Origin of the sequence: uncultured Kordia sp., assembly GCF_947496985.1 — a bacterium.
Lineage (GTDB): Bacteria > Bacteroidota > Bacteroidia > Flavobacteriales > Flavobacteriaceae > Kordia.
In genome coordinates, this window is sequence record NZ_CANMEZ010000007.1 from 115,343 (window position 1) to 173,013 (window position 57,671).

The 57,671-nt window shown below is 33.2% G+C and carries 52 protein-coding genes (2 of these 52 running past the window's edge); 28 read left to right on the forward strand and 24 right to left on the reverse strand.

Translation table 11 applies throughout. The annotated features are described in order from the left end of the window. The 4 genes from Q0828_RS17340 to Q0828_RS17355 all read left to right on the forward strand — a co-directional run. A protein-coding gene (locus tag Q0828_RS17340) for an SCO family protein (protein WP_298424003.1) crosses the window boundary here: on the forward strand, positions 1–79 show its end. The gene continues 590 nt to the left of window position 1, outside the view; the window shows 79 of its 669 coding nt (coding positions 591–669); its start codon lies off the left edge, out of view; it ends in the stop codon at positions 77–79. A gap of 77 nt (positions 80–156) precedes the next feature. Continuing rightward, positions 157–381 carry a FeoA family protein gene (locus Q0828_RS17345; RefSeq protein WP_298424006.1) on the forward strand — a complete coding sequence of 75 codons (225 nt, stop codon included), beginning with the start codon at positions 157–159 and terminating at the stop codon, positions 379–381. A 12-nt stretch (positions 382–393) separates the two neighbouring features. Beyond that, positions 394–2,550, forward strand: a complete 2,157-nt coding sequence (gene feoB / locus Q0828_RS17350) for a ferrous iron transport protein B (RefSeq protein WP_298424009.1) — start codon at positions 394–396, stop codon at positions 2,548–2,550. Between the two features lie 6 nt (positions 2,551–2,556). Then, the gene (locus Q0828_RS17355; RefSeq protein WP_298424012.1) at positions 2,557–2,676 is read left to right on the forward strand and encodes a FeoB-associated Cys-rich membrane protein; all 120 of its coding nucleotides are present in this window, start codon (positions 2,557–2,559) and stop codon (positions 2,674–2,676) included. Positions 2,677–2,694: 18 nt separating this feature from the next. On the opposite strand, the gene Q0828_RS17360 is transcribed toward Q0828_RS17355, so the two are convergent. From Q0828_RS17360 to Q0828_RS17400, 9 genes are all read right to left on the reverse strand, one after another. Next, positions 2,695–3,351: an outer membrane beta-barrel protein gene (locus Q0828_RS17360; RefSeq protein WP_298424015.1), complete on the reverse strand. Its 657-nt coding sequence runs from the start codon at positions 3,349–3,351 to the stop codon at positions 2,695–2,697. Positions 3,352–3,356: 5 nt separating this feature from the next. Beyond that, positions 3,357–4,010: an outer membrane beta-barrel protein gene (locus Q0828_RS17365; RefSeq protein ID WP_298424018.1), complete on the reverse strand. Its 654-nt coding sequence runs from the start codon at positions 4,008–4,010 to the stop codon at positions 3,357–3,359. A 704-nt stretch (positions 4,011–4,714) separates the two neighbouring features. Further along, positions 4,715–5,317: a cysteine peptidase family C39 domain-containing protein gene (locus Q0828_RS17370; RefSeq protein ID WP_298424021.1), complete on the reverse strand. Its 603-nt coding sequence runs from the start codon at positions 5,315–5,317 to the stop codon at positions 4,715–4,717. A gap of 6 nt (positions 5,318–5,323) precedes the next feature. After that, on the reverse strand, positions 5,324–6,715 hold the full coding sequence (locus Q0828_RS17375; RefSeq protein WP_298424024.1) for a metal ABC transporter permease: 1,392 nt from the start codon (positions 6,713–6,715) through the stop codon (positions 5,324–5,326). Further along, the gene (locus tag Q0828_RS17380) at positions 6,708–7,838 is read right to left on the reverse strand and encodes a metal ABC transporter permease (protein ID WP_298424349.1); all 1,131 of its coding nucleotides are present in this window, start codon (positions 7,836–7,838) and stop codon (positions 6,708–6,710) included. The genes Q0828_RS17375 and Q0828_RS17380 overlap by 8 nt, the downstream gene beginning before the upstream one ends. Then, positions 7,835–8,596, reverse strand: a complete 762-nt coding sequence (locus Q0828_RS17385; RefSeq protein WP_298424026.1) for a hypothetical protein — start codon at positions 8,594–8,596, stop codon at positions 7,835–7,837. The genes Q0828_RS17380 and Q0828_RS17385 overlap by 4 nt, the downstream gene beginning before the upstream one ends. Before the next feature lie 9 nt (positions 8,597–8,605). Continuing rightward, positions 8,606–9,343, reverse strand: a complete 738-nt coding sequence (locus tag Q0828_RS17390; RefSeq protein WP_298424029.1) for a metal ABC transporter ATP-binding protein — start codon at positions 9,341–9,343, stop codon at positions 8,606–8,608. Positions 9,344–9,414: 71 nt separating this feature from the next. Then, positions 9,415–10,329: a zinc ABC transporter substrate-binding protein gene (locus tag Q0828_RS17395; RefSeq protein WP_298424032.1), complete on the reverse strand. Its 915-nt coding sequence runs from the start codon at positions 10,327–10,329 to the stop codon at positions 9,415–9,417. A gap of 135 nt (positions 10,330–10,464) precedes the next feature. Then, complete coding sequence (locus tag Q0828_RS17400) at positions 10,465–11,115, reverse strand: metal-dependent transcriptional regulator (protein WP_298424354.1); 651 nt, start codon at positions 11,113–11,115, stop codon at positions 10,465–10,467. A gap of 108 nt (positions 11,116–11,223) precedes the next feature. On the opposite strand from Q0828_RS17400, the gene Q0828_RS17405 reads away from it, so the two are divergent. Then, a complete protein-coding gene (locus Q0828_RS17405) occupies positions 11,224–13,497 on the forward strand; it encodes a TonB-dependent receptor (RefSeq protein WP_298424036.1) in 2,274 nt (757 codons plus the stop codon). Between the two features lie 223 nt (positions 13,498–13,720). On the opposite strand, the gene Q0828_RS17410 is transcribed toward Q0828_RS17405, so the two are convergent. Then, entirely contained in the window at positions 13,721–14,695 is a 975-nt protein-coding gene (locus Q0828_RS17410) for a polyprenyl synthetase family protein (protein WP_298424039.1), read from the reverse strand. Between the two features lie 130 nt (positions 14,696–14,825). Between Q0828_RS17410 and Q0828_RS17415 the strand changes: the two genes are divergently transcribed. From Q0828_RS17415 to Q0828_RS17430, 4 genes are all read left to right on the forward strand, one after another. Then, positions 14,826–15,431 (forward strand): TetR/AcrR family transcriptional regulator, encoded by a 606-nt coding sequence (locus Q0828_RS17415; RefSeq protein WP_298424041.1) that lies wholly within the window; start codon positions 14,826–14,828, stop codon positions 15,429–15,431. A 4-nt stretch (positions 15,432–15,435) separates the two neighbouring features. After that, complete coding sequence (locus Q0828_RS17420; protein WP_298424046.1) at positions 15,436–16,863, forward strand: TolC family protein; 1,428 nt, start codon at positions 15,436–15,438, stop codon at positions 16,861–16,863. A 68-nt stretch (positions 16,864–16,931) separates the two neighbouring features. After that, positions 16,932–18,101: an efflux RND transporter periplasmic adaptor subunit gene (locus Q0828_RS17425; RefSeq protein ID WP_298424049.1), complete on the forward strand. Its 1,170-nt coding sequence runs from the start codon at positions 16,932–16,934 to the stop codon at positions 18,099–18,101. Positions 18,102–18,113: 12 nt separating this feature from the next. Further along, the gene (locus tag Q0828_RS17430) at positions 18,114–21,641 is read left to right on the forward strand and encodes an efflux RND transporter permease subunit (protein ID WP_298424051.1); all 3,528 of its coding nucleotides are present in this window, start codon (positions 18,114–18,116) and stop codon (positions 21,639–21,641) included. Positions 21,642–21,995: 354 nt separating this feature from the next. Here Q0828_RS17430 and Q0828_RS17435 read toward each other — a convergent pair whose 3' ends face one another. Continuing rightward, positions 21,996–22,352, reverse strand: a complete 357-nt coding sequence (locus Q0828_RS17435; protein WP_298424054.1) for a nicotinic acid mononucleotide adenyltransferase — start codon at positions 22,350–22,352, stop codon at positions 21,996–21,998. 273 nt (positions 22,353–22,625) lie between these two features. Here Q0828_RS17435 and Q0828_RS17440 point away from each other — a divergent pair, with 273 nt between their 5' ends. From Q0828_RS17440 to Q0828_RS17480, 9 genes are all read left to right on the forward strand, one after another. Beyond that, positions 22,626–23,303 carry a DUF6345 domain-containing protein gene (locus Q0828_RS17440; RefSeq protein WP_298424057.1) on the forward strand — a complete coding sequence of 226 codons (678 nt, stop codon included), beginning with the start codon at positions 22,626–22,628 and terminating at the stop codon, positions 23,301–23,303. A gap of 28 nt (positions 23,304–23,331) precedes the next feature. Further along, the gene (locus Q0828_RS17445) at positions 23,332–24,231 is read left to right on the forward strand and encodes a hypothetical protein (protein ID WP_298424060.1); all 900 of its coding nucleotides are present in this window, start codon (positions 23,332–23,334) and stop codon (positions 24,229–24,231) included. Between the two features lie 270 nt (positions 24,232–24,501). Continuing rightward, entirely contained in the window at positions 24,502–26,256 is a 1,755-nt protein-coding gene (aspS, locus tag Q0828_RS17450; protein WP_298424063.1) for an aspartate--tRNA ligase, read from the forward strand. Positions 26,257–26,439: 183 nt separating this feature from the next. Next, positions 26,440–26,985 carry a hypothetical protein gene (locus Q0828_RS17455; RefSeq protein WP_298424066.1) on the forward strand — a complete coding sequence of 182 codons (546 nt, stop codon included), beginning with the start codon at positions 26,440–26,442 and terminating at the stop codon, positions 26,983–26,985. After that, a complete protein-coding gene (locus Q0828_RS17460; protein WP_298424069.1) occupies positions 26,957–27,898 on the forward strand; it encodes a hypothetical protein in 942 nt (313 codons plus the stop codon). Before Q0828_RS17455 ends, Q0828_RS17460 begins: the two co-directional genes overlap by 29 nt. Before the next feature lie 34 nt (positions 27,899–27,932). Next, complete coding sequence (locus Q0828_RS17465) at positions 27,933–29,711, forward strand: chloride channel protein (protein WP_298424071.1); 1,779 nt, start codon at positions 27,933–27,935, stop codon at positions 29,709–29,711. A gap of 16 nt (positions 29,712–29,727) precedes the next feature. Then, positions 29,728–30,252 (forward strand): hypothetical protein, encoded by a 525-nt coding sequence (locus tag Q0828_RS17470; RefSeq protein WP_298424074.1) that lies wholly within the window; start codon positions 29,728–29,730, stop codon positions 30,250–30,252. A gap of 25 nt (positions 30,253–30,277) precedes the next feature. After that, a complete protein-coding gene (locus Q0828_RS17475) occupies positions 30,278–30,517 on the forward strand; it encodes a hypothetical protein (protein ID WP_298424077.1) in 240 nt (79 codons plus the stop codon). Positions 30,518–30,598: 81 nt separating this feature from the next. Continuing rightward, on the forward strand, positions 30,599–30,793 hold the full coding sequence (locus tag Q0828_RS17480) for a cold-shock protein (RefSeq protein WP_298424079.1): 195 nt from the start codon (positions 30,599–30,601) through the stop codon (positions 30,791–30,793). A 54-nt stretch (positions 30,794–30,847) separates the two neighbouring features. On the opposite strand, the gene Q0828_RS17485 is transcribed toward Q0828_RS17480, so the two are convergent. Next, positions 30,848–31,306 (reverse strand): nucleoside deaminase, encoded by a 459-nt coding sequence (locus Q0828_RS17485; protein WP_298424081.1) that lies wholly within the window; start codon positions 31,304–31,306, stop codon positions 30,848–30,850. Positions 31,307–31,388: 82 nt separating this feature from the next. Here Q0828_RS17485 and Q0828_RS17490 point away from each other — a divergent pair, with 82 nt between their 5' ends. Continuing rightward, entirely contained in the window at positions 31,389–33,155 is a 1,767-nt protein-coding gene (locus Q0828_RS17490) for a 1-deoxy-D-xylulose-5-phosphate synthase (protein WP_298424084.1), read from the forward strand. Between the two features lie 373 nt (positions 33,156–33,528). Here Q0828_RS17490 and Q0828_RS17495 read toward each other — a convergent pair whose 3' ends face one another. From Q0828_RS17495 to Q0828_RS17505, 3 genes are read right to left on the reverse strand one after another with little or no spacing between them, the layout of a single operon-like run. Beyond that, on the reverse strand, positions 33,529–36,345 hold the full coding sequence (locus Q0828_RS17495) for a T9SS type A sorting domain-containing protein (protein WP_298424087.1): 2,817 nt from the start codon (positions 36,343–36,345) through the stop codon (positions 33,529–33,531). A 60-nt stretch (positions 36,346–36,405) separates the two neighbouring features. Next, on the reverse strand, positions 36,406–39,306 hold the full coding sequence (locus Q0828_RS17500; protein WP_298424091.1) for a M4 family metallopeptidase: 2,901 nt from the start codon (positions 39,304–39,306) through the stop codon (positions 36,406–36,408). A 37-nt stretch (positions 39,307–39,343) separates the two neighbouring features. Then, positions 39,344–40,687, reverse strand: a complete 1,344-nt coding sequence (locus tag Q0828_RS17505; protein ID WP_298424094.1) for a deoxyguanosinetriphosphate triphosphohydrolase — start codon at positions 40,685–40,687, stop codon at positions 39,344–39,346. 249 nt (positions 40,688–40,936) lie between these two features. On the opposite strand from Q0828_RS17505, the gene Q0828_RS17510 reads away from it, so the two are divergent. Both Q0828_RS17510 and Q0828_RS17515 read left to right on the forward strand, forming a co-directional pair. Continuing rightward, positions 40,937–43,417, forward strand: coding sequence for an inorganic phosphate transporter (locus Q0828_RS17510; RefSeq protein ID WP_298424097.1), 2,481 nt, complete (start codon positions 40,937–40,939; stop codon positions 43,415–43,417). A gap of 110 nt (positions 43,418–43,527) precedes the next feature. After that, the gene (locus Q0828_RS17515; protein ID WP_298424100.1) at positions 43,528–44,232 is read left to right on the forward strand and encodes a DUF6503 family protein; all 705 of its coding nucleotides are present in this window, start codon (positions 43,528–43,530) and stop codon (positions 44,230–44,232) included. 277 nt (positions 44,233–44,509) lie between these two features. On the opposite strand, the gene Q0828_RS17520 is transcribed toward Q0828_RS17515, so the two are convergent. The 4 genes from Q0828_RS17520 to Q0828_RS17535 form a co-directional block, all read right to left on the reverse strand. Then, on the reverse strand, positions 44,510–46,936 hold the full coding sequence (locus tag Q0828_RS17520; protein WP_298424103.1) for a ribonucleoside-diphosphate reductase subunit alpha: 2,427 nt from the start codon (positions 46,934–46,936) through the stop codon (positions 44,510–44,512). Between the two features lie 153 nt (positions 46,937–47,089). Beyond that, complete coding sequence (locus Q0828_RS17525; protein ID WP_298424106.1) at positions 47,090–48,070, reverse strand: ribonucleotide-diphosphate reductase subunit beta; 981 nt, start codon at positions 48,068–48,070, stop codon at positions 47,090–47,092. Positions 48,071–48,342: 272 nt separating this feature from the next. Next, positions 48,343–48,912, reverse strand: a complete 570-nt coding sequence (locus tag Q0828_RS17530) for a DUF3109 family protein (protein WP_298424109.1) — start codon at positions 48,910–48,912, stop codon at positions 48,343–48,345. A 188-nt stretch (positions 48,913–49,100) separates the two neighbouring features. Next, positions 49,101–49,322 carry a hypothetical protein gene (locus tag Q0828_RS17535; protein WP_298424113.1) on the reverse strand — a complete coding sequence of 74 codons (222 nt, stop codon included), beginning with the start codon at positions 49,320–49,322 and terminating at the stop codon, positions 49,101–49,103. 471 nt (positions 49,323–49,793) lie between these two features. On the opposite strand from Q0828_RS17535, the gene Q0828_RS17540 reads away from it, so the two are divergent. The 3 genes from Q0828_RS17540 (at position 49,794) to Q0828_RS17550 (ending at position 51,256) form a co-directional block, all read left to right on the forward strand. Further along, entirely contained in the window at positions 49,794–50,375 is a 582-nt protein-coding gene (locus tag Q0828_RS17540) for a MarC family protein (protein WP_298424116.1), read from the forward strand. A gap of 75 nt (positions 50,376–50,450) precedes the next feature. Next, entirely contained in the window at positions 50,451–50,654 is a 204-nt protein-coding gene (locus Q0828_RS17545) for a hypothetical protein (protein WP_298424118.1), read from the forward strand. After that, on the forward strand, positions 50,654–51,256 hold the full coding sequence (locus tag Q0828_RS17550; protein ID WP_298424121.1) for an FAD-dependent oxidoreductase: 603 nt from the start codon (positions 50,654–50,656) through the stop codon (positions 51,254–51,256). The genes Q0828_RS17545 and Q0828_RS17550 overlap by 1 nt, the downstream gene beginning before the upstream one ends. 141 nt (positions 51,257–51,397) lie before the next feature. Here the strand turns inward: Q0828_RS17550 and Q0828_RS17555 are convergent, their stop codons facing one another. The 5 genes from Q0828_RS17555 to Q0828_RS17575 form a co-directional block, all read right to left on the reverse strand. Beyond that, a complete protein-coding gene (locus Q0828_RS17555) occupies positions 51,398–52,996 on the reverse strand; it encodes a S41 family peptidase (protein ID WP_298424125.1) in 1,599 nt (532 codons plus the stop codon). A 12-nt stretch (positions 52,997–53,008) separates the two neighbouring features. Then, positions 53,009–53,443: a dCMP deaminase family protein gene (locus Q0828_RS17560; RefSeq protein ID WP_298424128.1), complete on the reverse strand. Its 435-nt coding sequence runs from the start codon at positions 53,441–53,443 to the stop codon at positions 53,009–53,011. Between the two features lie 138 nt (positions 53,444–53,581). Further along, complete coding sequence (locus Q0828_RS17565; RefSeq protein WP_298424358.1) at positions 53,582–54,163, reverse strand: HupE/UreJ family protein; 582 nt, start codon at positions 54,161–54,163, stop codon at positions 53,582–53,584. 61 nt (positions 54,164–54,224) lie between these two features. Further along, positions 54,225–55,028 (reverse strand): TerB family tellurite resistance protein, encoded by an 804-nt coding sequence (locus Q0828_RS17570; RefSeq protein ID WP_298424131.1) that lies wholly within the window; start codon positions 55,026–55,028, stop codon positions 54,225–54,227. A 205-nt stretch (positions 55,029–55,233) separates the two neighbouring features. After that, positions 55,234–55,464 carry a hypothetical protein gene (locus tag Q0828_RS17575; protein WP_298424134.1) on the reverse strand — a complete coding sequence of 77 codons (231 nt, stop codon included), beginning with the start codon at positions 55,462–55,464 and terminating at the stop codon, positions 55,234–55,236. Between the two features lie 131 nt (positions 55,465–55,595). Here Q0828_RS17575 and Q0828_RS17580 point away from each other — a divergent pair, with 131 nt between their 5' ends. The 4 genes from Q0828_RS17580 to Q0828_RS17595 form a co-directional block, all read left to right on the forward strand. Continuing rightward, on the forward strand, positions 55,596–55,934 hold the full coding sequence (locus tag Q0828_RS17580) for a hypothetical protein (RefSeq protein WP_298424137.1): 339 nt from the start codon (positions 55,596–55,598) through the stop codon (positions 55,932–55,934). A 142-nt stretch (positions 55,935–56,076) separates the two neighbouring features. Further along, positions 56,077–56,487 (forward strand): BrxA/BrxB family bacilliredoxin, encoded by a 411-nt coding sequence (locus Q0828_RS17585; protein ID WP_298424140.1) that lies wholly within the window; start codon positions 56,077–56,079, stop codon positions 56,485–56,487. Positions 56,488–56,610: 123 nt separating this feature from the next. Continuing rightward, positions 56,611–57,318: a lysophospholipid acyltransferase family protein gene (locus tag Q0828_RS17590; protein WP_298424142.1), complete on the forward strand. Its 708-nt coding sequence runs from the start codon at positions 56,611–56,613 to the stop codon at positions 57,316–57,318. Between the two features lie 3 nt (positions 57,319–57,321). Next, positions 57,322–57,671 carry the 5' portion of an HD domain-containing protein gene (locus Q0828_RS17595; protein WP_298424145.1) on the forward strand. The gene runs 304 nt beyond the window's last position, so the window shows 350 of its 654 coding nt (coding positions 1–350); it begins with the start codon at positions 57,322–57,324; its stop codon lies beyond the right edge, outside the window.

A 57,671-nucleotide genomic window follows, 5' to 3' on the forward strand; every position in this document is an offset into this window, starting at 1 on the left:
TTTTTATGATGGAACTAAGGATGAAGACATCAAAAAGCTTCTGGAAGATATTAAAATCTTAAAAAAGTCTTATAAATAGACGTTTTTACACACGGAAGTTTTCTAACTTAACTTTTTAACTTATTTTTGCTTCTTTAAAATTAATCTAAATAAAGAATGCACACCATTGCAGATTTAAAGAAAGGAGAAAAAGCAGTAATTCTTGATTTCTCTGTTGATACAATTCCTCTAAAACTCATAGAAATGGGTTGCCTTCCTGGAAATGAAGTGAGTTTGGTACAAACCACACTTTTTAATGGTCCTTTATTTTTAACGATTAATGGAAGTAATATTGCGGTTAGAAAAGATACTGCCGAACAAATTCTAATAGAAAAAATATAATCCTATTCGCGAATGAGTGATTCAATGATACAAGTAGCATTAATAGGAAATCCAAATACAGGTAAAACATCATTATTCAACCATTTAACAGGATTGAATCAGAAAGTTGGAAATTATCCAGGTATTACTGTTGATAAGAAAACTGGAACATGTAAGCTTTCCAAAACGCAAAAAGCAACGATTTTAGATTTACCCGGAACGTATAGCTTGAATGCTTCTTCGGCAGATGAAAAAATTGCTATTGATGTTTTAAATAATCCTGATAACGAATATTATCCTGATGTTGCTGTTGTGGTCACTGATGTTGAACAACTAAAACGCAATCTACTAATATTCACACAAGTAAAAGACTTAGCAATTCCTACAATTTTGGTCATTAACATGGCTGATAGAATGAAAGCAAAAGGAATTACACTTGATATACCACAGTTAGAATCTGATTTAAACACGAAAATTGTAGTCATTAGTTCAAAACTACACACGGGAATTTCTGAGGTAAAAGAAGCTATTTTAGCGTACAAAAGTATTTCTAGTAATGCTTGTATTCCTGAGGAACGTTTCAAGCAAAATACAATCAAAAATCCTGAATTACTCACATCATTGTCAGCTGTTGAACTCAAAAAAACGCAGCATCATGAAACTGTAATTCGCTATCAATTCATTAATAATACATTAAAAAAATCGTACAAAATAGACAAAGAGAAAGCTTCGGATTTACAAACTAAGCTCGATCGTATTTTCACACATAAGATATTCGGATATGTCATTTTTGGATTGTTGTTATTGTTGATATTTCAAGTAATTTTTGAATGGAGTTCTGTTCCTATGGACTTTATTGATAGTACGTTTGGCTCGTTGGCCGAATGGACACAAAATACTTTACCAGAAGGAATGTTTACCAATTTATTAGCTGAAGGAATCATTGCAGGTTTGGGCGGAATTATTATATTTATTCCACAAATTGCTTTTCTATTTCTATTCATTTCCATTTTGGAAGAAAGTGGCTATATGAGTCGTGTTGTCTTTTTAATGGATAAAATTATGCGTCGTTTTGGTATGAGTGGAAAAAGTGTTGTTCCACTGATTTCTGGAGCAGCTTGTGCAATTCCTGCAATTATGGCAACAAGAAACATTGAAAGCTGGAAAGAACGATTAATCACTATTTTAGTTACACCATTTATTACCTGTTCTGCACGTTTGCCAGTATATGCTATTTTAATTGCGTTAGTGATTCCAAGTGAACGTGTTTTTTGGTTTTTTAATTGGCAAGGACTCACTTTGATGTTATTGTATGTTATAGGTTTTGCAATTGCATTACTTTCCGCATACATTTTACACAAAACGTTAAAAATTGAAAGCAAGTCATATTTTGTGGTTGAAATGCCAAAATATAAAGTTCCATTATTTAAAAATGTAGCATTAACTGTTTTAGAAAAGACAAAAACCTTTGTATTTGAAGCTGGAAAAATCATTTTAGCTATTTCTATTATTTTGTGGGTATTGGCTTCTGTTGGAGTAAATGATTCGTTTAAGAATGCAGATCAAATTATTGCAACTTCTGTTAAAGAAAATGGTTTCAATGAGATTCAAGAAATTTCACTACAAAATAAAATTACACGCTTTGAAGAACTTTTAAAAGAAGAGGCTAAAGAAGCGAATAAAACATTGACTGCACAGGATATTAATTCTGCCTTAGCTGAAGAAACAGCAGCGTTTAGACAAGCCGTAATTGATGATGAAGTAGCTGCTTTAAAACTTGAAAACTCTGCATTAGGAGTTATGGGAAAAGTCATTGAGCCAGCTATAAAACCTTTAGGATACGATTGGAAAATTGGAATTGCTTTGGTGAGTTCATTTGCAGCTCGTGAAGTGTTTATAGGTACCTTGGCAACAATTTATAGTGTAGGAAGTGAAGGTGATGACGAGGAAGGAAACACGATTAAAGCCAAAATGCAATCAGAAGTACATGCCGATTCTGGCAAAAAGGTATTTACCTTTGCATCAGGAATATCGTTATTATTGTTTTATGCTTTTGCAATGCAATGTATGAGTACATTAGCCATTGTAAAACGTGAAACAAATGGTTGGAAATGGCCAATGATTCAATTATTTGGTATGTCGGCTATCGCATATATTGCTGGTTTAATAGCGTATCAGTTTTTAAAGTAATAAATTATGATTCAAGAACTATTAGTAGGAATTACATTTTTGATTGCCGTAGGTTTTCTCATCAAGAAATTTTTCTGGAAAAAGAAAGCCGCAAAAGCCTGTGGAAAAGACGCTTGCGGCTGTTAACTATTTATTTTTTACTTTTTAAAAGTAATAACTCAATCCGAAAATTAAATCTTCAAAATTAAGTGACGCTCTAAATTCACTAATATCCGTAGTAGTATCATTTGTTGGATTGTATATTTCACTTGACGTATATCCGACTGCACCAATGTTGATTTCTAAACCTATGTTTTTACTAAACATGTATGTAAATCCTGGACGAATTCCAACAAACAAAGCTTTCGTTCTTATATTGTTTTCTCCATTCGTTTTTGCTTGTCTATGTGAATACAATACTTCTCCTTGACCAAATATAGCCAAACGCTTCCCTATGCCTTTGTAATAGCGTACATATGGAAATATATTAAATGTATTAATTTTCACTTCTTGATCATCATCAAACGTTAGCTTCACATCTCTATCACGATGTTCATATCCAACACCTAAACCAATAAAAAAATTATCACTTACTGCATAGGCATATGAAGCATTGATTCCGGCTACAAACACTTTTTCTTCTGTAACCGTAACGCTCATGTTATCGGTAGTACTACTATTGATAAAAAAGCTAGTATTTATAAGATTACTTCCTTTAGCAAATAAAAGTGTATTGTTACTTTCATCCTGATCAGAAGTATTGTCTTGTGCATGTGCGTATCCAATAATAAATAAGCACAAAAAAAGTACAATTTTTTTCATCTTTTTTAGAAGTAATAACTAAGTCCGAAAATTAAGTTTGCAGTATTGAATGATAAATTAAACGAATTATTATCACTTTCTATATTACTCTGCGTATTTTCGGTAGTCGCAGTTGTATATCCTAATGCACCAATAGTAGTTTCTAATGCTAAACATTTGCTTACCATAAACGTAAGTCCTGGCCTAACTCCAACAAAAAAGCTATTCGTATCATTTGTATCTTGTCCGTTAACTTTAGTTTTTGTTTTTGAATATTGCGCTTCTCCTTGTACAAAAAAGGCAAATCGCTTTCCTAATCCTTTGTAGTAACGTACGTATGGAAACACACGAAAGCTGTTATTGGTAAATTCTTGAGTTGGATCTCCTGTAACATCTACTTCACGTTTGTTATGTGTATATCCAATACCAAGTCCTAAGAATAAATCATCACTAATAGCATATCCATATGATGAATTAACACCAAAACCGAAACGTTTATCTTCTTGTGTTTGTGATGGCAAATCAGTTTCTACCTTCGTATTGTTAAAAAAGAGACCTCCATTTAACAAACTAGTTCCTTTTGCAAAGGTTAGTTTATCCGAACTTGAATCTTTGTCGATGTCTTGTGCATTCACAAACCCAATGACGAGCATGCATAAAATAATTGTAATTTTTTTCATAAAATAGTTTTTTTGTTAATTAGACATTTAAAGTATCAAAAAAATAGCACTTACGGTCTGCTTTTCTGTTTTTAATACTATTCTTTTTGGAAAGAAAAAGTAAAATCTTACAACAAATCTTAAATTGTAGTTATGACAATATTTGTAAAACTTCAATTCATTGTTCCTATCTTATTTATTGGAATCGGATATTATTTAGATTTAAAACAAAACCCTAATCAATTCAAGTAGGACATCAAAGGAAGTACATTGTATCTATTAGGAATTTTAATATTTGTAATACTCGAAAAAGTATTGTTTGATATTGGAATCATATATATAATATTACAAATTGCAATTTTGATTATGTTATCGTTTTGGATAAAATTCTCATTGCAGAAAGGAAAGTAAAAGGCGTAAAAAAAGAGAGTGTTAAGCCCCACTCTCTTTTTTTATGTCTGTTCATTAATATAACTACAAAAGCAAATCAATGAAGACTATTTTAAAATTACTCATTACTAAAGTAATTTGATTATCAATCATTTAGAATATATTTAGATTAACCAGCTATGTTCATCGACAAACGCACTATTTCTATAGATAAACGGTAAGGTGAAAAGTTCAAAAAATACGCTAAAACACTATAAAACAACAAACTAACATTTGTTAGCAATAACTTACAATTAGTGAGTTATTATACATATTATCCTCTAAATAAGAAGAAATCATCTTTCGTCAATTAAAGAATTAGACAACAAAATAGAATCTTGTTTTTTAGCTTTTACATCACTTTGCAAACGCGCTTTTATTTTGGTAGTCGCCTTATAAAATTTACCTGTAGCTTCAAACACTAATGCATATCCTTCCTCTACCATATTGGTAGAATCTTGGACAATCCAGTTGGGTAAAAATTCTTCTTTCGCATATGTTATTGCTCCTTTTGCAGGATCGGCAATCCAAATAGAGTCTCTATCCATTTTATACACCAATACAAAATGATTTCCATTCCAATGCAACATTGCTGGATATGGAACTTCGTTCAGTAAAGTTTCATAGTCAATTTTAATTGCTAGGTTTTTTAAACCAATTATATCTGCTGCACTTGCAATATCCCCCATAGAAGTTCCTTCCGCTCGTAAATTGGAAAGTTTGTTTAAGAGTTCAATATCATAATCAACGCCATAATAGCGACTCACCATTTGTAAACATGTTGGCCCGCACTCAACCTGGTCTTTTTGTAAAATAATTGGAAATGGTTTTTCCTGTTCATGCCCTAATTTACAAGAAACAATAAGTAAAAATAGCCAAAACAATCTTATAACTTTCATAGATTTCTATCCTCTAAATAAGAAGAAATCATCTTTCATTTCTTCTATTTCTGTATCTTTATTTGTAATGATATAATCAATGGCTTTTTCTGTAAATTCTTCTCCTTTTTTAGTAAGTGAGATTATATTGTCATCCACCGTAATCATATTATTTTTCAATGCCAATTCTACAATAGATTTTGAACGCAATTGTTGCCAGTTGATATGTTCGTTTAAGTGTTTTACATGACGCTCACTTTCCTCTGAATGATTTCGAATGTGTAATAAAAACACCAATAACATAATTTCAGTTTTCTGCTGTCTCACTTTATAATACCCATAAATTACACCTCTTTTGGGTAAAATGTATATTAAAATAGCTGCCATCACAAAACCAACTCCTATAATAGATACATAATCTAAAAAGACAAATTGCTCAAAAACCATTTTTATTTTTCCGCTTAGCGCGAATTCTGCAAAACCTGGTTCATTTAATAATAAAGCTTCATAGTATTGATTAAAGATTATACCAGCAACCGTTCCTAAACTTACTATAATTGACGTAATAATTGGTTCATATACTAACAAAAATAAGATTGCTAAAACCGTTGTCATTGATCCAGAAATAGAAGCGTCTAATAAATGTGCTAACCAATACCCTGAAATTGCCGAAAACACTCCAAAAAAGCAGGAAAGTATAAGCATTTTCTTTAAATCTTTTGTAAAAAGATATGCAGTTGCTGCAGGTGCAATCATCAATGCAACCACTAAAATTGGACCAACAGCATCAAACGCACCAACTATGGTAATTGACGAAACTGTCATGAGTCCGTAATGCATTATAACTGGCGAAAAACCTAATGCAGCCGCCAAACCAGCATCAAATGTACTTACTTTGAGCTCTTTGAAAAATGCAAATAATAGTATCAAAGTGATGATCAGAATAGATCCAATAACCCAAATGGCTTTTGGTCCCAAATTGATACACGAATCGGCAATACCTTCCGTACAATTGATCAATAACGGATCAAAAGGAGCTAAACTTAAGTCACCAACCATTACAGAATCGATATCCAAATGTACATCGTTAGCGTTTTTTGCTATTAAAATAACCCCAATACTAAACAATGCTGGAAATACAAGTCCGATGGCAGTGTCCTCTTTTACCAAGCCTGTTTTCTGAATAAACTCAACTAAAAAAACGGTGATAATTCCTGCCAAAGCAGCTAGCACAATAAGTAAAGGAGAAGATGTATCGCCTACAATGAAAAATCCTATTACAATCCCTAACAAGATAGAATGACTTATGGCATCACTGATTAATGACATTTTTCGCAATACTAAAAATGTCCCAGGAATGGCACAAGCAACTGCAACGAGCGCTACAATAATTTGTATGGTAATTTGTGCGCTATTCATATGTATCTTTTACTTGCTGATCGTATAAATTCTCGGCTTTTTTATATCCTTTTTGCGTCATAGACCATTGTTGTCCATTGATTTCAACATAATTCAAATCGACAAGTTCTTGCAGTGATCGTCTTGAAAATCCTTGAAAACCATTTAAGATTTTAATCGCATGCGGATGTGCTATATTTTCATGCGTTTTTGCAATTCCGTACATAAACGCTAATGTTTTTTGCATTTTGATATTATTTCTATTTTTCATGAAACGAATTTGCCTGAACAACAGACCTCGACTTGGAGAAAATATAAATGATATCAACACCAAACTTGCAGCTACTAAAACAATTACAGGACCTGTTGGCAAGTTACTTTGACTTGCACTGATTCCTGTTCCGACAACTCCTGAAAATGCACCAAAAATAGCCGCTAAAATCACCATGACTCCTAAACTATTTGTCCATTGCCGCGCAGCCGCAGCTGGCGCTAACAGCATTGCACTCATTAATACAACACCAACCGTTTGCAAACCTAACACAATGGTAATTACAATAAATGTTGTAATTAATATATCTATAAATCGCGTGTTGAAACCGAGTGTTTTGGTATAATCTGCATCAAAGAGTAAGATTTTGAATTCTTTCCAAAATACGAGTAGTATTATTAAACAAATTCCTGCTACAATTGCCATTAACCACACATCTTTTTCAAGTAATGTTGCAGCTTGTCCAAATAAATAAGTATCCAAACCTGCTTGATTGGCATTTGGTTGCTTTTGAATGAACGTTAATAACAACATTCCAAAACCAAAGAATAAAGAAAGCGTTAAACCTAGTGCTGTATCTGACTTTAGATGTGTTTTTTTCGTAATTCCACGAATCCAAAATGTTCCAATTAATCCACTTATCAAGGCGCCAATTAGTAAAATGTAAGTGTCTTTTGCACCCATTATTAAAAATGCAATTGCAATTCCGGGTAATGCGGCATGCGAAATGGCATCACCGAGTAGACTTTGCTTACGCAATACAGCAAAACTTCCCAACATTCCACAAATAGCTCCTAAAATTGCCGTTCCAAGTGTAATAGTTCGTAAAGTGTAATCTTCAAAAACAAGCGATATGTATTCTTGAATGTCTATGGTTTCTTGTCTTTAACTTGTTTCACAAATTTCTTCCCATCAAAGGTTAGAAGGACTTTTTTTCCTGTAGGCTTAAAAAAACCACTATCGTTATCCATTACAAATTCACCATGTGTAATAGTTCCTGTTTTTACATCAACCTGTAAGTCAAAATCATAACGTCTTGGTATTTTGAACACATAGATAGTTTCATTGTTTTCAAAAATGGTTTTTCGTACTAATTTTTCATTGATTAATTCAAAATAGGTTAAAATTTTATGATGATGACCACTTCCATACGTTCCATATCCTTCAAATAGGTATCCTTTTGCAAATGGATAAATTCCTAAAATTACCGCATCAGCAAACATATCATTTCCTTCTTCCTCTTCATCAATTGGTTCATCCTGAATTGAAACGACATGTATTTGATTATCTGATTCGAATTGAATTAAACTTTTTAATGCATGCCAGCTTCCTCCGGTAAGTGTATCCCAGCTAAAGGTTCGAATTTTTCTATCTTTTGAGGTTTTGATATTTATATATTTACGAAGTTCTGGAAATCTATACTCCCAACTTTCTTTATTTGAAAGTACTTTTCTTAAAGTTTTTTCAAACTGAATCGCTACAGTTGATCTATCTATATCTTCATCTTTGGAACGTAGTTTTGTCAATGCAGCCAGTACTTTTTCTTCTTCCGCTTTCATATTCGTTTGTGCAAACATTGAAAGTGTAGTGAAACTAACCAATAGTACTAAAAAGAATGTTTTTGTTTTCATAGGCTTTGCTTATTCTTGAACACTTACCTTGTAATTGATTCCGTAAGTCTTGGTTAAATTGTCGTCATTGAAAATATCTTTTACAGGACCTGTTGCAATTTTTTTTACATTTAAAAACGTTACCCAATCAAAATACTCAGGAACTGTTTGTAAATCGTGATGTACCACTACAACTGTTTTTCCTGCTTTACGCAATTCTTTTAAGATGTTGATGATTGCTTTTTCAGTAGTTGCATCCACACCTTGGAATGGTTCGTCCATAAAGTAGATTGAAGCATTTTGCACCAAGGCTCTTGCCAAAAAAATTCGCTGTTGTTGTCCACCAGAAAGCTGACTTATTTGACGATTTTTAAAAGGCAACATTCCTACTTTTTCCAAGGCTTCTAAAGCAGCTTTCTTTTCTTTTTGCCCAGGACGTTTAATCCAACCGAGACTTCCATATGTTCCCATGATTACGACATCTAAGGCTGTAGTTGGAAAATCCCAATCTACACTTCCTTTTTGTGGAACATATGCAACTAGTTGGCGTTGTTTTTCATAGGGTTTTCCAAAAATAGAAACCGTTCCAGCAATTGGTTTGATGATTCCCAAAATTGATTTTATCAAAGTAGATTTCCCCGCGCCATTTGGTCCAACAATACACATCAATACACTTTCAGGGATTGCCAAATCAATATCCCAAAGTACTGGTTTGTAGTTGTATGCAACCGTAAGATCATCAACCGTAATGGCGTATTTTGTTTTCATTTTAATGGGTTTTGATTGTTCGCTCTTAACTTTTAAAAAGCACTTCTCAATTTAAAATTCAGAATTCAGAATTATTTAAGCGCATTCACAATCGTTTGTACATTGTATTTGTACATTCCGATATACGTTCCTTCTACTGTGCCAGCATCACCAAGTGCATCAGAATACAAAGTTCCACCAATGGCAACTTCATGATCTTTTGATTTTACAGCAGCCTGCAACGCTTCAATGGTACGTTTTGGCACTGAACTTTCCACAAAAATGGCTTTGACATTTTTCTCAATGATAAAGTTTGCTAGTTTTTGCACGTCTTTTACACCTGCTTCTGTAGCTGTTGAAAGTCCCTGTAAACCAACCACTTCAAAGTTATGCAATTTTCCAAAATAGTTAAATGCATCGTGCGCAGTAACCAAAATTCGTTTTTCTACAGGCAATGTTGCAATGGTCTCATTTATTTCTTTTGCTAAAACGGTTAGTTTTTCGATGTATGTTTGCCCATTTTTCTCAAAACTCTCTGCATTTTTCGGATCTAATTTTTTAAGCTCATCTACAACAAATTGCGTTGCTTGTTTCCAATAGTCAATATGAAACCAAATATGTGGATCATAGTTGGAAGCAAAATATTCGGAACCTATTAAACCACTTTTATCAACAGCATCTGAAACCGCAATGGTTTTCTTTTGTTGCTTTCGCAATTTTTCAAAAACATCTTCCAACTTTCCTTCTAAATGCAATCCGCTATAAATGATTACATCTGCATTGAAAAATTTACTCACCACGCTTTCACTTGCTTTGTATAAATGTGGATCAACGCCACTTCCCATTAATCCTTGTACCTCCACTTTGTCGCCACCAATATTTTTTACCATATCCGTAATCATGGTCGTTGTGGTTACAATTTGAAACTTTCCGTCTTGCTTTTTGACTTCAGTTTTACAACTGATAATCGTGAGCATGATAACAAATATGTATGTGTATCTTTTCATTATGTTTTGTTCTGCTTAGTTTTAAAGCACTTCTTAATATAAAATTTAAAAAAATTTCACTCGAAGTGACATTGAACTGTTTTTGAGATTATTTCCAATTTAATAGTCAAAAAATCTATAATCTAAGTATCTGATTTATTTTTTGATACAAATATTATTCGCAATTTGCTGAGAAATCATGAATTCCTCTTTTTTGATTCGAATCTTCATAGAGTTATCAAATGGCTCTTTGTCGATCACTTTTATTTTTTTACCCAACGCAATTCCTTGTTTGTCTAAATACTTTAAAAATGAAGAAGAAGAATCTTTTACACCTACAATGATTCCTTTTTCATTTTTGTCTAAGGTTACTAACAACACATCTGCATTATCTGAAACATTTCCGTCCTTATCAGGAATTGGGTCTCCATGTGGATCACGTTTTGGGAACCCTAAAAATTCATCTAATTGATCGATGAGTTTTTCAGATTTAATATGTTCTAATTGTTCCGCAACATCATGTACTTCATCCCAAGTAAAGTTTAACTTTTCTACCAAAAACACTTCCCAAAGTCTATGTTTTCTGATAATATTAGTTGCAATCAACTTTCCCTCTGCTGTTAATTCAGAACCTTTGTAACGTTTATAGTTTACCAATCCTTTTTCAGATAGTTTTTTAATCATATCTGTTACAGAAGAAGCTTTGGTGTTCATCTTTTCTGCAATGGCATTGGTACTAATGCCACCTTCACAGGTATCACTAATATGATAAATAGCTTTTAAGTAGTTTTCTTCCGAAAGTGTCATCATAATCATGTAATTAACACTACAAATATACAATTTTTACTCATATGCTTTCTCTTTTTTTAGACAAGACTAAAAATTAAACCTATATTTGCAAAAAAAATATTTGCAATGAACTTAAAAGTTTGTTTAGTATTCATCTTAATTTATTCTATTGCTTTTTCTCAAACTACTGAATTAAAAGGAACTGTATCGCACAAAAATGACCCTGAAGGTTTTGTGAATGTATACATTAAGAACGGAAATCAAGGAACCGTTACGAATGATAAAGGAACATATTCTCTCAAAATAGCGCAAGGAAATCATATTTTAGTTGTACAAGCACTCGGTTTTAAAACTATTGAGAAAGCGATTACTGTTGGAAATTCTACTTTAGTATTGAACTTTGACTTACAAGAAGATTTACTAGGATTAGATCAAGTAGTTGTTTCTGCTACTAAAACTGAACTTAACAGACGTGAAGCACCTGTTTTAGTTACAGTTACCAATTCAGAATCCTTAAAAAACGTACAAGCAGCCACACTATTTGAAGGGTTGAGTTTTCAACCTGGACTACGTACCGAAGTCAATTGTCAGAATTGTGGTTTTTCACAGATTCGGATTAATGGTTTAGATGGCGCATATTCTCAAATTTTAGTAAATAGTCGTCCTGTATTTGGTTCTTTGAATGGAATTTACGGTTTGGAGCAAATTCCAACTAATATGATCAAACAAATTGAAGTTACTCGTGGTGGTGGATCTGCTATTTTTGGCTCAAATGCTATTGCAGGAACAATTAATATTATTACGAAAGATCCGCTTGAAAATCAGTTTCAAGTTACTACTAAAATTGGTTTGATTGATGGACAAAGTACTGATGCTGTCACTACATTCAACTCTACATTTGTCTCTGAAGATTTAAATAAAGGAATTACGTTTTTTGGAATGCATCGCGATCGTGAAGGATATGATACAAATGATGACGGTTTTACCGAAATGACTAAATTACGTAACCTGAATTTTGGCTTTAAATCGTTTTATAAGTTTGATTTCAGGCGAAAACTAACGTTGGAATTTAACAATTCGCATGAATATAGACGTGGTGGAGATTTCATTGACAAATCGCCCATTTTTGCAAATATAGCTGAAGAAATTACGAGTAATGTGATTGGAGGAGGACTTACTTTTGATTATTTTTCTAAAGATTATTTACAACAATTTTCAGTATATGGAAATATTCAAAACACACGATCAGATAATTATTATGGAACCAATCAAGATCCAAATGGTTTTGGTTTGACTAAAGATTTTGTAACGGTTGCTGGCGTACAACATACGGCAAAGTTTGAAAAATTCATTTCGGGAAGTATGGATTTGACTTCCGGTGTGGAACATCGATTTAATCGAATTAAAGAACGCCGTGAAAACCCGCTCGTAAATCAAATTACGCAAAACACCAATACGCTCGGTATTTACACACAATTAGACTGGAAAATTTTAGATAATTTAAAGGTTTTAACAGGCGCTCGTGGAGAATTATTTACATCTAATTTGAATAGTGAATCACTTTTTATTGTAAATCCGCGCGTAAGCCTTTTATATAACATTACGGAAACAATTAGCTTCAGAACTGGCTATTCGCAAGGGTTTAGAGCACCACAATTTTATTCGGAAGATGTACATTCTGAAATTATTACTGGCGAAGTACGTCGTGTGCGTTTGGCAGAAGATTTAAAGGAAGAGTTGTCGCATAGTTTTATAGGTTCGTTAGAATATTCGCATCAACATGAAGATCATCAATTGGTTTTAACTTTTGAAGGTTTTTACACAACTATTAATGACCCGTTTGTGTACGAAGCACGTGGCGAAGTTGACGGAATAGAGATTAAAGAAAAAATTAATGGTGATAATGCTATTGTAAATGGCTTTAATTTGGAAGCACGTTTTAGTCCAAATCCAAAGTTTTTATTTCAACTTGGCGGAACTTTTCAGAATAGTTATTTTGAAAAAGCATACGAACCTGAAGAAGGAATTGTAACTAATAAAATTACACGTACGCCAAATGTGTATGGAAATATGATGATAAATTATACGCCAAATGAGAAATGGGATTTCAATCTAAATGGTGTATACACAGGAAGAATGTTTGTACCACATGTTGCCGGTTTTATTACAGAAACTATATTGGAAGAAACGCCAAACTTGTTAGAAATTGGTTTGAATGCAAGTAGAACCTTTACGGTTTCAGATACGTATCAGTTTGAGATTAATGGTGGTGTGAAAAATATTTTTAATTCATACCAAGATGATTTTGACCAAACTGTTGACAGAGATCCAAATTATATTTACGGACCTTCGCAACCACGAACTATATTTCTTGGGTTGAAGTTTGGAACCGATTTGTAAATAGATCGCTGACGCTGTTAGATGTAAGACTTTTAAATTTGTTGAGTCAATTTGATACTATAAATTGATTACATCTTCGTCATACTGAACATGATTCAGCATTGCATAAAAACTCAAAACTAACTTCTAATTTTAAAGAAATCTGAGATCCCGTACTTCTGTGGGATTAGTTCAACTTACAATTTTGAGTGCATCTTGCAGATTTCTCAAAACTTGAGTTTCACTAAACCGTTCTATTCATCAATTGCGTTCCAAAAGCTTTTAGCAATTGTTTTTGCGTTGCTTCAATGTTCAATGTCTCTAACACATCAAATGCTTTTTTAGTATACGATTCAATAGCTTCTTTAATTGCTTCAGGCGCTTTACTTTCGTTAAAAATTTGCATTACCGTTTCCACTTTTTCAGTAGTATCTTCTGGCTGAATAGAAAATAAGTGTTGCAAACTTTCTTGATTTTCTTGCGAGCTATTTTGATATGCTTTTAAGTATAAATAGGTTTTTTTGTTTTCAATAATATCACCTCCTACTTGCTTTCCAAACGTTTCTGGATCGCCATAGGCGTCTAAATAATCATCTTGTAACTGAAACGCCAAACCTAAATTTCGACCAAAGTCATAAATAGCTTCTGCATCTTTTTCACTGGCTTCTGCTACAATAGCACCCATTTTCATAGCTGCTCCAACCAAAACGGCCGTTTTGTATTCAATCATTTTTAAATATTCAGGAATTGTAACATCGTTTCTAACTTCAAAATCAATATCATATTGTTGTCCTTCGCAAACTTCGATTGCTGTTTTGCTAAATAGTTGTGCTAGTTTTCTAAACACACCATCTCCATAGTTTTCAAATAATTGATACGCTATAATGAGCATGGCGTCACCTGACAAAATCCCTGTATTAATATCCCATTTTTCATGTACAGTTTCCTTTCCTCTTCGCAAAGGCGCATCATCCATAATGTCATCATGCACTAATGAAAAGTTATGAAAAACCTCAACGGCTAAAGCAGCATCTAAGGCTTTCTCACGGGAAGTTCCAAAAATTTCAGCAGTCATTAATGTTAATACTGGTCGCAGTCGTTTTCCTCCTAATTGAAGAATATACAGAATAGGTTCGTATAAATTCTTTGGTTCTGTGAGCACTACCTTTTCTTCTAAATATGTTAAGAAAGTCTCTCGATAGTTCGCAATATGTGTCATGCAATAAAATTTTCAGCTAAAATACCATAATTACAATTTATGCAAAGTAAAATTGATTGTTAAATAAATGTAAAAACTTAGGAAACTTTTTTTGTTTTCAAAGTTTCCTGCCTACATTTGCATTCTATTTATGAAAGAGAAAATTAAAATAACAGCAACAGAGTTATTCTTAAATTTAGGGTTTAAGAGTGTAACAATGGACGATATTGCCAATGAAATGGGGATATCAAAAAAAACCATATACACACACTTTAGCAACAAAACAGATTTAGTAAATGAAGTAACAGCTTCTTTGTTTTGTGTAATTAGTGAAGGTATAGACCTGATTTGTGCAACGCAAAAGAATTCTATTGAAGAATTATACGAAATCAAACGCTTTGTTATGGAGCATTTAAAAGATGAAAAATCATCACCACAATATCAATTACAAAAATATTATCCAAAAATCTATGCAACCTTAAAAAAGAAACAATATGACGTGATGCAAGATTGCGTAAAAGATAATCTAATCCGCGGAGTAGAATCAGGCGTTTATAGAGATACCATTAATATAGAATTTATTGCCCGTATTTATTTTAATGGTGTTATAGGAATAAAAGACAACGAATTATTCCCTTTAAAAGAATTCTCTATGAACACACTAATGGAATACTTTTTAGAATATCACATACGTGGAATTTGCACACCTAAAGGACTTGAAACACTACATAAATTCATAACAACTAATCAATCATAATACTATGAAAAACAGACTAATATTTATCTTTAGTTTATGTTTTCTAAGCTTAGGATTTTCGCAAGAAAATCAAGAAGTGCCCAAAAGTTTCTCTTTGGATGAAGCCATTGCTTTTGCACTTGAAAACAATAGAACCGCTAAAAATGCAGTCCGCAATATTGAAGCTGCAAAAAAGCAAAAATGGGAAACAACAGCAACAGGACTTCCACAAATTAATGGATCTGTTGACTATCAAAACAATATAAAACAACAAGTTTCATTGCTTCCAGCAAGTGCTTTTGATCCGTATAATCAAATTAGACAATTAAACGATTTTTACGACTTAAGTAGTTTGCCAGTAATTGATAACATTCCTACAGCACCAGCTGCAGACGATTTTATTCCTGTAGTTTTCGGAACAAAACAATCTGTAAATGCAAACATTACATTAAGACAATTAATTTTTGATGGTTCGTATTTAGTAGGATTGCAATCGGCAAAAGTATTCTTAGAAATTTCTGAAAATGCAAAAGAGAAAACTGATTTACAAATTCGTAAAGCAGTTATCAATGCATATGGAAATGTGTTACTTTCAGAAGAAAGTGTTGCCATTTTAGAACGTAATAAAGTGACGCTAGAGAAGAATTTAAATGAAACTAGAAAAATTTACGAAAACGGTTTAACAGAAGAAGAAGACGTAGAGCAGTTGGAAATTACTCTATCTAGCATTGAAAGTAATTTACGTAATGTAAAACGTTTACGCGAGTTATCATACAAGATGTTAAATATTACATTAGGTATTGATTTAAATAATGAAACTAGCTTAACAGATACACTTCAAGCATTGACACTAGAAAATATTGTTCCGTCAATTTTAACTGTTGAAGAAGATGTTACAAGTACTGTTGATTACAGAATTGCTGCAAATGATACACGTTCCAAAGAATTATTATTAAAGTTAGAAAAAAGTAAAGCATTGCCGTCACTTTCAGGTTTTGTAACTGCTGGTTATAACGGAAATGGAAACTCATTTGACTTTTTCCAGAAAGAGCAACAATGGTTTGGCTCTGCTGCTTTTGGAGTTAGCTTGAATATTCCAATTTTTAGTTCTTTACAACGAAGTGCTTCTACACAACGTGCAAAAATCAATTTAGATATTGCACAAGATGATTTGCTAGAAACCGAACAACAATTAAAACTACAAGTTGCTTCTGCAAAAAGTGATTACCAATTATCTATTGAAGAATACGAAACTGCTAAGAAAAACTTACGCCTTTCAGAACGAATTGAAAATAAAAATCAAATAAAATTCTTTGAAGGTGTTGCCTCAAGTTTCGATTTACGTCAAGCACAAACTCAATTATATACAGCACAACAAGAATATTTACAAGCTATGTTAGATGTTGTGAATAAGAAAGCCGAATTAGAAACAATTTTAAATCAAACAAACTAAGTTGATAAGTTCTAAAACCAATAAACTTTAAAACATATCAACTCATCAACTATAAAAGATCAATCATAATGAAAAAAATTAATATACTACTCATTCCAATCATACTACTCTTAGTTTCTTGTGGTGGTGGAAATAAAGATGTAGATGCGCTTATTGCTGCAAAAGACGTCAAAAAACTAGAAGAAAAAAGAGATGAATTAAAAGCTAAAAAGCTTGAGCTTGACGCAGAAATAAAAGTAATTGCAGATGCTATTGAAGAAATCAATCCTACCAAGAAGAAAACATTGATTACTACGTTTGCAGCCAAAGACACTATTTTTAATCACTACCTTGAATTACAAGGAAATGTTGATACAAAGAAAAATATTGTCATCACACCTGAAACTAATGGAATTTTACAACAAGTATTTGTAAAAGAAGGACAACGTGTTGCAAAAGGACAAATTTTAGCTAGAGTTGATGATAATGGATTGAATCAACAATTGGCTCAATTGCAAATTCAAGCAGATTTAGCCAAAACAACATACGATCGTCAAAAAAGATTATGGGATCAAAAAATTGGTTCAGAAATTCAATACTTGCAAACAAAATCAACGTACGAAGCGCAACAAAAAGCTGTTGATCAATTAAAAGTACAACTCAGCAAAACAGCTATTAGAGCACCTTTTTCTGGAATTATTGATGATGTAATTACAGAGCAAGGATCAGTTGTTGCAGCAGGACAATCGCAAGTAATGCGTATTGTAAACTTGGGCGACATGTATATTGAAGCAGTAATTCCTGAAAAATATTTAACAAATGTTAAAAAAGGAAAAACGGTGGAAGTATATTTTCCAGTATTAGGAAAAACAATTGATGCTAAAATTCGTCAGGCTGGAGATTTCATAGATCCAAACAACCGTACTTTCAAGGTAGAAATTGCTGTTCCTAACAAAGATGGAAACATCAAACCAAACTTAACAGCAAAGCTTAAAATCAACGATTATACAAATCCAAAAGCAATCTTAATTCCACAAAGTGTAATTTCTGAAAATGCAGAAGGAGAACAATATGTGTACATAGCTGATGCTATCAATGGAGACATTGCAAAAGCAAAAAAAGTAATCATTTCTACAGGAAAAACACAAGGAGACTTTATTGAAGTTGTAGAAGGATTAACTGATGGAAACGCCGTAATTAAAGAAGGTGCACGTAGTGTAAAAGATGGTCAAGAAGTAACGATTATAACTAAAAAATAACCTATCAAACCGATGTCTGATAAAAAAATCAATAAAGAGTTTAAACTATCCTCTTGGGCTATAGATAATGCCACTATTATCTATATCATCATGGGGTTACTCTTAGTCCTTGGGCTTTCTGCGTACTTTAGTATGCCTAGAGAGAATTTCCCAGAAATTAAAGAAACGAAAATTTACATTAGTACCATATATCCAGGAAATACTGCTGAAGATATTGAAAAACTAATTGTCGATCCACTAGAAGATCGTATCAAAAACGTAAGTAATGTAGTAGAAGTTACCTCTACATCACAAGAAGATTACGGAATTATTGTTGTTGAATTTGACGAAAGTCTTACGGTTGAAGCTGCCAAACAAAAGGTAAAAGACGAAGTTGATGCTGAAAAAGGCGGTGAAGATTGGCCAATTTTTAACAATGCGAAAGTTGAACCAAATGTATTTGACCTTAATATTTCTGAAGAAACGCCAATTCTTAACATTAATATCTCTGGAGATTATCCAATAGAAAAATTAAAAGAATATGCCGAATTTCTTGAAGATGAAATTGAAGATTTAAAAGAAATCAAACAAGTTGACATTCGTGGCGCACAAGAAAAAGAAGTTGAAGTAGCCGTTGATGTCTACAAAATGATGGCTGCACAAGTAAACTTTGATGATGTACGAAATGCAATTGCCAACGGAAACGTAACAATTTCTGCAGGTAATATGATTTCTTCAGGGCAAAGACGTACCATTCGTATTTTAGGAGAAATAGAAGATCCTAAAGAACTAGAAGACTTCGTTGTAAAATCATTAGACGGTCCTGTATACCTTAGAGATATTGCAACAGTGCGTTTCAAAGAAGAAGACAAAACTACATATGCACGTGAATTTGGAGAAAGTGTTGTAATGCTTGATGTAAAAAAACGTGCAGGTAAAAACATGGTGGCTGCCGCAGAACAAATCAATGTAATTATTGATAAGTTTAAAGAAGATCATGAAGAATTAGCAGTTTCCATTACCAATGATCAATCTGAAAAGACAATCAATCAGGTGAATGATTTGGTAAACAATATCATTTTCGGAATCATTCTCGTAGTATTTGTATTAATGTTTTTCCTTGGATTTAGAAATGCCTTATTCGTAGGATTAGCAATTCCGATGTCGATGTTTATGTCATTTATGATTCTTGACATGCTAGGCTATACAATGAATACTATGATTCTTTTTGCCCTAATTATGGGATTAGGAATGTTAGTAGATAACGGAATTGTGGTTGTAGAAAACGTATACCGTTTAATGGATGAAGAAGGAATGTCACGTATTGAAGCGGCGAAAAAAGGAATTGGAGAAATTGCCTTTCCAATTATCATATCTACAGCAACTACTGTAGCTGCCTTTGTTCCATTAGGAATGTGGCCAGGTGTTATGGGACAATTTATGATCTACTTCCCTATTACACTTTCAGTAGTATTAGGTTCCTCACTATTCGTAGCTATCTTTATAAACTCTATGATGGTATCAAAATTCATGGAAGTTGGTGAACGCAGACTAAAAATAAGACAATTACTCATTGTAACTGCTTCATTACTATTCTTGGCTGTTATCTGTTATATCATTGGCGGTGCTGGTAAAGGTTTAGGCACACTATTCATATTCATAGCTATTATGTTTTGGGTATATAAATATGCATTAAAACCGATGGCACGTTTCTTCCAAAACAGAATTTTAGCTGCCTTAGAAAGAGCATATGAACGTTTCTTACGATTTGCTTTAGGAGGTTGGAGACCATATGTATTCTCTTTTGGAACCTTAGCTTTACTAATAGCAACATTTATGGCATTTGGAGGATCTATTGGAAGTAAACGTACAAAAGTAGAATTCTTCCCAGACAATAAACCAAATCAAATTATTGTCTATATCGAATATCCACAAGGAACAGCAATTGACAAAACAAATCAAATCACTAAAGACATAGAACAACGTGTATATACTGTATTAAACGGTGCAGAATACATGGAAAATGGTGATCATAACTTCTTAGTAGAATCGGCTGTTTCTCAAGTTGGTGAAGGTGCTGGAAATCCACAAACAGATGGTGGATCATCAGCAGAAATGCCACACAAAGGAAAAATTACTGCGTCCATGCGCGAATACAAATTCCGTAAAGGAGAAGACAGTGAAGTATTGCGTACCAAAGTAACAGAAGCATTAAAAGGAATTTATCCTGGAGTCGCTATTTCTGTAGAAAAAGATGCTGTAGGTCCACCAGCTGGATATCCTATCAATATCGAATTAGAAGGTAATGACTATACAGAACTAATTGCCCAAGCAGAAAGATTACGTGATATCATAAATTCTAAAAACATTCCTGGAATTGAAGAATTAAAAATAGATGTAAACAAAGGAAAACCTGCTATGCAAGTGGTTGTTGACAGAGAAAAAGCAGGAGAATTAGGTGTTTCTGCTGGTCAAGTTGGACAACAATTACGTAACTCTTTATTTGGTGTAAAAGCTGCCGTATACAAAGAAGACGGAGAAGATTATGACATATATGTTCGTTTTAACGATGACAACCGCTACAACGCAAGTTCATTATTCAATCAGAAATTGATTTTTAGAAACCAAATGGGGCAACTAAAAGAAATTCCTGTTTCAGCAGTAACCAAACAGCAAAACACTTCTGGATTTAGCGCCATAAAACATAACGATTACAAACGTGTTGTAACCGTATATTCTGGTATGGCTCCAGGATTTACAGATGCAGGAGCAATTGTTTCCCAAATTCAAGCAGAAATCGGTGACGAATTTGATGTAGAGGAAGAAGGAATCAAAGTAGATTTTACAGGACAAATTGAAGAACAAGAAAAGCAACAAAACTTTTTAGGAGGTGCGTTCTTTGCTGGTTTAGGATTAATTATGTTAATTTTAATTTTCCAATTTAGCTCTATCTCAAAACCAACAATTATCATGATTGCTATTTTCTTAAGTTTGATTGGTGTTTTTGGTGGAATTTTAATCACAGGTGCGCCATTCGTGATTATGATGACAATGATGGGAATAATTTCTTTGGCAGGAATTGTGGTAAACAATGGTGTAGTTTTACTAGATTATACACAACTTCTAATTGATAGAAAGAAACACGAATTAGAAATTGGTGAAAGTAAATATCTTCCAATACCAGATGTATTTGAAGCAGTCGTTAGAGCTGGAAAAGCACGTTTACGCCCTGTATTACTTACAGCAATTACAACTGTATTAGGATTAATACCGTTAGCAATCGGATTTAATATTGATTTCTTCTCACTATTTAGTGAATTTGATCCAAAAATATACTTAGGTGGAGACAACGTAATTTTCTGGGGACCATTAGCATGGACGGTAATCTACGGATTAATCATTGCAACATTCCTTACACTAATTATTGTTCCAATATTATTCTTCCTAATTACGAAATTCAAATTCTGGGCGTTCAAAAGTAAACGACCAATTGAATATGAAAATATCATTAAGGAAGATGATGATATCAACGAAATTGATTTACCAATAGAAACGGTATAATCATATTAAATATTCGACTAAAAACTCCGCTAATTAGCGGAGTTTTTTTATATCATAATTACATTTTTATAATTAAAAGAAACTATGAATCTAGCTAGCTCCTTTTTACAATGACAGAACAACCACTGTGTAATTGAATATCTTTGATTTAACATACCAAGATTTACATAATAACCAGAAATTAAAAATGAATTTACTCTTTTAAATAGCGTGTCTACGGTAAATAAAAAGAGGGAATTCGTCATCATAAAGTATTTAATACGATGATTATATCAAGCTAAAAACATCAGAAACAAAAAAACCCGAAATCAAATTGATTCCGGGCTTTCCGTATGATCGTTAAATCTTTTCTTACTATTTATTACTCACAACTTTCGTCGTACGTTGCCAGTTATTTACATTTTTAATTTTACTATTAGAAAAATCAACTTCACTTAAGCTGTCTGTATTCCAAAAGAACCACTTTCCAACTTTTTGTCCATTCTCATAGTTTCCAACAGCAGTTTTCTTTCCATTGACATCATATGATTTCCACTCTCCTTGTAATTTTCCGTCTAAATTAAAAAATCCTGTTTGTGCCACTGCTCCATTATTGTGAAAATAAGTAGCTTCAATTACATCTCCTTTTTTCTCTAGTGTTGGCTTATTGTTTTGTGCGAATGCAGTTGCTCCTGAAACTAGGAAAACTGCTATTAAAAGTAACTTTTTCATATCTATATATTTTTTAATGATTTGGGTCTTATTAATAATTATGTTACAAACTTAACTATTTTTTTACTTTTAAGCAACATTTACGTAACATTAAATTAACATTAAAAATCCAAATAATTGAATTTCAAACACTTAATTATTTACACAAGAAGCCATCTTACACAAAAAAGGGTGAAAACACCTAATGGTATTTAGGATATTCATGGCTGCAAACTTTTACGAAACCATCTAGTTTTGGTAAAAACTAGATTAAAAAAACTAAAACTACTATTTATGGGATCAATTGGAATTGAATGGGTCAATCAGTATAACGGAAACGCTTCTGACCTTAGTAACAATGACAACAACGCAAGAGGATTTTACAATAAGTTAGATGGTGTAAGGCAATTTGATTATGGAGACAATTTAGCTTGGGATCGTGATTTTGAAAAATCAGGAAAAGGAAATCCTTCTCAAGGAACCGACACAACCTACGCCGATAATGTAGATATCGCATTCTTTTCAGGTCATGGCTCAAGAAGTTATTTACTTTTTGGAAGAGATGACTTTGATAATGGAAAAGCCAGAAATACAGAAATGGAATTAGGCGACAAACATCTTGAATGGATAGTGTTTGATGGTTGTCAAGCATTAGAATTTGATGGTGTTTTTGATCGTTGGGGTTGGGGAGTTTTTAAAGGACTTCATTTTATATTAGGATTTGCAACAATATGTTATGATCGAAGAGATCGAGGAGAAAAATTTGCAAAACGATTAAATGATTCTTGGACAGTACGTGAAGCTTGGATTAAAGCTTGTATAGAAACAGAACCAACAGCAACAGAATGGGCATATTTACGTGCAAACGAAGGAAGTATCAGCACATATAGTGATCATTGGCATGGAAAAGGTTTTATAAGTGATGATCCTGATAATCCTACACAATTAGCATACGCAAAAGGAAACTGTTAACATTCAATCATCAAAAAAAACAATACAAATGAACGATTCATTATTTAAATTCAATACAAAATTACCAAAACACGTTGGTCATATTCCAATGTATAAAACGTTTCACTTTGACACAGCTTCTCCTAAAAACAAAGAATACGCAAACTATATCGCAAAACGTACGGAACAGTTGCGTGCAAGCTTTAAAACAAAAGGAGAACTAAGAGATTTAGGCGATCAATTAATCATCAGAAACAATAAAGAAGCTTTAGAAATATATACAGGGAGCGATTCTTTTTGGTGGACAGATCGTGAAAATGCATACAGTGAAAATAAAGAACTTTCTAAAAATTTACCTTCTGAAAAAGAAGCGGTTCACAATGCACAAAAGCTATTAGAAGAATTAAAAATTGATACCAGTACAATGAAAGTGCATTCAGTTTCAAACACTTTTACATCAACAAGTGAATCTCCAAAAGATACAGATTCTGAAAAAATTCCAACAAGCGTTAATGTAAACTTTACCCATCAATTGGAAGGCTTACCAATATTTGGTTCTGGTGCAAAAACACAAATATCATATATAAATAACAATCAATTAGTACAAATTGCACACTTCAATAGAGTCCCAAAACAAGAAGGAAAAGCTGAAGTAATTTCTGCCGAAGAAGCAGTACAACAAGTATTTGACAATTTCCGATTTGCCGTAATTAAAGAACAAGGAAAGAGTTCTGGAGAAATTACAGATGTAACATTAGGTTACTATGCGGCAAGCCCGTCAGATTTACAACGATTTTTAATCCCTGTATACAAAGTACAAGGAAGTGTGTCAACACCTGAATTAGAAAACTACGATTTCAATTTATATGTCATTGCCGCTAAAGAAAGTCAAGAAATGGCAAAACGCAGAGGACAAATGAATCAACCGTTGGAAACTGTTTTTAATTAATACAATTCACATCATACAAAAAACGCTTTGCAAATTATTGTGAAGCGTTTATTATTGAACGTATCTAATTCCAAATTCAAGTATTATGAGAAGCCGAATCAAGTTTAGCTTGGCAAAAATGATACTTTTTAGATCGTTTTTTTTCAAATTCGACTTCATTTTCGGTTTAAGCTTCAATTCTAGCTTCAATTTCTTCTTCAAAATATTTCAATTCCTACACCATTCATCCGCTAAAAACCATTAAATTTGCGCTTTTAAAATCGCATACACATGTACAGATCACATAGTTGTGGTGAATTAACATCATCACACATTACACAAGAAGTTACCTTATCAGGTTGGGTACAAAAGTCTAGAGATAAAGGATTTATGATTTGGGTCGATCTTCGCGATCGTTACGGAATCACACAATTAATCTTTGATGAAGAACGTACTCCAAAAACCGTTTTTGAAACTGCAAAAACACTAGGTAGAGAATTTGTGATCCAAGTCACAGGTGAGGTAATTGAACGTGTTTCTAAAAATCCTAATATGCCTACGGGAGATATTGAAATTTTAGTAAAAGAACTCAAGGTTTTAAACGCTTCACTATTGCCACCTTTTACCATTGAAAATGAAACTGACGGTGGAGAAGATATACGAATGAAATATCGCTACCTTGATATTCGTCGTAATCCTGTAAAAGACAGCTTAATATTTCGTCATAAAGTAACAATGGAAGTTCGTAAATACTTGTCTGAGCAAGAATTTATTGAAGTTGAAACACCATACTTAATCAAGTCGACACCTGAAGGTGCGCGTGATTTTGTAGTGCCTTCTCGTATGAATGAAGGACAATTTTATGCATTACCGCAATCGCCACAAACCTTCAAACAACTATTGATGGTTGGTGGAATGGACAAATATTTCCAGATTGTAAAATGTTTCCGTGATGAAGATTTACGTGCCGACAGACAACCAGAATTTACACAAATTGACTGCGAAATGGCGTTTGTAGAGCAAGAAGATATTTTAAATGTATTTGAAGGATTAACACGTCACTTACTAAAAGAAATTAAAGGAATTGATATTGAAAAATTCCCTAGAATGACGTTTGATCATGCTATGAAAACCTACGGAAATGACAAGCCCGATATTCGTTTTGGAATGGAATTCGGAGAATTAAATGAAGTAGCACAACATAAAGAATTCAAAGTATTCAATTCTGCCGAATTGGTAGTCGGAATTGCTGTTCCAGGTGGCGCAAGCTATACTCGTAAAGAAATTGACAAACTCATTGATTGGGTAAAACGTCCACAAGTTGGTGCATTAGGAATGGTATACGTAAAATGTAATGAAGATGGAAGTTTCAAATCTTCAGTAGATAAATTTTACAACCAAGAAGATTTAGCAAAATGGGCAGCAGCAACTGGCGCAAAAGCAGGTGATTTAATCTGTGTATTATCAGGAAATACCAATAAAGTACGTGCACAATTAAGTGCTTTACGTATGGAATTAGCAGAACGCTTAAACCTGCGTAATCCGGAAGAATTTGCACCGCTTTGGGTAATGGACTTCCCATTATTAGAGCTAGACGAAGAAACTGGACATTATCATGCAATGCACCATCCATTTACATCTCCAAAACCAGGTCAGTTAGAATTATTAGACACAAATCCTGGTGATGTAAAAGCAAACGCCTACGATTTAGTTTTAAACGGAAATGAAATTGGTGGTGGATCTATTCGTATTCACGATAAAGAAATGCAAGCGATCATGTTTAAGCATTTAGGATTTACCGAAGAAGAAGCAAAAGCACAGTTTGGTTTCTTAATGGATGCTTTCCAATACGGAGCGCCACCACATGGTGGATTGGCTTTCGGGTTGGATAGATTGGTTGCTATTTTAGGTGGACAAGAAACGATTCGTGATTTCATTGCCTTCCCGAAAAACAACTCTGGCCGTGATGTTATGATTGATGCGCCTGCACCAATTGACGATGAACAATTAAAAGAGTTAAGTATCAAATTAGATATACAAGCTTAATATAAAACATATAGAATAAAAAAGCCGTTTCAATATATATTGAAACGGCTTTTTTAGTAAAAACCATTACACAACGTTGTTTATACCAAAGCAATGGAAGTTTATACTGTTATTTTTGACTTACATATAAAATCTAAAATTGACTTTCTTTTTTTCCTTAGATTTATAAGATAAAACCAACACATGAAAATCTTCAAAATAATAATGGCTATTGTGGCTGTTTCAATCTTAGCTTTTGCAGGATTTCTAGGCTATTCATATTATAGCTATACCGAAGCTTTTGATACGGAAAACAAACCTTACAAAACCTATATTGGCTATATAGACTTAGAAAAAGCGTTGCTTAATGATACATATAAACTTTGTGATGAAGGCAGAATTTACAACACCTATAGTAGCGCAAGTTTAAAAGCGTATAAAGGTTCAAAAAAGCGTTTCCGCGATCATATAAATGCAACGTTTAACAATAACTCGTTTACAGATTCAGGGTATTTAAATTTTCGGTTTTTGGTGAATTGTGAAGGGAACGCAGGTTGGTTTGAAATTATTCAAATGAATTTAGATTTAGAAGAAACAACGCTCAACAAAACAATGGTAGATTCACTTTTTACCATTACATCAAACCCTGAAAACTGGGAAATTATTGAATATTACGACGCCCCAAGAAATTATTATATGTACATATCATACCGAATAGAGAATGGAAAAGTTACTGAAATTATCCCTTAGTATATGTTTAGTGGGGTTATTGTGTTCATGTGAAGACAATAAAAATACCAAAGAAGAAGCTATAACATGGTTCGAATATGGAATGTCGCATTATCAAGGAACATCAGAAAGTGTTAACGGGTTTGCTAAAGCTGTTGAACTAGATTCGACACATGCAGAGTCATGGCGAGAATTGTCAATTCCGTTCTTAAAGCGTGGTATCCCATATGAATGGAAAAAGTATATTGACAAAGCCGTTGAACTAGATCCTGTTACATGGCAAGGCTACAGAGGCTATAATTATTTATGGTTTTATCGCGATTATAAAAGTGCTATCGCAGACTTTGATGCAACCGATACTTTAACTCCTAATTTTATTGATGCTCCGCAAGGTCACAGTGTAGATTATTGGCGTGGCGTGGCGTATTTAGGGTTAAAAGATTACAAAAATTGCATTGCCTATTTTGACAAACACATTCAAAAAGAGATTGACGAAACTGGTGAAGATTGGGTAGAACATGAAGCATTTCTGTATAGAGGAATTGCACATTATGAAGCTGGGAAACTAACACACAACTTAGCTGTAGAAACAAAAAATGATGTACTGGCTTTGCAAGATTTCAATACATTATTAAAATACAATTCAGACTTTGCAGATGTCAAATACTTTAAAGCTTCTCTCCTATTTGATCAATGTATAAAGATTAGTGCTAAAATACACTTTGAACAAAAGATGCGTAGCAATAACTCCCGTGCCTCTTTTTTACAAAGTATTTTGAAAGACAAACATCAACAAGCATTAACTTTAGTTAATGAAGCCATTGAAAATTTCAATAACGGTTACTCTGACCAACGTCCATATGTAGAAACCATTCGTCAATTATATTGGGAAGATTATACAAACCTGAAAGCGAAATTGGAATCGATGCATTAGATTTGTACTTTTAAAGGTACACTAAGCATCAACTATGCCAACGAGCAAAAAATCATTATTTACCCGTTTTCTAATTTGGAGATACAAACATATCTCAAACAAAAATTTCGTTTTTATACTCAGCGTTTTAGTAGGTTTAGGTTCTGGATTGGTTGCTGTAACGATTAAAAACATTACTTTCTGGATTCAGGCATTGTTAGAAAATGGAATTATCTTTTCTAAAAATCAACTGTATTTCATTTTACCTCTTGTTGGACTCTTTTTAGTGTATCTAGTATTAAAATTTGTTTTCAAAAAGAAAACTGAACACGCTATTTCGTCCATTTTGTACGCCTTATCTAAACGTACAGGTATTATTGCCAATTATAAAATGTATGTGCCACTTATTACAGCACCATTAACGGTTGGTTTTGGTGGTTCTGTTGGACTGTTAGGTCCTGCTGTTGCTTCAGGTTCAGCTATAAGTTCTAACATTAGCAAGCTTTTTCATATTAATAGTAAAACCCGAATGTTATTGATTGGTTGTGCTGCTGCAGGCGCAATTTCTTCGATATTTAAATCCCCGATTGCAGCAATTATTTTTGCTATTGAAGTGTTTAGTTTAGACTTAACCTTAACTTCTTTAATACCATTATTACTAGCTTCTGTTTCTGCCGTTGTGACTTCCTATTTCTTTTTAGGGAATGAAAACTTATTCAATTTTACACTTTCAGAACAATTTCAATTAAGTGATATTCCTTTTTATGTTTTCTTAGGAATTGGAACTGCGTTTGCATCTATCTATTTTACTAAAATGCATTTTGCCATCACCAAATTCTTTGATCAATTTGAGCAGAAACTCAAAAAACTCATCATCGGTGGTTTGGCAATTGGCGTCATGCTGTACTTTATTCCTCCTTTATATGGAGAAGGTTTTGGATTTATCACCAATTTGCTCGATGGAAATCATATGGAAGCACTCGGAAAAACTCCTTTGGACAGATATACCGAAAATATATGGGTTGTCATTTTATTATTAGTCGGAATTACTATTTTTAAAGCCATTGCCATGACTACAACCTTTGCCGCTGGTGGTTCTGGTGGAATTTTCATCCCTACAATGGTGATGGGAAGTGCACTTGGAAATATTGTTGCCAAAGTAATTAATCAGTTTGGGTTTTCTGTTTCAGAAGCCAATTTCACATTAGTTGGTATGGCGGGATTAATTGCAGGAGTGTTGCATGCGCCATTAACAGCTATTTTCTTGATTGCAGAAATTACAGGTGGTTACGATTTGTTTGTTCCGCTAATGTTAACCTGCGCTATTTCGTTTCTAATCACAAAAAACCTATTAAGCTATACCATTTATACACGCGAACTTTCTGAAACTGGTGAATTGTTGACACATAACAAGGATGAAACGGTTTTAACCTTAATGGCGTTGGATAGTGTAATTGAGCAAAATTTTAGTAAAATTCAACCCGAAATGACGTTGGGAGAACTATTGCATAAAGCGGTGGCAAAATCAAAACGAAACTTATTTCCTGTCGTCGATGAAGATGAATTTTTAGTTGGAATTATTGTATTGGATGATATTCGCGAATTTATGTTTGATACGTCTTTGTACGATTCACTTTCGGTCAACGATTTTATGCATGCAGCACCCGATTATATTATTTATGAAGAAGATAATATGAAATCTGTGATGAAAAAATTTCAAGATAGTAGTGCTTGGAATTTGCCTGTTTTAAAAGAAGAAAAATATTACGGATTCGTTTCAAAATCTAAATTATTAACCGCATATAGAAGAAAGTTGATTACTTTTACACGGTAGATTTAAACATTATTACATGAGGTTATTAGTATGTACATTACTATTTTTAATGAATTTATCAATTATTCATTCTCAAGAGCTAACATCAATTGATAGAAATGGATTCTCTATAAAATTTCCAAATTCTTGGGAAGAAAAAAAAGTTCCTGATTACCTTATCTATATTATGGAATCGGACAAAAAATCATCTGACTTCTCTACAACTATAGGAATCCAAGAAACTAAAGAGGATGAAACACTAGAAGTATTTTCCAAGCAATATGAAATTGATTTATCCAATCATAAGAAATATAAAGATTTTAAAATCAAGGTAAGAAGAGAATTGATGTACGGAAATAGAAAAGCTATTCGATATTTTTGTACAGCAACAGTCTCGCATATTCCAGTAGAAATTATGGCTATTGCAATTCAAAATAAAGGTAAAATTATCTTAGTTACAACTACTGCATATTGGCTTAAACCTTCTAGTGAAACAGGAATTTTTTTACAATTACTCAAAAAAACTGAAAAAATACTTAACTCTATAGAAATAGAACAGTAGTATTATTTACTTTAAAAATAAACAAATGAAATATATTCTTATCATACTCATCATCATCTTATCGGGCACGGTAATTTTTGCTTACAACTATGAATTTTCTGAAGAAAACTTTGAGCAAAAGGTAATTGGAATCTGCATTTTGGTATTTTCTTTTATTTGGATGCCGCTATTTATTTACTATCGATATAAAGATAAAAAGAGAGAAGATTTTATACTTACAAATGAAAATTTGAAAGAAATGAACGACTTTGCTCGAAAAGAATAACACAAAAAACACTATCGATTGTATTGAATATGCATTAAAAGTGCTAACTTAGATACCTATTAATTTTATTTTTTATCACAAATGACTGGTACAGTTAAATTTTTCAACGAAGACAAAGGCTTTGGATTCATTACCAACGACGACACAGGAAGGGACATTTTTGTTCACGTATCTAACTTAAACGGCTTAGTTTTAAACGAAGGCGATAACGTTTCATACGAAGAAGAAGAAGGACGAAAAGGAATGGTGGCAGCACAAGTACAAATTATTGAATAGTACTTTTCCAAACCACTTTCACAATTTCACGCGCAATGTTTATTGCGCGTTTTTTTATGAATTCAAATTTCGCTTTTGCAGAAAAAAACGTTTCATCAATGTTGAAGCTTCTTCTGCCATTACTCCACCTTTCATTATTGTTTTTGGATGTAATTTTGTATTTAACTGAATACAGCCGCGTTCTTCATCACGTGCGCCGTAGACAATATTTGAAATTTGACTCCAATACAACGCGCCCGCACACATTTGACAAGGTTCTAAGGTAACATATAACGTACATCTTTTTAAATATTTTCCACCCAAAAAGTTAGCCGCCGCAGTAATAGCTTGCATTTCTGCATGCGCAGTTACATCAGTTAAGGTTTCCGTTAAGTTATGTCCGCGTGCAATGACTCTATTATCAATTACAATAACAGCGCCTACAGGAACTTCACCTTTTTCAAATGCCATTTCTGCTTCTTGCAGCGCTTTTTTCATAAAATAATTATCGTCGTAGATGCTTTCTAGATTCATAGGAATAGATTCTACAGTAAAACTACTAAGTTTTTAGCGAACCAACTTCAAAAATCGTAGTTTTGTAGTTGTACAATTATACATGAAAAATTTACTTTCACATATTTATTCTCCCGTCGATTTACGGAAACTTTCTAAGGAAGATTTATCACAAGTTGCAAAAGAGTTACGTGAATTTATTATTGATATCGTCTCTGTAAAAGAAGGACATTTAGGCGCTAGTTTAGGTGTCGTAGATTTGACAATCGCACTCCATTATGTATTTAATACTCCAAATGATTTACTCGTTTGGGATGTTGGCCATCAAGCATATGGACATAAGATTTTAACGGAACGAAGAGAAATTTTTCATACTAATAGACGAAAAAATGGTATTTCTGGCTTTCCAAAACGTGATGAAAGTGAATATGACACTTTTGGTGTTGGGCATTCGTCTACAGCAATTTCTGCCGCTTTAGGAATGGCAATTGCCTCTAAGTTACGAGCAGATTTTAGTAAACAACATATTGCCGTTGTTGGCGACGCTTCTATTGCAAGTGGAATGGCGTTTGAAGCCATGAACCATGCAGGAGTTACTGATACAAATATTTTGATCATTCTGAATGATAACGCTATTGGAATTGATCCTAGTGTTGGTGCATTGAAAATGTATTTAACCAATGTAAAGAAAGGAACTCAAAAACAAGATAATATTTTTGAAGCCTTAAATTTTGAGTATTCTGGACCCATTGACGGACATGATATTTTAGGTATTGTTACTGAATTAGAACGTTTGAAAACTGTAAAAGGTCCAAAGTTTTTGCATGTTATTACTACGAAAGGAAAAGGATTGCGTAAAGCTGAAGAAGATCAGGTAAGGTATCATGCACCAGGAAAGTTTGATAGACTTACAGGAGAATTAGCTCCGAAAAACACAGCACATTTGCCACCAAAGTTTCAAGATGTTTTTGGGCATACGATTGTTGAACTTGCAGAAAAGAATGAACAAATTGTTGGTATTACGCCAGCCATGCCTACAGGAAGTTCGTTAAAGTTTATGATGGAAGCAATTCCTGATAGAGCTTTTGATGTTGGTATTGCCGAGCAACACGCCGTTACACTTGCAGCCGGAATGGCAACACAAGGCTTGATTCCATTTTGCAATGTATATTCTACTTTTTTACAACGTGCTTATGATCAAGTGATACACGATGTCGCTTTGCAAAATCTACCTGTGGTTTTTTGTTTGGACCGAGCCGGATTGGTAGGTCAGGATGGCGCTACACATCACGGAGTGTTTGATATTGCTTATTTACGTTGCATTCCAAACCTTATCATCTTTGCGCCTTTACATGAAGTTTCTTTACGAAATATCATGTATACAGCTCAGCTAGGTTTGCAACATCCGATTGCGATTCGATATCCAAGAGGTCGCGGAATGTTAACAGATTGGAAACAGCCTTTTGAAGAAATCGAAATTGGAAAAGGGCGTTATATTAAGGAAGGAACACATATTGCTGTTTTGAGCATTGGCGCTATTGGGTTTTCCGCAATAGAAGCTACGAAGGAGTTTGACTTATCAAAAAGAATTGCACTGTTTGATATGCAGTTTGTAAAACCACTAGATGAGACTTTGCTACATAAAGTATTTACTAATTTTAAAACTATTGTTACACTAGAAGATGGTGTCATTACAGGTGGTTTTGGAAGTAGCATTACTGAATTTGCTATACATCACGGTTATACAAATACGATTAAAATACTCGGAATTCCTGATCACTTTATTGAACATGGAACCGTGGAAGAATTACACGAAACCTGTGGTATTTCGAAAGATGCAATTAAAGAGTTGTTGATTTCTTTGTTGTAGGTTTAATTTAGTTATTATTATCTTGATGTTAGAGAGAAGCGTCAGGAATATAGATTTAAAGTTTATTAATTATTACATCAATACATAGTCAAATCTTCAAATCAATTTCACTTTTGAAAGTTTGTTTCTGTCTTCTTTCTTGGTGAAAAAGAAACAAAAAATCAATCCTCTCAGCAGGAAATTGCTATGCACCATTCATTCACTAATCTACATGCATTACGCTACGCATAGCACTTCCGATTGCTCATTCATTATTTCTTCTGATAAGCGAAAATCTTTTTTATATACAATTGAATTATTGAAAAGAGTATAGAGCATTTTTAAGTATGTTCATAAATTCACAGAAAAAAATCAACAAATAAACATTACTATTTTATTTAATTACAATTTTTTGCGTTTGAACGTGATTATTTTGCTGAACTTTAAGAATGTATACACCTGAACTTAAGCCTTGTAGATTCAAATTGGCTGGTGTGTTTTTTGTAAGATTTAAGGTTTGACTGTAAACGTTTTTCCCTGATAAAGAATATACTAGAAGAGTAGTTTTTCCGTTTTCATTCGCGTTAAGCGTCACATTTCCATCAGAAATGGTAGGATAGATTTTAAAATCATTTTCAGTTATAAATTCTGGAGTTTTTAAGGTTCCTGATAGGAATTTACCTGTAAATTGTCCTCGTCCATACGTTGAAGCTAATACTGTATTGTCTGAAGTTCGAAGGTCTAAATCTAAAACTGAAACCGCACGCATTCCATTGTCTGATCGTGTCCAAGTAGGTGAACTTGTGTCAAAGTTTTGCGATTGCCAAACACCTAAGTCTGTTCCTATAATAACTTGTGATCCGGCAGTTATGATCGGATTTATCAGAATACTTTTTACAGGCATATCAGGAAGATTTCCTTCTTTGTTTTCCCAAGAGACACCTTTATTTTGAGAAAACCACACATTAGTTACTCCATAATTATGAAACGTTACCAGTAATTCGTTTTCATTCAAACCAAATTCAATATCAGAGATACTCCCTACAAAATTTGCATCACTTATGTTCGTATATGTTGGTGTTTGCGTATGTGCATTTTCAATTTTAAGCAGCTTACCGTTTTTTAAACCCGCATATAATGTTTGTCCATCAGCAGAAATTTTTAATGCTGTAGGCGCGTTATCAATTAGCGAATTTGTTAAATTGAAAGTAACTACATTACCATTGCCTCCATTTACATTTGAGTGTTGTCCAATTTGATAAGTTCCCGTAGATGTTGAAGCGTTTGTATATAAAATATTGAGCGTTTTGTCTAATTCTGCTGCATTTACAAATTCGCCTTCACGAAAACTTGATACGTTTGATTCAAATGCAATGAAATATCCAACACCAATATTAAAAGAAGGATATGGAACATATGCATGATTGAGAAATGGAAATGAAATGACAGCATATCCGTCATCTTCGTCAATTTCTATATACGCGCCATCTCCAGAAATGATAGAAGAAAAATTATTTATTCCTACGGCAGCATCAATCGCAGATAAACTTCCATGATCTTGCGTTCCGCCTGCAATATCGTCTCCATCAATGATGTCATCTTGCGCAATTGCACCACTATAAAACTGTGTTACATTGTAATCTTTTACTCTTTTTTCCAATGCATTTGCATCATTGACCGCAGTAGAAAAATTATCACTATAATATACACCTCCGTCGTTTCCAATAACTGCTTGATTGTTGTTGTTTGGTCTAAAAACTATTGCATGTTGATCTGGATGGACTAATGAAGCTGTGATATTTTGCAATCCATTAGTGTTTCTCCATTTTGAGATTTGATCCCAATTATTATTTGTAGTGTTATACTTGAATAAATCGATTCCACCTACATATAGGTTATCATTTTCATCTACTTCCACAACTAAGTCGTAAAACGCTTGTTTTCGGGTGAAATCTGTAGCAAGAATTCCACTATCGGCGTCATTTGGCTCCGTCATTGCGCTTACAGTATCAAAGTTATCAGTTGTAAAAAACACATCTACTTCACTGTTTATTTCTGCTAAAATCCAGAATGTTCCTGGCGTTGTTGATGAAGGTTCTATTTCTGTACGTTTAGCTCCTGGAACAGTATATTTTTGTTGAAATGTGACTCCGTCAGATGACGTATATATTTGTCCGCCAAAGTTATTGAAGAAATCACCTGTAGTTGTCAACCAAATATCGTTATTCAGGTCAATTTCTATATCGTTTGGATTTCGGTATAATCCGCTTGTATATTGTATTGGAAAACGTGACCAATTGCTTCCACCATCATCTGACTTGTATAATCCACGTTCATCGTATCCTAATACATTAAATGGAGAATCAGCACTTTTGTATACGGCACTTGCTACTGAAGCGTATAATTCTGTAAACCCGTTGTTGTTTCGCGCTACTAAATCGTTTATATAAAATACACCATCTACATAGTGTGCAGCGCCATCAACTGATGATGTTCCGTAGTTACCGCCAAATATTTGTTGCCATGTGTTTCCACTATCTGTGGATTTGTAGATTCCGTTTCCGACAGCATCACCTGATATGTATGATTCGCCCGAACCTAAGTATAATATATTTGCAGCATTTGGATCTGCTATAATTACTGAAACAGATATATTATCAGGTAAACCTGTTACTAATTGCCAAGATTCATTTGCATCAGTAATATCATTATTTACCCATAATCCTCCCGAGACACTTCCTGCAAAGACACGTGTGTAATCGTCTGCTGGGTTTGCATTATTTATGTCATTCGGATCGAATAGAATAGCACGTGTACGTCCTCCAATGTTATTAGGACCTCTTTCTTCCCAAGCATTGTCATACGCATCTCCTGGCAAGCGTTCTTGTAAGTTTTGATTTGCTAATTGTTCTTGTATGCGTACTAATGCTTCTGGAGTTGGTCTTCCTAAACTGGGATTCATAGTGAGTTCCCATTGTTGTTCAAAGTATGCGTTTGGCGGTAAGCCTTGTAGTTTTCGTTCTTGGCGTGATAAGTTTTTTGAAGCCAAAAATGGACTGTTTTCTAAATAGTATGCGTGTGTTTCTTGTATACTTTTTTCAGGAACTTCTTCTTTTTGGGACTCCTTTTTACTTTTACTATTTAGCACGTAGCCTACGATTGCTAGAAATAGTAGTATATAAAATATCCTTCTCTTTTTTGTTCTGTCCATATGTATAGATCGATTTTCCAAGAGAAGGATATTTGTATTTATAGATGAGTATACTTATTATTACTCAATAATAATTTTTCTAGATTCTGTGAAATTATCTCCTTCAACTCTTAGAATGTATAATCCGGATTGTAAATTATCTAAATTAAAGTTTACAGTTCCTGTTAAAGTTACATCTTTTGTGTAAATACTTCTTCCATTGATATCAAATATATTTACTGAAACATCACCTAAGTTTTTCTTAGCTTGAATATTAAAGCTTCCTTTTGATGGGTTTGGATATACAGAGAAGCCATTGTTATTTGCAACATCTCCAACACTTAAGCTTGAGTTTACAACAAAGTTATCAAGTATTGGTCCTTCTTGGTTTGTATTAGTATCTGCTACCATTGCAAATCTGAATACAATACTTGCTTCACTGCTTAAAGCACTTAAGTTGTAGCTATATTCTTGCATCGTTGTATTTGTTCCTGTCCATTGTCCTCCAGGGCAATTGTTACAGTCTGCATTTCCAGAAGAAGCAAATGTTCTATCACTGTTATACCAGTTTGGATCACTTGCAGATCCTAATAAGTTCCAATTATCTCCTCCATCAGTAGAATATTCTAAGAAAAGAACATCCCAGTTTTCTTCTAAGTCATACGCTAAATCAAATACAACTTGTGGATTTGTAATTTGAGTTAAGTCGTAGCATTCAGTCAATAAGTAACTACGTGTACTTTGGAAGTGATTTCCATTAAGATTGGTTGCATATACATCTCCATCTAATACTGTAGATGCAAATACACTTCCTAGTTGAACATATGTTCCTCTAGACCATAACTGTGGAATTCCTTCAGCATATGTAGTTAATTCATCGTCAACGCTTTCAAAATCGTTTACTTGTTGTGGTGTTCCAATTTCGTTGATACGAATTGCAAAACCTTCTGTGTTATTGGTAGCATCTTGATCGTTTGGTGTTCCTATTGTAAAACTTACTGCATGAAATCCTTTTGTCATTGTAATTGCAGGAATGGTAATATCTTCTGTTCCTCCAACTGGAATATTTACATTGAACATCGTAGTTGTTGCCGCACCTCCATCAATTGTATAGCTAATTTCTAATGAAGTAATTGCATTGGTAACTCCTGAGTTTTCAATTGTAAGAACTGGGCTAAATGTATCTAAACCACAGTTAATTTCAGGATCAGTTATTGAAGCTATACGAGCATCTGTATCTAAAGCAACATATGGAAGTCCTACGTTTACTGCATAAAAAGCATCTTGTGTTGCAATTGCTTCTGGACTGTTGGTTCCGTAAAGATTAATTGCAACTTCTACTCCTGCATTTCTAGTATCTAAAAACGTACTGTTTGGCGTTAAATAATCTCTTAATATTAAGTATGCAATTTCTTCAGCTTTTTGCATTCCTATTCCAGTTACGTTAAATGCATCAAATACATCATTTGTTCCAGATCCACCTTGTACTAATAAGTAAAACCAGTGGTTTAATACACCACTGTTACTATGCACTCCACATTGGTCATTGGTATTATTCGGTGTAGGACAACCAATTGTAGATGTTGCTCTCCAGTTAACACCTTCATATGTATCAGGATCTCCAAATGTATTTGGATTACTCATACTTCTAATTCCGTTTCCAGGTGTAATTTCTTCACCTATTTGCCATGTTTCTATATTAGGGTTTAAGTCATCTCCATTTCCTTTAGCACGAAATTCAATTGCAGCTCCCCATAAATCAGAGTATCCTTCATTTAATGCTCCAGATTCTCTTGCATATACTAAGTTATTTGCAAATTGTGTAACTCCGTGTCCAATTTCGTGAGCAACAATATCTAAACATGTTAATGGCTGAATATTTCCACCACCATCTCCATAAGACATTACAGAACCATTCCAAGCAGCATTTTGCCATGTTCCTCCTGTTTGCGGACTGTTTACGTGTACATAACTTCTCATAGAAAATCCGTTACCATCAATTCCATCTCTTCCGTGTACATTTAACCAATAATCATATGATTCCATTGCTCCCCAATGTGCATCCAATGCAGCATTGTCTAAACCAGGAAGTGCCCATATATTATCAGCATCTGTAAATTCAGCAAAGTTATTTATATATCCTCCACCAAAAGGGATATTTTGAGCGTCTCTTGTAAATACATTTCTAGAATCATCATTTAATGTATATGAACCAGAAGTTTCTAAACGTGTTTCAATATCACGTAATCCACTGTAACGTGTGTTCGCTGATCCTAATACAAACATTTCTGATTCATTTTCTGAAACAGTTAATAAGTTTGCAGGATTGTTCAATAACTCACGACCTTCGTTGTTGTGATGTTTTATAATTTTATTGTAGAATAAAATTTCTCCAGTAACTGCATCTACATACACCTCACCTCTACTTACAGGTTGTGTTGCGTAGATATCAAATTTATATGCTAAATTTAATAGTCCCGAATATGTATTCATTTCTGGAAGTAAAACTAATTCTCCTGCTGGTTTTGCATAGTTTATTGCAGCTGCTTCAGAAGGGTTTGACCATAAGTATTCTTGTGCTCCAATATGTGCAGTTGCTTTGTTAAAAGCTTCTTGCGCAGATAATGATGGAGAAAGATTTATACCAAGACCATCATATACTTCTCCGTTTATACTTTTTACCGTATTATTTTTAGAGTGAATGATGAGCGTACCAAATTCTACTTTGATTCCATTGTAGTATTGTTGCATTTTTTCATGCTTCATTCCTGTTCTATCTTGATTTACTATCATAGATTGGAATGTATTTTTTTCGTCTAACTTGAAGTTTCTCAAAAATTCACTCTGAGCTTGCGCCGAAGAGACATCTTTAGTGAACTTCATGCTTTTGTTTACAGATATTGCTTGCTCTTGTGCATTTGTTTCTAAGATGAACATAGCACAAAAAAGCATAAATCCTGTTTTAATGTAATTTGTATACATAGATAATGTGGGTTAAATGGCTAAAATAATATTTTTTTTATAATGTTTTGGCTGTGAGCTTATTAAATAAAAATACCGCCTTACTATCTGATAATCTAGATATAAAGTTGGTGATATTCATCAGCCTTTTGTATAAATCGTCTGTAGAATAGTCTACAGTTTCTGGTAAAACTTTCAAAATTAACTTGTCATAGTTAGAAAGGGAATCATTGTGGTAGTTGGTTGTTGCTGTGATAAATGTATCTAGCAGGTGTTGCAATACACGATAGCCTGTAATTTCTTTTTCTATAACTTCTTTACTTTGATATATCTTTTCAATACTTATTTTAATGATATCATCTATTTGTGCTTTGTATTTGCTCTTTTCCATGAGTCCTACTGAAAAGTCTCCTTTACAAATAGCTTCTTCATTTTCTAAAAAGATACGTGCAGCATCATTAATTAATGTATTGATAGATAGTGCTCTTAGATAACTCAAACGATCTTCTCTATATTGTAATGAGTTATACTTTTCTGTCTGAATATTATCTCTAACTAAATTGATCAAATATTCTAATGCATATTCTTCTTGTATGAGTCCAAGATTGATTCCATCTTCAAAGTCAATGATTGTATAACAGATATCATCGGCAGCTTCCACTAAGAAAGTCAGTGGATGACGTACATAGCGAATATCGTCTCCTTCTCCATAGGTTTTTAAACCTAATTCATTGGCTACATCTGTAAATGCAGCTTTTTCAGATTGAAAAATACCGTACTTCTTATCCGAAATATGCTTTGTTGGTTTTTTGGGTAATGATTGTTTTGGGTATTTCATAAAAGCGCCGAGCGTTGCATAACTTAAACGTAAGCTTCCGTCAACTCCTTTGCGATTTTCAGTTAAAATTTTAAACCCATTTGCATTTCCTTCAAAATCACATAAATCCTGATATTCTTTTGGAGTCAATTGTGATTGGAATTGTATTCCATTTCCAATTTTAAAATATTCTCCAATAGCTTTCTCTCCTGAATGTCCAAAAGGCGGATTTCCAATATCATGTGCTAAGGCAGCTGCAGCAACAATAGCCCCGAAATCATTAAATTGAAATCCGTGAACTTCTTTAAGATGTGGATACTTTTCTAGTAGTTTCTTTCCAACACTTCTCCCTAAACTTCTACCAACAACAGACACTTCTAAACTGTGTGTCAATCGTGTATGAACGAAATCTGTTTTCGATAACGGAACAACTTGTGTTTTGTCTTGCAAACTACGGAAAGCAGAGGAAAATATAATTCTATCATAATCTACTTCAAAGCCCAATCTGGTTTCATCTTGTTCTTTTCGAAGTCGTTTATGGGTATCCCCGTAACGTTTTAACGAGAGTAATTGTTCCCAATTCATTAGTAAATAGCATTTTTCCTTGCAATATACTACATAAATAATTGATATGCTAAAACGAAGTCTCCATTGAAAGTACATTCCCACTTTTGAGCAAAAAAAGATAGTATTTCTTTATAAAATTGACTTATTTGTTATATTTATAAAACCATGTTAATTTACAAAGCTTCGCAGGAGTAAGATATAACCTTATGGTAACATTACATTTGGCAACACTATTGATATTTGTAAATTATTTTTTAATACCCACATATGGAGAATATATACTTACTGATGATAATTGCATTGACTGTATTAGCTATTGCTGATTTAGTTGTTGGAGTTAGTAATGACGCAGTAAACTTCTTAAACTCAGCTATTGGTTCTAAAGCTATTTCCTTTAAAACAATTATGATTGTTGCAAGCCTTGGTGTAGCTATTGGAGCTGTTTTTTCTAGCGGTTTGATGGAAGTCGCACGTAAAGGTATTTTTAATCCCGATCAATTTGTATTTCATGAAATCATGATCATTTTTATGGCCGTCATGATTACCGACATACTCCTACTCGACTTTTTTAATACGATAGGAATGCCAACATCTACAACGGTTTCCATTGTTTTTGAATTACTTGGAGCCGCAGTAGCTATGGCATTGATAAAAACGGCTAGTAATGGTGAAGGATTTTCAAATATTGCACAGTATATCAATACTTCCCAAGCAACGGATATTATATTAGGAATACTCCTGTCCGTTGTCGTCGCGTTCTCAGTTGGAGCATTGATTCAATGGTTTACACGATTATTATTATCCTATAATTTTAATCAAAAAGCAGCCTGGGTTGGCGCTTTATTTGGTGGAATTGCCTTAACAGCTATCACCTATTTCATCTTTATGAAAGGAATTAAAGGAACTGTTTATGCGAAAGCTACCGTTTACGATCTATACAATGGTTCTTTAGACGGATTACTTACTTGGGCTAATAATAGTTTTGATACAACTTACGCAAGTATTGAAGAGTTAGTCAAAGCAAAAAAAGATCTTCTAAAAATAAATACAACTTCCGGAGTTACCTCTTTAACATTACGTGGTTTCCTAGAAATGTATGTACTACCTATTGTTGCTGTTAGTTTAGTAGTATGGTCAATAATATCCTATTTATTCATATCAGTATTTAAAACAAATATTTATACGATTATCATCGTAGTTGGAACGTTTGCCTTAGCATTAGCTTTCGCTGGAAATGACTTAGTTAACTTTATAGGTGTCCCAATTGCAGCTTGGCAATCGTATGATGCTTTTATGGATCCGGCAATAAACATAGATGGTTTAACGGCAATGCAGTTCCCTATGAATATTTTAGGAAAAAAAGTAGCCACACCAACTATATTTTTAGTCTTAGCTGGATTAATTATGGTAGTGACACTTTGGTTTTCAAGCAAAGCAAAAGCCGTTGTTAAGACATCTATTGATTTATCAAGCCAAGAAGATACGAAAGAGCGTTTTCAACCAAACTTTTTATCTCGTGGCTTTGTACGTTTAGCTATCGCTACCTCACAATGGACAAGTACAATTGTTCCTGAATCATGGCAAGCTAAAATAGACAAACAATTTGAAGTTCCTGTTATTACAGGATATAGAAACAAAGAAGACATTCCTGCTTTTGATATGGTAAGAGCTGCTGTAAACCTTATGGTTGCCAGTGTTTTAATTTCGATAGCTACTTCTATGAAATTACCACTATCTACAACTTATGTAACATTCATGGTTGCTATGGGTACATCTTTGGCAGATAGAGCTTGGGGCGCGGAAAGTGCCGTTTACAGAGTTGCAGGTGTATTAAATGTAATTGGTGGTTGGTTCTTTACGGCATTTATTGCCTTTACTGCTGCTGCTGTCACAGCTTACTTATTAAGCCTACATTTACCTATCATGTTAGCTTTATTACTAAGTTTAGCTACGTTTTTATTAATTAGAAATTATATTTTACACAATAAAAAAGCGAAAGAAGCCAAAGTAGAAGATAGTTTACAAAAAGCAGAAAGCAGCTCTGTACAAGGCGTTATTCATGAAAGTGCAGATAATATTGCCAATGTTGTAAAGAGAGGTAATAGAATTTACTCAAGCGCTATTAATGGTTTAGCTAAGCAAGATTTACAAATGCTTAAGAAGAATCGAAAAAATATCATCAAGCTTTCTAACGAAATTGATGAACTCCGTGACAATATTTTCTATTTTATTAAAAATTTAGACGAGACAAGTGTTGGTGCGAGTAATTTCTATATAAATATTTTAGGATACTTACAAGATATTACACAATCATTAGAATACATTTCAAAAGCAAGTTTAAAGCACGTTAATAACAATCATAAGAAATTAAAGTTCAACCAAATTAAGGAGTTGAAACAAGTTGATGCCGCTTTAGAAGCCTTATTTAATAATACAAAACAAGCTTTTGATTCTCGTTCTTTTGAAAAAATTGGCGATGTATTAGCTAGTAAAGAAACTGTCCTTGAGTTGGTATATGAAAAAATTCAAACGCAAGTAGCACGTACACGTACAGAAGAATCGAGTCCAAAGAATACCACTTTATACTTTAGCTTATTATTAGAAACTAAAGATTTACTGAAAGCAATGATGGATCTTTTAGAAGAATATCACAATGCCCATGATAGTTCAGTAGAACCTGCTACGATTACGATTACAAAAGATAAAACAACTGATATTGATACAGATTCAAGTTCAGAGTCAGAATAACATATCATATCATTTAATATTAAAAAAACACAATCGTTACGGTTGTGTTTTTTTTGTTTTGATCTAATTCAAAATTTCTATCTTAGACACACCAATTTAAAACTAAACTCATGAACACATCATTTTTTACATACATCTTATTGCTGTTTACCGCTTTCTCATACGGACAAGAGCTTACTGGACAACAATTACTTGAAAAAGCTATTCAGTATCACGATCCAAACGGGAATTGGAAAACCTTCAACGGAACACTGAATGTTACTATGGAAACACCTAAAAACCCTGATCGCGTAAGTGTTATCAAAATTAATTTGCCTGAAGAGTATTTTTATGTAAAAGCTACAAGCGATAAAAAAACAACAGAATATACTGTAGAAAAAAGTGATTGTAAAATTGTTTTTAATGGAGAAAGAGACCTTTCTAATGAAGAATTAAAGGAAAATAAATTGAGTTGTAAACGCGCCAATTTATACAAGAACTATTATACGTATTTATATGGTTTACCAATGAAATTAAAAGATAACGGAACTATTATTGATCCGAAAGTCATTAAAAAAACCTTTAAAGGAAAAGAATATTTAGTCTTAAAAGTTACCTACAAAGAAAGTATTGGAAAAGACACTTGGTACTTTTATTTTAATCCTAAAACCTACGCAATGGAAGTGTATCAGTTTTTTAAAGATGAATCTAAAAACGATGGAGAATACATTTTATTAACTGAAGAAGCTACAATTAACGATATTAAAATGCCAAAAAAACGCGCTTGGTATTATAACAAGGATAATGGGTATTTAGGGACAGATATTTTGAAATAGATCGCTTCGCTTTTAGATTTTAGACCGCTACGCTACGAGATATTAGATTGTTAGAATTCTGACGTCGCATCCTGAACTTGATTCAGTATCACATAAAATAGTTTTTACAAATAATGCTTCTGTGTACTTCACGATACAATTTTTTATCTATTTCGACTACGCTCAATATGATAAAAAATCATTCGAAGTGACGTATTATATATAAAATTAAAAAGGGGAACGCTATATAAACGTTCCCCTTTTTTAATATCTATGTTTTATATAAAATCGCTATAATTTACGAACCACACATTAAGCAATCGTCATCTTCGCTTTCTCTCGCTTTTGATAACATTTCCTGTAATTCTTGTGGCGTTAATGGCTCTACAGCAACTGGTTTTTGTTTTTCTCCAGAAGCAACTGTTGCAGCTTCAACAGCAACAGGTTCAGACTTTGCAGCTTTACTTACCGTAAATTTAATTGCATCTACTGCCGATTTTGTACGTAAGTAATACATTCCAGTTTTCAATCCAGATTTCCAAGCATAGAAGTGCATAGACGTTAATTTCGCCATTGTTGCACCTTCCATAAACAGGTTTAGTGATTGTGATTGATCAATGAAATATCCTCTGTGACGAGACATATCAATGATATCTTTCATACTTAATTCCCAAACCGTTTTGTACAAGTCTTTAATATCTTGTGGAATTTCTTCAATGTGTTGGATAGATCCATTCGCACGCATCAATTCTTGCTTCAAGTCTTCTGTCCAAAGGTTTAAGTTTACTAAATCTTCTAATAAATGTTTATTTACCACAATAAACTCACCTGAAAGTACTCTACGTGTGTAAATGTTTGATGTATATGGCTCAAAACATTCGTTGTTTCCAAGAATTTGAGATGTAGATGCTGTTGGCATTGGTGCTACTAATAATGAGTTACGCACTCCATTTTTAGCAACTTGCTTACGCAATTTTCCCCAGTCCCAACGACCACTTAATTCTTCATCTTTAATTCCCCATAAATTATGTTGGAATTCTCCTTGTGATATTGGCGAACCTTCATATGTTTGATATGGACCTTCTACTTTTGCTAACTCCATAGAAGCTGTAACTGCTGCAAAATACAATGTTTCAAAGATTTCTTGGTTCAGTTTTTTAGCTTCATCAGATGTAAATGGCATACGTAATTTAATGAACGTATCTGCTAATCCTTGTACACCTAATCCAATTGGACGATGACGGAAGTTAGAGTTTTCTGCTTCTTTTACAGGATAGTAATTACGATCAATTACGGTATTTAAGTTCTTCGTTACACGTTTGGTAACTCTGAATAATTCTTTATGATCAAACTCGTTTCCTTTTACAAACATTGGTAATGCAATAGAAGCCAAGTTACAAACTGCTACTTCATCAGGAGAAGTGTATTCCATGATTTCCGTACATAAGTTTGACGAACGAATCGTACCTAAATTCTTTTGATTCGATTTACGGTTTGCAGCATCTTTATATAACATATAAGGTGTTCCTGTCTCAATTTGAGATTCTAGGATTTTCTCCCACAGTTCACGAGCCTTAATTGTTTTTCTTCCTTTTCCAGCTGATTCATACTTTAAGTACAATGCTTCAAACTCATCACTATGTACGTTGAACAAGTTTGGGCATTCATTTGGACACATTAATGTCCAAGAAGCATCTTCTTGTACTCTTTTCATGAATAAATCTGGAATCCACATTGCATAGAATAAATCACGCGCACGCATTTCTTCTTTACCGTGGTTTTTCTTTAAGTCTAAGAAGTCAAAAATATCAGCATGCCAAGGTTCTACATAAATAGCAAATGAACCTTTACGTTTTCCTCCACCTTGATCTACGTAACGAGCAGTATCATTGTATACACGTAACATTGGAACAATTCCATTACTAGTTCCATTGGTACCTGCAATGTATGATCCTGTAGCACGAACGTTATGGATAGACAAACCAATTCCTCCTGCTGATTGTGATATTTTCGCCGTTTGTTTTAATGTATCGTAAATTCCGTCAATACTATCATCTTGCATTGCTAATAAGAAACATGATGACATTTGAGGTTTTGGTGTTCCTGAGTTGAATAACGTTGGAGTTGCATGTGTAAAATACTTTTTAGACATTAACTCATACGTTTCAAGTGCTGCATCTAAATCATTTAAATGAATTCCAACAGAAACACGCATTAACATATGCTGTGGACGTTCTGCTATTTTTCCATTTAATTTTAGTAAGTATGAACGCTCTAATGTTTTGAATCCGAAATAATCATATCCAAAATCTCGATTATAGATAATGGTAGAATCTAAACGATCTGCATTTTCCATAATTACATTATATACTTCATCCGATAATAACGGCGCTTTTTTTCCTGTTCTTGGGTTTACATATTCATACAAGTCAACCATTGTTTCTGAGAATGATTTCTTTGTATTCTTATGTAAGTTTGATACGGAAATACGCGCAGCTAATCGAGCATAATCAGGGTGCGTAGTCGTCATTGTGGCGGCAATTTCTGCGGCCAAGTTATCTAATTCTGAAGTGGTAACACCATCGTATAATCCTTCAATTACACGCATAGCAACCTTTACAGGATCTACCAAATCGTTTAAACCATAGCATAACTTTCTCACTCTTGAAGTGATCTTGTCAAACATCATTGGCTCTTTTCTTCCATCTCTTTTTACTACAAACATATGCTCGTCTATTTTTTAATTATTCTGAATTTCGTTCAGAAAAGGGGTTAGTTATTTTACTAATTTTTCGGCGAAAAAATTAGCATCTCAGGTATTTTGTTATGTATTTTTAAATTTTGACTACAATCAATCAAAATTTAGGGATTTTGTTAACTAGAAATCAGCGTCAAAGCTAAATTTGTCTGACTCTTCTTCTTTATTCAAGACACCTGCTTTTTGATATTCAGATACTCTTTTTTCGAAGAAGTTTGTTTTACCTTGAAGGGAAATCATATCCATAAAATCGAATGGATTTGATACATTATACTCTTTTTCACAACCTAATTCTTGTAAAAGTCTGTCCGTAACAAACTCTAAGTATTGAGTCATTAATTTAGCGTTCATTCCAATAAGACTTACTGGTAATGATTCTGTGATAAATTCACGTTCAATGTTCAATGCATCCACAATAATTCCGCGGATACGTTCTTTAGGAACTTTGTTTATAAGGTGATTATTGTGTAAGTGTACTGCAAAATCACAGTGTACACCTTCATCACGAGAGATTAACTCGTTAGAAAACGTTAATCCAGGCATAATTCCTCTTTTCTTTAACCAATATATAGAACAGAAAGCTCCTGAAAAGAATATACCTTCTACTGCAGCAAACGCTATTAAACGTTCTGCAAAACTTGGTGATTCAATCCATTGCAAAGCCCAATCTGCTTTCTTTTTGATTGCAGGGAAATTATCGATTGCCTTAAACAGCATATCTTTTTCTTTTTCATCCTTTACATAGGTATCTATTAATAGAGAATATGTTTCTGAATGAATGTTTTCCATCATGATTTGGAAACCGTAGAAAAATTTAGCTTCAGAATATTGCACTTCATTCACGAAGTTTTCTGCTAAGTTTTCATTTACAATTCCATCAGATGCAGCAAAAAATGCTAAAATATGTTTTATAAAATAACGCTCGTCATCATTCAATTTTGTGGTCCAATCTGTCAAATCTTGGTGAAGATCAATTTCTTCAGCCGTCCAAAAACTAGCTTCAGATTTCTTATACCATTCCCAAATATCTGCATGTTTGATTGGAAAAATCACAAATCTGTCTTTGTTTTCTTGTAAGATGGGTTCTATTGCTGATGACATAAAATTATCGAGTTTTTAATGTAAAATTGGGTAAAAGACTATTGTTTGATTTGGGAATAACAAAGATGGAAAAATGTGTTCGGAAATGAAAGTGTAACTTATTCACAATGTTCGTGAGTTTTTAACAACAGTACAGTTTTTTCCTACTTTTTAACGATTTTTGAAAATGGCATTTTGTATTGATTTTCAATAAGTTACAACATTCAATTCTTTGCTAGCAGCGATAAACTAAGAGATTTTAAAAAAAAATGAGAAAATGAAATTTTGAAAATTTAGCGACCTAATTTTTGCGCTGTCTTCTCTAATTCGGAATACCAATCTTCTCCAAATTTTCGAACCAATGCATCTTTTACAAATTTGTACACAGGTACTTGTAATTCTTTTCCTAAAGTACAAGCATCATCGCATATTTGCCATTTGTGATAGTTTACTGCGGCAAAATCACTATATTCTTCAATTCGAACTGGATATAAATGACAAGAAATTGGTTTTTTCCAATCGACCAAACCTTTATTATATGCTTCTTCAATTCCGCACAAAGCAGTTTGCTTGTCATCAAAAGTAACATACGCACATTCTGCACCATTTACTAATGGAGTTTCTAAATCGCCATTGTCTCTTACAATATAGGTTCCTTGTTGTTCAATTGCTTCAATGCCCTCTTTGCGAAGAAATGGTTTTACCGTATCATAAATGTCATCTAGTATTTTGATTTCATCCTGATCTAACGGCGCACCGGCATCTCCTTCTACACAACAAATTCCTTTACAAGCATGAAGATTACACACAAAATCCTTTTCGATAATATCTTCTGAAACGATGGTTTTTCCTAATTGAAACATGCTGCAAATATACTTTTTTCTCTATTTATAACTCAATTCATTCTGTAGAACTTGTTAATTATATTTTGTGAGTATATTATTGTTTCATTAAGGTTTCACTTCAAAAATCATCGTAGTTTCTAGCATTTTAAAATACCCGAAATTTGATAGATCAATATAAACCTTCATCTTATATACACCAACATCTACTATCCTATCGTAAAGATCAATCCATATATTGTCAAAAGAAAGCCATTGCTCTTTTTTGGATTAGCAGATCTATGAACAAAAACTTTCGTTTTTGCCTTTTCTTGAATGTATTTTTTAAACGTTTCACCTTTCTTTTTATAGAGTTCGATTGTCAATTCTGAATCTGACAACACATTTATCTCTTCTAAACCATTCTGGCAAGTACAACTCTTTTGTTCCATAATTGACGATTTTTAGAGAAAAGGTTTTCTTTTTATCTAACTTAAAAATCTTCTTATTGGGTTTAGCTACCATTTTTATATTATAAAAATCAGTAGTCATTGCCAATAAGCTATCTATATTTTTATCCTTTAATAGTTTTTTGTAGTATTCACCAGTCTTATGCTCATAATCTGAATCTGAAAGAATGTCCAAAAATTCATTTTTCACATAGGGTTTAGGCGTTTTACATCCTATTATAAATAAGGCTACCATTACTATATAAAAATTGTTTTGCCATGTTATCAAAACGAGAATTCGCATAAATTATTTTCATCAAATAGCAATACTATTTTTATAGCGATTTATCACTCAAAATACGCTCGTAGATGATTGCTATTTCTTTACCTAAAATTAAACTAAAAAATACAACTTTTATCTTTGATAATTAGACGAATAGTGTACTTTTGCCGCGAATTTAAAAATGTATCGAAATGGAGTTAAATTTTAAACACATTTTAACGGCAAGTATGGTACTTTTTGCCGTGATTGATATTATAGGTAATATTCCTATTATCATAGATTTAAGACGTAAAACTGGGCATATTCAATCTGGAAAAGCCACTATTATTGCTGGTGTTATTTTGACCGTGTTTTTGTTTGTTGGACAAAGTGTATTGAGTTTGATTGGTATCACCGTAAATCAATTTGCAATCGCAGGATCATTTGTACTATTTTTTCTAGCATTAGAAATGATTTTAGGGATTACTTTATTTAAGGAAGATGAAGGTGCATTAAGTGATGCTTCTGTCTTTCCTATTGCGTTTCCATTAGTTGCTGGCCCTGGAAGCCTGACTTCTATTTTATCGCTTCGAGTTGAATTTAATCCACTAAATATTGTTATCGCTATTTTAATCAACATGATTATTATGTACGTTGTACTGAAAGCTTCCGCTAAAATTGAACGTATGCTTGGGCAAAACGGAATTCGTATTTTAAGGAAAGTTTTTGGTGTAATTTTATTAGCAATTGCTGTTAAGATTTTTACAACAGGAATTCAAAAAATATTTGCGTAATTTTGCAATGTAGAAAATGTTGTTACGTATATAATTGATATACGTAACAACATATCTTACCTAAACTCATAAAAAATGAAAATATTCACGTATATATTAGTTGTTATTGCCACATTACTTTGTATTTACAATGCAACAAAACTTGATTTCTCCAATTTATTACAAGGCGATAGTTTGGTTGCTTTAATTAGTATTGTAGCATCGCTTTGCGCGATTCTTATTTTATTAATTTTTATGACTTCGAAGAAGATTCAGGATAAAGTTAATAATAACAAATAATGTTTGACGCTCTTATTATTGGTGGTGGCGTTTCAGGAATGCAATGTGCGCTTGTGCTAGGTTCTGCAATAAATAAACCTTTTGCTTTAGATAAAAAAGTCGGTATTATTATTCACCAAAAAGCTTCTCATTTACAGAATGCATTGTTTAATAATGTACTCGGTTTGCCCGAAGGAAAAACTGGTGCTGTTATTTTGGAAGAGGGAAAAACTCATTTACAAAAAGTATATCCACACGTCCAACAAGTTGAAAACGAAAAAGTATTAAAAATTACTGGAGAAGCCGGCAATTTTCATATTGTTACGAATAAGAATACATATCAAAGTAAGTTAGTCGTCATTGCTTTGAATTATGCTAAACCATTAACAATTGATGGTTTGGATACTTTTATTGCACCTCATCCAAGAGCTGCTGCTAAGAAAGATCGTATTTATTTGAAAAACGAAGATCATTTGATAAAAGAAGGTTTGTATGCTTGCGGAACTATTGCTGGTTGGCGAAGTCAGTTTGCCATTGCTGCTGGAAGTGGCGCACAAGTAGCAACAGATATTTTAACTCTTTGGAATGATGGAAATCATACGAAAGTGCATGATAAGGTATAGTTTTTCTTAAAAGTAGATTCAAAAGTAAAGTATATCGTGAATTTGTAGTTAAAAAATTTTAATTTCCGTCATTACGAATTAACAAATCTAACAATCTAAAAACGAAGTAATCTATATGCTAATAGCGCTAACTTTCTATTCTTATTTTTTGTGTAATTCAATGATTTTCTGCAACATTGCATCTCCCTGATTGAGCTGTTGTTGATATCCGTTTCCATCAAATAATTGCTCAATAAAAATGGCTTTGATATGTCTTTTCATTTGTGCTGCGTATTTTTCAATGTAGATACGCTGTCCACGCACATCACTTAAATATTTTGTGTACTCTTTAAGCATTTCATCACTAACTTCAAATTCTTTTGTGAATTCTGACACAGACATATTACTATAAAGCTTTCTGTTTTCATCTAGCTTTTCAAAAACAAAATCATCAATATATCCAATAATTTTTGCGCGCAATCCTCTTTCTAATGAAAGTTCTTCTGGTGTATATTTTAATGGCACAAAGACATCTGGAATGATTCCGCCGCCGCCATATACTATTTTACCTTTTGGTGTTTCAAATTTTAAAGAATCGGCAACTTTTATACTATCTATTGATTGTAATTCACCTGTTTTGAATCGCTTGTAGTATTCATCAAAATAGTCTTCGTTTCCTTTTTTGTATGAACGTTGAATGGAACGACCTGTTGGCGTGTAATACCTTGAAATCGTTAATCTTACCACAGAACCATCACCTAAAGGCATTGGACGCTGCACCAATCCTTTTCCGAATGAACGTCTTCCTACAATAGTACCTTTATCATTATCTTGCAACGCGCCCGCAATGATTTCACTTGCAGAAGCTGACTTTTCATTGATCAACACATAAATTTGCGCATCTTCAAATTCACCTTGATCAGTTGCATAATAATTTTCTATTTCTCCTTTTTTATCTTTTGTAAAAAGAATCAATTTTCCATCTTTAAGAAATTCGTCCGCAATTTGCTGTGTAACATCTAAGATTCCACCTGGATTATCTCGTAAATCCAATGCTAAATTCTTTGCTCCTTCTTGTTGTAAATTTGTTAAAGCAGTTTTGAATTCATCATAAGTTGTTTCTGCAAATCGATTGATTTTTATATAACCTAAATCATCTGTCAGCATGTAATTTGCAATGACACTTTTGATAGGAACTTTGGCTCTTTTCAGATTAATTATAATTTCTTCGTCTGTCTTTTTGCGATATATTTTAAGTTTTACAGCTGTGTTTTCTGTTCCTTTTAGTTTTGAGATTACATCTGTATTTCGCAGTTTTTTACCATATAATGTATCATTGTCTGCCATTAAAATACGATCTCCTGCTTGAATTCCTGCAGTTACACTTGGTCCACCTTCTAAAGTACGTACAACAGTTAGTGTATCATTTACCATATCAAATCGAATTCCAACACCAACAAAATCACCTTGCATATTTTCAGCAACGCGTTTTTCTTCTTCCGAAGGAATATACACTGAATGTGGATCTAAATTTTCCATGATGTTTTTCACAGTAGCATCCACAATACTATCTACATCAATATCATCTACATATTCGTAATCGATATAATCAATAAGTTTGTTTAGTTTATCTTTACTTGTGTTTGAAGAAAACAGTTTTTCTGGCGAAGCACTAAAATTTAGTTTTCCGCCAATAACTACTCCTACAGCAACTGCTGCGGCAATGATAACTGGAAGTAAGTATTGTGTTGTTTTATTCAAAGGTTTTCTATTTTAAGAAGCGTCAACTATAGGAATGTGTTCTACTTCAACGCCTGCTTTTTGTAAAAATTGTATTCCAGAATCGTCTTTGTATGCATCTACATACACGACTCTTTTTATTCCAGATTGATGAATGAGTTTGCTACACTCTTTACAAGGAGACATAGTAATATACAATGTGGCATCAACACATGATTGTGTAGAAGCGGCAACTTTTAAAATAGCATTTGCTTCTGCATGCAACACATACCATTTGGTGTATCCTTCTTCATCTTCGCAAAAATTTTCAAATCCTGAAGGTGTTCCGTTGTATCCATCAGAGATAATCATTCTGTCTTTTACAATAATCGCGCCGACTTGTTTACGTTTGCAATACGAGAGTTTTCCCCATTCGGTTGCCATGCGTAAATAGGCATGATCATATTTTGCTTGTTTTTGTTTTGGCATGACCAAATTTAAAGTTTTTACAGCTAAAAAAAGCAACTTATTATAGTTGCTTTTGTCTTCTTAACGAAGATATTAGGTTTCTGCTGGAATCACAACAGCTTTGTTGTTAATTTTTTACCAAAATTGAGTCGTTGGTTTTTATAAAAAGTTCACGTCAATAATATGAATGGCAACTCCTAATACAATTGACGAAACGACTAGTATCCAATCTCTTTTTGAGAATCGGAATACGGTTTGAAATATGAATGAAAGTACCAAAACAACTAATACTACAATAATTTGTGCTACTTCTACACCTAATGCAAACTCTATCATTGGCATCAATTTTCCGCTTACGCCAGAAGTAATCGTTTTAAAGTAGTTTGAAAACGCCAAACCATGAATTAAACCAAAGAATAACGCAGCTACTAATAATAACACCAATTTTGTTTTGTCACTACTTTTTCCTGCTGTAAATATATTGAATAACGCTGTCGCTAGAATTGTGACATATACTAGTAATTCTGCTAAGTTGGCTTTTACAGAAATTACGCCATACGTTGACAATAGTAATGAAATTGTATGTCCAATAGTAAAAACAGTTACAAGCCAAAAGACACGTTTCCATTCTTTAAATGTGTAAGCTACTGTAAGAACTATTAAAAATAAGACATGATCGTATCCGTTTAAATCTAGTACATGGTTGAGTCCTAGCTTGAAATAGATCAAAAAATCATTCATCATAAGGTTAAATTTTTAGGTTGGGGTTCGTGTTTCAAACTTATATTATTTTTTTTATACTTTAAAAACCACGTTCTTTTTGCAATTGTTCATAGGCTTTTTGCACTCGCTGAAATTTCTCTTTTGCTCCTTTTACGTGCTCTTCTCCTAAATGCTGTACTTTGTCTGGATGGTATTTTTTTACCATTTTACGATATGCTTTTTTCACTTCGCTATCCGAAACTGACTTATCAATTTCTAAGATTTTGTAGGCACTATCGCTAGCATTATAAAACATGGCTTTGATCGATTCAAAATCACGGTTGTTAATATATAGATATCCTGCAATTTTTTCAATCAGTTCAACTTCTTCTTCACTTACGTGATTATCCGCTTTGGTAACACCAAATAAATAGTGTAATAATTGCAAACGCGATGAATGATCCATGTACAACTGAATTTGCTGACACACTTGACGTGTAGAAATATCTTTCTTTTTTAAGACGCCATTAAACAGTTGAAAAGCATGATTGGCACGCTCTTTTCCGTACATTTTTACAAAATAGCTACGTACATAATCCAATTCAGATTCTGAGACTTCTCCATCTGCTTTCATTACAATTGCAGAAAGCACTAATAAACTTACTTCAAAATCTCCTGGTTTGGTTTGTTCGCGTTTTTGTGAAGGTTTTCTACGTCTGCGCTTTTCATATATTGGATCTTGACGACGAGAATTTCCTCTTTTTTCTTTTGGCGGCTCTAATAATAAGCCTTTTGCTGTTACTTTGTCTACTGCAGCTCCTACAGCAAATCCAATAGCAGCACCAATTGGGCCACCTAATGTCCAGCCTAATGCGCCTCCAATCCAGCTTGCAAATCCACTCATACGTTTCGTTTCTGTTTGTTTTTTATCAAAGATACATTTTCCGCAGAAAAAATTATCAAAATATTATGTGAAGGTAAAATTATGATTCATATTATGGCGCACAATATGTATTGACAGTTTTCTATCAATTATAATCTTAAAGGTAGTTTTTAGGTTCTTATTAAATTTTCCGCTAAGAAAGTTATGAAATTAAAAGATTTAATAATTATTCAACATCTTTAAAAAATTCTTCTAGTGTGATCCTATGAATATCGGTAATACGTATTAAACTTGATACCTTAAAATCATAACCTGATTCCCATCGCCACATTTGTTTTGGTTGAATATTGTTATCAAATGCAAATTGTTCATGGCTTTTATATCCGGCTTCTACTCTTAGGTCTTTAATTCGTCTCCCAATTTTTTTTAGCATCTCGTCTTTTTCTAATGCGCTCATAAAGGTTAAAATTCTCAATTCAGAGCGCAATAATTTACGTCATACATGACGCATTCAAGTTATATTTTTTATTTTTACGTCATGTATGACGTAATTTTTTACTTAACACGTATTACTAGACTTAAAAAAGCATGGGTAAAAAGAAACAAAGCGCTGTTTTAGAAGAAAAAAAAGAATATTTCAAAAAAGCTGCAACAGTTAAAAAAGGGTTGAAAACTCAAAAATATTTTAAAAAAAACTCATTGTTAATCATTATTACAATAGTTCTTTTTATTATTGATTTTTTATCAGTAGCTACCTTAAATTTTTCTTTTTCAAATTTAATTATTGGCACTAATCCCTCCAATTTAGAATACTTTGGTCCTGGTGAATTTTGGATTTTTACCAAGATTTTGTTTTTTGGAATTATTAATGGGTTTATTTTGATTCTGATCACCATTTTGTTGCGACGTTTTCAAAACAAAGAATAAAGTATAACTACATCTAGAACTGGCAAAAACACAGTCTTATTCTTTTAACTTTCTTTAACAAAAAACAGTATTTACATCAATACGTTAGAAAAGATTTAATCCGTATCTTTGTATCATTATTAATGAATTAATTTAAAAGATTATGTATCCACCAGAATTGGTAAAACCAATGCGCGAAGATTTAACGGTTGTTGGTTTTGAAGAATTACATACGGTAGAAGCTGTTGATACTGCTATTGCAAAAGAAGGAACAACTTTGGTTGTTGTAAATTCTGTTTGTGGTTGTGCAGCTGCCAATGCAAGACCTGGCGCAAGAATGTCTTTAGATAATGATAAAAAACCTGACAACTTGGTAACAGTGTTTGCAGGAGTTGATAGAGAAGCTACGGATAAAGCAAGAAGTTATATGATTCCTTTTCCTCCTTCTTCACCAAGTATGGCATTGTTTAAAGATGGACAATTAGTACATATGTTAGAACGTCATCACATTGAAGGTAGACCAGCAGAAATGATTGCTGAAAACTTAAAAGACGCTTATAACGAGAACTGCTAATATATTCTTACCCAAAAAAAATACTATAAAACCACGTTTTTGCGTGGTTTTGTTTTATACTTTTACCACATTATAAAGTACCAAGTAGTGAAATTCTTATCGTATATATTATCCTCCATTTACATGCTGTTTTTCGGCTTGTTATTAGTAATTTTCCATGGAATTCAATGGGTTTTCCTAAAGTTAGGTGGGCAAAAATGGCATAACCGAAGTGTAAATATGTTACAATTTTGGCTAATGCGTTGTCACAATCTTTTAGGAACACGCTATATTCTGAGAAATACACATCAATTAAGTACAGATCAGCCATTAATTATTGTGTCTAATCATCAAAGTATGAACGACATTTCTCCGTTGATTTGGACCTTTAAAAAACACTATCCAAAATTTATTAGTAAGAAAGAACTCGGAAAAGGAATTCCTAGTATTTCTTTTAATTTACGTCATGGTGGTGCAGCTTTAATTGATAGAAATGATCCGAAACAAGCCATTACTGAAATTATCAATTTTGCCAAACGAATTCATGATAATACTCATGCAGCTGTTATTTTTCCGGAAGGAACACGTAGCAGAGATGGCCATCCAAAACCTTTTAAAACAAAAGGATTGGAAGTATTGTTTAAGTATATTCCGAATGCACAAATTGTTCCTGTAACGATTAATAATTCTTGGAAAACCACTAAATATGGAAAGTTTCCGTACGGATTGGGTTCAAAAATTACTGTTGACGTACATAATCCAATTCAATTGAGTGATTACCCAAGAAACAAACGTGCAGAATTGCTTGAACATATTGAAAAAACAATCACAGATCATATCATTGTAGATTAATTTATGCTCGAAACTCAACTTATAGAAAAAACGATTTCTTTTGTTCAAGAAACACTCAAAAACGCAGAAGGCGGACACGATTGGTTTCATATTGAGCGTGTATATAAAAATGCATTATTGATTGCGAAAGAAGAAAATGTAAACGAGTTTATTGTCAGTTTAGGTGCATTGCTACATGATATTGCAGATTCAAAGTTTCATAATGGTGATGAAACCGTTGGTCCAAAAGTAGCGCGTGAATTTCTGGAAAGTTTACAAGTTTCTGAAGCTGTGATTATTCATGTAGAACAAATCATTTCTAATATTTCGTTTAAAGGCGGAAACTTTAATCAAAAATTTACTTCTCCGGAGTT

Coding starts and splice junctions, on each gene's coding strand:
- Q0828_RS17345 (WP_298424006.1), top strand. CDS start 157: ATGCACACCATTGCAGATTTAAAGAAAGGAGAAAAAGCAGTAATTCTT.
- feoB (WP_298424009.1), top strand. CDS start 394: ATGAGTGATTCAATGATACAAGTAGCATTAATAGGAAATCCAAATACA.
- Q0828_RS17355 (WP_298424012.1), top strand. CDS start 2,557: ATGATTCAAGAACTATTAGTAGGAATTACATTTTTGATTGCCGTAGGT.
- Q0828_RS17360 (WP_298424015.1), bottom strand. CDS start 3,351: ATGAAAAAAATTGTACTTTTTTTGTGCTTATTTATTATTGGATACGCA.
- Q0828_RS17365 (WP_298424018.1), bottom strand. CDS start 4,010: ATGAAAAAAATTACAATTATTTTATGCATGCTCGTCATTGGGTTTGTG.
- Q0828_RS17370 (WP_298424021.1), bottom strand. CDS start 5,317: ATGAAAGTTATAAGATTGTTTTGGCTATTTTTACTTATTGTTTCTTGT.
- Q0828_RS17375 (WP_298424024.1), bottom strand. CDS start 6,715: ATGAATAGCGCACAAATTACCATACAAATTATTGTAGCGCTCGTTGCA.
- Q0828_RS17385 (WP_298424026.1), bottom strand. CDS start 8,596: ATGAAAACAAAAACATTCTTTTTAGTACTATTGGTTAGTTTCACTACA.
- Q0828_RS17390 (WP_298424029.1), bottom strand. CDS start 9,343: ATGAAAACAAAATACGCCATTACGGTTGATGATCTTACGGTTGCATAC.
- Q0828_RS17395 (WP_298424032.1), bottom strand. CDS start 10,329: ATGAAAAGATACACATACATATTTGTTATCATGCTCACGATTATCAGT.
- Q0828_RS17400 (WP_298424354.1), bottom strand. CDS start 11,115: ATGACACTTTCGGAAGAAAACTACTTAAAAGCTATTTATCATATTAGT.
- Q0828_RS17405 (WP_298424036.1), top strand. CDS start 11,224: ATGAACTTAAAAGTTTGTTTAGTATTCATCTTAATTTATTCTATTGCT.
- Q0828_RS17410 (WP_298424039.1), bottom strand. CDS start 14,695: ATGACACATATTGCGAACTATCGAGAGACTTTCTTAACATATTTAGAA.
- Q0828_RS17415 (WP_298424041.1), top strand. CDS start 14,826: ATGAAAGAGAAAATTAAAATAACAGCAACAGAGTTATTCTTAAATTTA.
- Q0828_RS17420 (WP_298424046.1), top strand. CDS start 15,436: ATGAAAAACAGACTAATATTTATCTTTAGTTTATGTTTTCTAAGCTTA.
- Q0828_RS17425 (WP_298424049.1), top strand. CDS start 16,932: ATGAAAAAAATTAATATACTACTCATTCCAATCATACTACTCTTAGTT.
- Q0828_RS17430 (WP_298424051.1), top strand. CDS start 18,114: ATGTCTGATAAAAAAATCAATAAAGAGTTTAAACTATCCTCTTGGGCT.
- Q0828_RS17435 (WP_298424054.1), bottom strand. CDS start 22,352: ATGAAAAAGTTACTTTTAATAGCAGTTTTCCTAGTTTCAGGAGCAACT.
- Q0828_RS17440 (WP_298424057.1), top strand. CDS start 22,626: ATGGGATCAATTGGAATTGAATGGGTCAATCAGTATAACGGAAACGCT.
- Q0828_RS17445 (WP_298424060.1), top strand. CDS start 23,332: ATGAACGATTCATTATTTAAATTCAATACAAAATTACCAAAACACGTT.
- aspS (WP_298424063.1), top strand. CDS start 24,502: ATGTACAGATCACATAGTTGTGGTGAATTAACATCATCACACATTACA.
- Q0828_RS17455 (WP_298424066.1), top strand. CDS start 26,440: ATGAAAATCTTCAAAATAATAATGGCTATTGTGGCTGTTTCAATCTTA.
- Q0828_RS17460 (WP_298424069.1), top strand. CDS start 26,957: ATGGAAAAGTTACTGAAATTATCCCTTAGTATATGTTTAGTGGGGTTA.
- Q0828_RS17465 (WP_298424071.1), top strand. CDS start 27,933: ATGCCAACGAGCAAAAAATCATTATTTACCCGTTTTCTAATTTGGAGA.
- Q0828_RS17470 (WP_298424074.1), top strand. CDS start 29,728: ATGAGGTTATTAGTATGTACATTACTATTTTTAATGAATTTATCAATT.
- Q0828_RS17475 (WP_298424077.1), top strand. CDS start 30,278: ATGAAATATATTCTTATCATACTCATCATCATCTTATCGGGCACGGTA.
- Q0828_RS17480 (WP_298424079.1), top strand. CDS start 30,599: ATGACTGGTACAGTTAAATTTTTCAACGAAGACAAAGGCTTTGGATTC.
- Q0828_RS17485 (WP_298424081.1), bottom strand. CDS start 31,306: ATGAATCTAGAAAGCATCTACGACGATAATTATTTTATGAAAAAAGCG.
- Q0828_RS17490 (WP_298424084.1), top strand. CDS start 31,389: ATGAAAAATTTACTTTCACATATTTATTCTCCCGTCGATTTACGGAAA.
- Q0828_RS17495 (WP_298424087.1), bottom strand. CDS start 36,345: ATGGACAGAACAAAAAAGAGAAGGATATTTTATATACTACTATTTCTA.
- Q0828_RS17500 (WP_298424091.1), bottom strand. CDS start 39,306: ATGTATACAAATTACATTAAAACAGGATTTATGCTTTTTTGTGCTATG.
- Q0828_RS17505 (WP_298424094.1), bottom strand. CDS start 40,687: ATGAATTGGGAACAATTACTCTCGTTAAAACGTTACGGGGATACCCAT.
- Q0828_RS17510 (WP_298424097.1), top strand. CDS start 40,937: ATGGAGAATATATACTTACTGATGATAATTGCATTGACTGTATTAGCT.
- Q0828_RS17515 (WP_298424100.1), top strand. CDS start 43,528: ATGAACACATCATTTTTTACATACATCTTATTGCTGTTTACCGCTTTC.
- Q0828_RS17520 (WP_298424103.1), bottom strand. CDS start 46,936: ATGTTTGTAGTAAAAAGAGATGGAAGAAAAGAGCCAATGATGTTTGAC.
- Q0828_RS17525 (WP_298424106.1), bottom strand. CDS start 48,070: ATGTCATCAGCAATAGAACCCATCTTACAAGAAAACAAAGACAGATTT.
- Q0828_RS17530 (WP_298424109.1), bottom strand. CDS start 48,912: ATGTTTCAATTAGGAAAAACCATCGTTTCAGAAGATATTATCGAAAAG.
- Q0828_RS17535 (WP_298424113.1), bottom strand. CDS start 49,322: ATGGAACAAAAGAGTTGTACTTGCCAGAATGGTTTAGAAGAGATAAAT.
- Q0828_RS17540 (WP_298424116.1), top strand. CDS start 49,794: ATGGAGTTAAATTTTAAACACATTTTAACGGCAAGTATGGTACTTTTT.
- Q0828_RS17545 (WP_298424118.1), top strand. CDS start 50,451: ATGAAAATATTCACGTATATATTAGTTGTTATTGCCACATTACTTTGT.
- Q0828_RS17550 (WP_298424121.1), top strand. CDS start 50,654: ATGTTTGACGCTCTTATTATTGGTGGTGGCGTTTCAGGAATGCAATGT.
- Q0828_RS17560 (WP_298424128.1), bottom strand. CDS start 53,443: ATGCCAAAACAAAAACAAGCAAAATATGATCATGCCTATTTACGCATG.
- Q0828_RS17565 (WP_298424358.1), bottom strand. CDS start 54,163: ATGAATGATTTTTTGATCTATTTCAAGCTAGGACTCAACCATGTACTA.
- Q0828_RS17570 (WP_298424131.1), bottom strand. CDS start 55,028: ATGAGTGGATTTGCAAGCTGGATTGGAGGCGCATTAGGCTGGACATTA.
- Q0828_RS17575 (WP_298424134.1), bottom strand. CDS start 55,464: ATGAGCGCATTAGAAAAAGACGAGATGCTAAAAAAAATTGGGAGACGA.
- Q0828_RS17580 (WP_298424137.1), top strand. CDS start 55,596: ATGGGTAAAAAGAAACAAAGCGCTGTTTTAGAAGAAAAAAAAGAATAT.
- Q0828_RS17585 (WP_298424140.1), top strand. CDS start 56,077: ATGTATCCACCAGAATTGGTAAAACCAATGCGCGAAGATTTAACGGTT.
- Q0828_RS17590 (WP_298424142.1), top strand. CDS start 56,611: ATGCTGTTTTTCGGCTTGTTATTAGTAATTTTCCATGGAATTCAATGG.